General features: G+C 31.5%; 58 protein-coding genes and 1 pseudogene (1 of these 59 only partly in view). 22 read left to right on the top strand and 37 right to left on the bottom strand.

From position 1 onward, the window contains the following. Nucleotides 1–32: the beginning of a DUF5320 domain-containing protein gene (locus tag METIG_RS00835; RefSeq protein WP_013798335.1), read on the bottom strand. It extends 280 nt beyond the left edge of the window; only the first 32 of its 312 coding nucleotides appear in the window; it begins with the start codon at nucleotides 30–32; the stop codon falls past the left edge of the window. 269 nt (nucleotides 33–301) lie between these two features. Here METIG_RS00835 and amrB point away from each other — a divergent pair, with 269 nt between their 5' ends. Next, nucleotides 302–1,162 (top strand): AmmeMemoRadiSam system protein B, encoded by an 861-nt coding sequence (amrB, locus tag METIG_RS00830; RefSeq protein WP_013798334.1) that lies wholly within the window; start codon nucleotides 302–304, stop codon nucleotides 1,160–1,162. A gap of 23 nt (nucleotides 1,163–1,185) precedes the next feature. On the opposite strand, the gene METIG_RS00825 is transcribed toward amrB, so the two are convergent. Beyond that, entirely contained in the window at nucleotides 1,186–1,443 is a 258-nt protein-coding gene (locus METIG_RS00825; protein WP_245527616.1) for a V4R domain-containing protein, read from the bottom strand. 406 nt (nucleotides 1,444–1,849) lie between these two features. Between METIG_RS00825 and METIG_RS00820 the strand changes: the two genes are divergently transcribed. Further along, nucleotides 1,850–3,133, top strand: a complete 1,284-nt coding sequence (locus METIG_RS00820; protein ID WP_013798333.1) for an amidohydrolase — start codon at nucleotides 1,850–1,852, stop codon at nucleotides 3,131–3,133. On the opposite strand, the gene pstK is transcribed toward METIG_RS00820, so the two are convergent. From pstK to METIG_RS00805, 3 genes are all read right to left on the bottom strand, one after another. Further along, on the bottom strand, nucleotides 3,122–3,937 hold the full coding sequence (gene pstK, locus METIG_RS00815) for an L-seryl-tRNA(Sec) kinase (RefSeq protein ID WP_013798332.1): 816 nt from the start codon (nucleotides 3,935–3,937) through the stop codon (nucleotides 3,122–3,124). The genes METIG_RS00820 and pstK overlap by 12 nt on opposite strands. A 116-nt stretch (nucleotides 3,938–4,053) precedes the next feature. Then, nucleotides 4,054–4,932, bottom strand: coding sequence for a topoisomerase DNA-binding C4 zinc finger domain-containing protein (locus METIG_RS00810; protein WP_013798331.1), 879 nt, complete (start codon nucleotides 4,930–4,932; stop codon nucleotides 4,054–4,056). A 247-nt stretch (nucleotides 4,933–5,179) separates the two neighbouring features. After that, nucleotides 5,180–6,658 carry a thiamine pyrophosphate-binding protein gene (locus METIG_RS00805; RefSeq protein WP_048055471.1) on the bottom strand — a complete coding sequence of 493 codons (1,479 nt, stop codon included), beginning with the start codon at nucleotides 6,656–6,658 and terminating at the stop codon, nucleotides 5,180–5,182. A 542-nt stretch (nucleotides 6,659–7,200) separates the two neighbouring features. Here METIG_RS00805 and METIG_RS00800 point away from each other — a divergent pair. The 3 genes from METIG_RS00800 (at nucleotide 7,201) to METIG_RS00790 (ending at nucleotide 10,459) form a co-directional block, all read left to right on the top strand. Further along, the gene (locus METIG_RS00800; protein ID WP_013798329.1) at nucleotides 7,201–8,268 is read left to right on the top strand and encodes a hypothetical protein; all 1,068 of its coding nucleotides are present in this window, start codon (nucleotides 7,201–7,203) and stop codon (nucleotides 8,266–8,268) included. 117 nt (nucleotides 8,269–8,385) lie between these two features. Next, nucleotides 8,386–9,402 carry an ATP-binding protein gene (locus METIG_RS00795; RefSeq protein WP_048055470.1) on the top strand — a complete coding sequence of 339 codons (1,017 nt, stop codon included), beginning with the start codon at nucleotides 8,386–8,388 and terminating at the stop codon, nucleotides 9,400–9,402. Between the two features lie 34 nt (nucleotides 9,403–9,436). Continuing rightward, nucleotides 9,437–10,459, top strand: a complete 1,023-nt coding sequence (locus METIG_RS00790; RefSeq protein ID WP_013798327.1) for an ATP-binding protein — start codon at nucleotides 9,437–9,439, stop codon at nucleotides 10,457–10,459. Nucleotides 10,460–10,582: 123 nt separating this feature from the next. Here METIG_RS00790 and METIG_RS00785 read toward each other — a convergent pair whose 3' ends face one another. Beyond that, nucleotides 10,583–10,981 (bottom strand): metal-dependent transcriptional regulator, encoded by a 399-nt coding sequence (locus METIG_RS00785; protein ID WP_013798326.1) that lies wholly within the window; start codon nucleotides 10,979–10,981, stop codon nucleotides 10,583–10,585. Nucleotides 10,982–11,252: 271 nt separating this feature from the next. Here METIG_RS00785 and feoB point away from each other — a divergent pair, with 271 nt between their 5' ends. The 3 genes from feoB to METIG_RS00770 all read left to right on the top strand — a co-directional run bounded on the left by feoB (nucleotide 11,253) and on the right by METIG_RS00770 (nucleotide 14,658). After that, complete coding sequence (gene feoB / locus METIG_RS00780; RefSeq protein ID WP_013798325.1) at nucleotides 11,253–13,196, top strand: ferrous iron transport protein B; 1,944 nt, start codon at nucleotides 11,253–11,255, stop codon at nucleotides 13,194–13,196. 141 nt (nucleotides 13,197–13,337) lie between these two features. Beyond that, nucleotides 13,338–13,991, top strand: a complete 654-nt coding sequence (locus METIG_RS00775; RefSeq protein WP_048055469.1) for a selenouridine synthase SelU-like subunit — start codon at nucleotides 13,338–13,340, stop codon at nucleotides 13,989–13,991. A gap of 4 nt (nucleotides 13,992–13,995) precedes the next feature. Next, complete coding sequence (locus METIG_RS00770) at nucleotides 13,996–14,658, top strand: selenouridine synthase SelU-like subunit (RefSeq protein WP_013798323.1); 663 nt, start codon at nucleotides 13,996–13,998, stop codon at nucleotides 14,656–14,658. Between the two features lie 38 nt (nucleotides 14,659–14,696). Here the strand turns inward: METIG_RS00770 and METIG_RS09490 are convergent, their stop codons facing one another. Both METIG_RS09490 and METIG_RS00765 read right to left on the bottom strand, forming a co-directional pair. Beyond that, a complete protein-coding gene (locus METIG_RS09490; RefSeq protein ID WP_013798322.1) occupies nucleotides 14,697–14,843 on the bottom strand; it encodes a hypothetical protein in 147 nt (48 codons plus the stop codon). Further along, the gene (locus tag METIG_RS00765) at nucleotides 14,836–15,039 is read right to left on the bottom strand and encodes a hypothetical protein (RefSeq protein WP_013798321.1); all 204 of its coding nucleotides are present in this window, start codon (nucleotides 15,037–15,039) and stop codon (nucleotides 14,836–14,838) included. Before METIG_RS00765 ends, METIG_RS09490 begins: the two co-directional genes overlap by 8 nt. Before the next feature lie 97 nt (nucleotides 15,040–15,136). On the opposite strand from METIG_RS00765, the gene METIG_RS00760 reads away from it, so the two are divergent. Beyond that, complete coding sequence (locus METIG_RS00760) at nucleotides 15,137–15,952, top strand: FIST signal transduction protein (protein ID WP_322785245.1); 816 nt, start codon at nucleotides 15,137–15,139, stop codon at nucleotides 15,950–15,952. A 36-nt stretch (nucleotides 15,953–15,988) separates the two neighbouring features. On the opposite strand, the pseudogene METIG_RS09775 reads toward METIG_RS00760, so the two are convergent. After that, nucleotides 15,989–16,961: pseudogene (locus tag METIG_RS09775) on the bottom strand (DDE-type integrase/transposase/recombinase). A gap of 80 nt (nucleotides 16,962–17,041) precedes the next feature. On the opposite strand from METIG_RS09775, the gene METIG_RS00745 reads away from it, so the two are divergent. Next, nucleotides 17,042–17,656, top strand: a complete 615-nt coding sequence (locus tag METIG_RS00745) for a transglutaminase-like domain-containing protein (RefSeq protein WP_048055467.1) — start codon at nucleotides 17,042–17,044, stop codon at nucleotides 17,654–17,656. A gap of 1 nt (nucleotide 17,657) precedes the next feature. Here METIG_RS00745 and METIG_RS00740 read toward each other — a convergent pair whose 3' ends face one another. The 13 genes from METIG_RS00740 to METIG_RS00680 form a co-directional block, all read right to left on the bottom strand. Beyond that, nucleotides 17,658–18,092, bottom strand: coding sequence for an EVE domain-containing protein (locus METIG_RS00740; protein WP_013798319.1), 435 nt, complete (start codon nucleotides 18,090–18,092; stop codon nucleotides 17,658–17,660). A gap of 64 nt (nucleotides 18,093–18,156) precedes the next feature. Beyond that, on the bottom strand, nucleotides 18,157–18,606 hold the full coding sequence (locus METIG_RS00735) for a protein-tyrosine phosphatase family protein (protein ID WP_048055466.1): 450 nt from the start codon (nucleotides 18,604–18,606) through the stop codon (nucleotides 18,157–18,159). Between the two features lie 163 nt (nucleotides 18,607–18,769). Next, nucleotides 18,770–19,147, bottom strand: coding sequence for a hypothetical protein (locus METIG_RS00730; protein ID WP_013798317.1), 378 nt, complete (start codon nucleotides 19,145–19,147; stop codon nucleotides 18,770–18,772). Beyond that, nucleotides 19,144–19,392, bottom strand: a complete 249-nt coding sequence (locus METIG_RS00725; RefSeq protein WP_172632600.1) for a hypothetical protein — start codon at nucleotides 19,390–19,392, stop codon at nucleotides 19,144–19,146. The genes METIG_RS00730 and METIG_RS00725 overlap by 4 nt, the downstream gene beginning before the upstream one ends. A 278-nt stretch (nucleotides 19,393–19,670) precedes the next feature. After that, entirely contained in the window at nucleotides 19,671–20,678 is a 1,008-nt protein-coding gene (locus tag METIG_RS00720) for an ATP-binding protein (protein WP_013798315.1), read from the bottom strand. Nucleotides 20,679–20,815: 137 nt separating this feature from the next. Then, nucleotides 20,816–21,427, bottom strand: a complete 612-nt coding sequence (gene ecnA / locus METIG_RS00715) for a calcium-activated nuclease EcnA (protein ID WP_013798314.1) — start codon at nucleotides 21,425–21,427, stop codon at nucleotides 20,816–20,818. Next, nucleotides 21,417–22,259: a hypothetical protein gene (locus METIG_RS00710; protein WP_013798313.1), complete on the bottom strand. Its 843-nt coding sequence runs from the start codon at nucleotides 22,257–22,259 to the stop codon at nucleotides 21,417–21,419. Before METIG_RS00710 ends, ecnA begins: the two co-directional genes overlap by 11 nt. A gap of 74 nt (nucleotides 22,260–22,333) precedes the next feature. Continuing rightward, nucleotides 22,334–22,717, bottom strand: coding sequence for a tRNA (N6-threonylcarbamoyladenosine(37)-N6)-methyltransferase TrmO (gene tsaA / locus METIG_RS00705; RefSeq protein ID WP_013798312.1), 384 nt, complete (start codon nucleotides 22,715–22,717; stop codon nucleotides 22,334–22,336). Nucleotides 22,718–22,735: 18 nt separating this feature from the next. Continuing rightward, nucleotides 22,736–23,821: a cobalt-precorrin-5B (C(1))-methyltransferase CbiD gene (gene cbiD, locus METIG_RS00700; protein ID WP_013798311.1), complete on the bottom strand. Its 1,086-nt coding sequence runs from the start codon at nucleotides 23,819–23,821 to the stop codon at nucleotides 22,736–22,738. Between the two features lie 270 nt (nucleotides 23,822–24,091). Then, nucleotides 24,092–25,633: a serine--tRNA ligase gene (gene serS, locus METIG_RS00695; RefSeq protein ID WP_013798310.1), complete on the bottom strand. Its 1,542-nt coding sequence runs from the start codon at nucleotides 25,631–25,633 to the stop codon at nucleotides 24,092–24,094. A 78-nt stretch (nucleotides 25,634–25,711) separates the two neighbouring features. Continuing rightward, complete coding sequence (locus METIG_RS00690) at nucleotides 25,712–26,917, bottom strand: ABC transporter permease (RefSeq protein WP_013798309.1); 1,206 nt, start codon at nucleotides 26,915–26,917, stop codon at nucleotides 25,712–25,714. Nucleotides 26,918–27,044: 127 nt separating this feature from the next. Further along, nucleotides 27,045–27,869 (bottom strand): ABC transporter ATP-binding protein, encoded by an 825-nt coding sequence (locus tag METIG_RS00685; protein WP_048055464.1) that lies wholly within the window; start codon nucleotides 27,867–27,869, stop codon nucleotides 27,045–27,047. A 476-nt stretch (nucleotides 27,870–28,345) separates the two neighbouring features. After that, nucleotides 28,346–29,566: a methionine adenosyltransferase gene (locus METIG_RS00680; protein ID WP_013798307.1), complete on the bottom strand. Its 1,221-nt coding sequence runs from the start codon at nucleotides 29,564–29,566 to the stop codon at nucleotides 28,346–28,348. Between the two features lie 293 nt (nucleotides 29,567–29,859). Between METIG_RS00680 and METIG_RS00675 the strand changes: the two genes are divergently transcribed. Then, nucleotides 29,860–30,972: a pyridoxal phosphate-dependent aminotransferase gene (locus tag METIG_RS00675; RefSeq protein ID WP_013798306.1), complete on the top strand. Its 1,113-nt coding sequence runs from the start codon at nucleotides 29,860–29,862 to the stop codon at nucleotides 30,970–30,972. Nucleotides 30,973–30,982: 10 nt separating this feature from the next. On the opposite strand, the gene METIG_RS00670 is transcribed toward METIG_RS00675, so the two are convergent. Next, nucleotides 30,983–31,651 (bottom strand): TIGR00266 family protein, encoded by a 669-nt coding sequence (locus METIG_RS00670; RefSeq protein WP_013798305.1) that lies wholly within the window; start codon nucleotides 31,649–31,651, stop codon nucleotides 30,983–30,985. Nucleotides 31,652–31,746: 95 nt separating this feature from the next. Further along, complete coding sequence (locus tag METIG_RS00665) at nucleotides 31,747–32,844, bottom strand: GTPase (protein ID WP_013798304.1); 1,098 nt, start codon at nucleotides 32,842–32,844, stop codon at nucleotides 31,747–31,749. 682 nt (nucleotides 32,845–33,526) lie between these two features. Here METIG_RS00665 and ade point away from each other — a divergent pair. After that, nucleotides 33,527–35,185 (top strand): adenine deaminase, encoded by a 1,659-nt coding sequence (gene ade, locus METIG_RS00660; protein ID WP_013798303.1) that lies wholly within the window; start codon nucleotides 33,527–33,529, stop codon nucleotides 35,183–35,185. 18 nt (nucleotides 35,186–35,203) lie between these two features. Here ade and METIG_RS00655 read toward each other — a convergent pair whose 3' ends face one another. Beyond that, nucleotides 35,204–37,549, bottom strand: coding sequence for a DNA-directed DNA polymerase (locus METIG_RS00655; RefSeq protein ID WP_013798302.1), 2,346 nt, complete (start codon nucleotides 37,547–37,549; stop codon nucleotides 35,204–35,206). Nucleotides 37,550–37,761: 212 nt separating this feature from the next. On the opposite strand from METIG_RS00655, the gene METIG_RS00650 reads away from it, so the two are divergent. Continuing rightward, a complete protein-coding gene (locus METIG_RS00650; RefSeq protein ID WP_013798301.1) occupies nucleotides 37,762–38,169 on the top strand; it encodes a tetratricopeptide repeat protein in 408 nt (135 codons plus the stop codon). Nucleotides 38,170–38,230: 61 nt separating this feature from the next. Here METIG_RS00650 and METIG_RS00645 read toward each other — a convergent pair whose 3' ends face one another. The 5 genes from METIG_RS00645 to rimI all read right to left on the bottom strand — a co-directional run bounded on the left by METIG_RS00645 (nucleotide 38,231) and on the right by rimI (nucleotide 42,640). Further along, complete coding sequence (locus METIG_RS00645) at nucleotides 38,231–38,995, bottom strand: 7-cyano-7-deazaguanine synthase (protein WP_013798300.1); 765 nt, start codon at nucleotides 38,993–38,995, stop codon at nucleotides 38,231–38,233. Nucleotides 38,996–39,022: 27 nt separating this feature from the next. Then, entirely contained in the window at nucleotides 39,023–39,949 is a 927-nt protein-coding gene (gene nadA / locus METIG_RS00640; RefSeq protein ID WP_013798299.1) for a quinolinate synthase NadA, read from the bottom strand. A gap of 435 nt (nucleotides 39,950–40,384) precedes the next feature. Beyond that, nucleotides 40,385–41,320: a carbohydrate kinase family protein gene (locus METIG_RS00635; RefSeq protein WP_013798298.1), complete on the bottom strand. Its 936-nt coding sequence runs from the start codon at nucleotides 41,318–41,320 to the stop codon at nucleotides 40,385–40,387. Between the two features lie 113 nt (nucleotides 41,321–41,433). Beyond that, nucleotides 41,434–42,156: a 1-(5-phosphoribosyl)-5-[(5-phosphoribosylamino)methylideneamino]imidazole-4-carboxamide isomerase gene (gene hisA / locus METIG_RS00630; RefSeq protein ID WP_013798297.1), complete on the bottom strand. Its 723-nt coding sequence runs from the start codon at nucleotides 42,154–42,156 to the stop codon at nucleotides 41,434–41,436. 4 nt (nucleotides 42,157–42,160) lie between these two features. Then, the gene (rimI, locus tag METIG_RS00625) at nucleotides 42,161–42,640 is read right to left on the bottom strand and encodes a ribosomal protein S18-alanine N-acetyltransferase (protein ID WP_013798296.1); all 480 of its coding nucleotides are present in this window, start codon (nucleotides 42,638–42,640) and stop codon (nucleotides 42,161–42,163) included. A gap of 87 nt (nucleotides 42,641–42,727) precedes the next feature. Here rimI and METIG_RS09590 point away from each other — a divergent pair, with 87 nt between their 5' ends. The 5 genes from METIG_RS09590 to METIG_RS00605 all read left to right on the top strand — a co-directional run bounded on the left by METIG_RS09590 (nucleotide 42,728) and on the right by METIG_RS00605 (nucleotide 48,624). Further along, nucleotides 42,728–43,078, top strand: coding sequence for an ATP-binding cassette domain-containing protein (locus METIG_RS09590; protein ID WP_245527614.1), 351 nt, complete (start codon nucleotides 42,728–42,730; stop codon nucleotides 43,076–43,078). Between the two features lie 25 nt (nucleotides 43,079–43,103). Then, entirely contained in the window at nucleotides 43,104–43,487 is a 384-nt protein-coding gene (locus METIG_RS09585) for an ABC transporter ATP-binding protein C-terminal domain-containing protein (protein WP_245527613.1), read from the top strand. Nucleotides 43,488–43,573: 86 nt separating this feature from the next. Next, nucleotides 43,574–44,284, top strand: a complete 711-nt coding sequence (locus METIG_RS00615; RefSeq protein ID WP_013798295.1) for an ABC transporter ATP-binding protein — start codon at nucleotides 43,574–43,576, stop codon at nucleotides 44,282–44,284. A 331-nt stretch (nucleotides 44,285–44,615) separates the two neighbouring features. Beyond that, on the top strand, nucleotides 44,616–46,640 hold the full coding sequence (locus METIG_RS09080) for an outer membrane protein assembly factor BamB family protein (RefSeq protein WP_013798294.1): 2,025 nt from the start codon (nucleotides 44,616–44,618) through the stop codon (nucleotides 46,638–46,640). Beyond that, on the top strand, nucleotides 46,621–48,624 hold the full coding sequence (locus METIG_RS00605) for a serine/threonine-protein kinase (RefSeq protein WP_013798293.1): 2,004 nt from the start codon (nucleotides 46,621–46,623) through the stop codon (nucleotides 48,622–48,624). The genes METIG_RS09080 and METIG_RS00605 overlap by 20 nt, the downstream gene beginning before the upstream one ends. A gap of 229 nt (nucleotides 48,625–48,853) precedes the next feature. Here METIG_RS00605 and METIG_RS00600 read toward each other — a convergent pair whose 3' ends face one another. The 5 genes from METIG_RS00600 to trm14 form a co-directional block, all read right to left on the bottom strand. Continuing rightward, nucleotides 48,854–49,360, bottom strand: coding sequence for a 3-isopropylmalate dehydratase small subunit (locus tag METIG_RS00600; RefSeq protein ID WP_013798292.1), 507 nt, complete (start codon nucleotides 49,358–49,360; stop codon nucleotides 48,854–48,856). Between the two features lie 145 nt (nucleotides 49,361–49,505). Further along, the gene (gene thrC / locus METIG_RS00595; protein WP_013798291.1) at nucleotides 49,506–50,723 is read right to left on the bottom strand and encodes a threonine synthase; all 1,218 of its coding nucleotides are present in this window, start codon (nucleotides 50,721–50,723) and stop codon (nucleotides 49,506–49,508) included. 353 nt (nucleotides 50,724–51,076) lie between these two features. After that, complete coding sequence (locus METIG_RS00590) at nucleotides 51,077–51,883, bottom strand: sulfite exporter TauE/SafE family protein (protein WP_013798290.1); 807 nt, start codon at nucleotides 51,881–51,883, stop codon at nucleotides 51,077–51,079. Between the two features lie 21 nt (nucleotides 51,884–51,904). After that, entirely contained in the window at nucleotides 51,905–52,714 is an 810-nt protein-coding gene (locus tag METIG_RS00585; protein WP_013798289.1) for a DUF63 family protein, read from the bottom strand. Between the two features lie 11 nt (nucleotides 52,715–52,725). Further along, a complete protein-coding gene (gene trm14, locus METIG_RS00580; protein WP_013798288.1) occupies nucleotides 52,726–53,880 on the bottom strand; it encodes a tRNA (guanine(6)-N2)-methyltransferase in 1,155 nt (384 codons plus the stop codon). Between the two features lie 88 nt (nucleotides 53,881–53,968). Here trm14 and METIG_RS00575 point away from each other — a divergent pair, with 88 nt between their 5' ends. Together METIG_RS00575 and METIG_RS00570 are read left to right on the top strand one after the other, a co-directional pair. Next, the gene (locus tag METIG_RS00575) at nucleotides 53,969–54,211 is read left to right on the top strand and encodes a DUF4040 domain-containing protein (protein WP_013798287.1); all 243 of its coding nucleotides are present in this window, start codon (nucleotides 53,969–53,971) and stop codon (nucleotides 54,209–54,211) included. A gap of 352 nt (nucleotides 54,212–54,563) precedes the next feature. Then, nucleotides 54,564–54,935 (top strand): CBS domain-containing protein, encoded by a 372-nt coding sequence (locus tag METIG_RS00570; RefSeq protein WP_013798286.1) that lies wholly within the window; start codon nucleotides 54,564–54,566, stop codon nucleotides 54,933–54,935. Between the two features lie 119 nt (nucleotides 54,936–55,054). On the opposite strand, the gene METIG_RS09485 is transcribed toward METIG_RS00570, so the two are convergent. After that, on the bottom strand, nucleotides 55,055–55,231 hold the full coding sequence (locus tag METIG_RS09485; protein ID WP_172632598.1) for a hypothetical protein: 177 nt from the start codon (nucleotides 55,229–55,231) through the stop codon (nucleotides 55,055–55,057). A gap of 5 nt (nucleotides 55,232–55,236) precedes the next feature. Continuing rightward, nucleotides 55,237–55,362 (bottom strand): hypothetical protein, encoded by a 126-nt coding sequence (locus tag METIG_RS09670; RefSeq protein WP_281033947.1) that lies wholly within the window; start codon nucleotides 55,360–55,362, stop codon nucleotides 55,237–55,239. Nucleotides 55,363–55,502: 140 nt separating this feature from the next. On the opposite strand from METIG_RS09670, the gene METIG_RS00565 reads away from it, so the two are divergent. Together METIG_RS00565 and METIG_RS00560 are read left to right on the top strand one after the other, a co-directional pair. Beyond that, a complete protein-coding gene (locus METIG_RS00565) occupies nucleotides 55,503–56,084 on the top strand; it encodes a V4R domain-containing protein (protein WP_013798283.1) in 582 nt (193 codons plus the stop codon). Between the two features lie 157 nt (nucleotides 56,085–56,241). After that, on the top strand, nucleotides 56,242–57,465 hold the full coding sequence (locus METIG_RS00560) for an FprA family A-type flavoprotein (protein WP_013798282.1): 1,224 nt from the start codon (nucleotides 56,242–56,244) through the stop codon (nucleotides 57,463–57,465). Nucleotides 57,466–57,671 lie beyond the last annotated feature (206 nt).

Here is a 57,671-nt window from a genome sequence, read left to right as displayed (position 1 = left end):
CTACCTCTTCCAAACCATCCTCTTCCAAACATACTCTCACCTCATTTTTTTCTAATATATCACATATGTGTAATATTATATAAAACTTTCTGTTTTGTTTATATCTGTGGCAATAAACAACACAACATAATGTAACATGATAAGAATTAATTGCAAAAACATAAATTTGAGGAAAAATATATAGTTTTTTGCAAAGGTTATTAAAATCAATATGGAAAATTTGAACACCTTCCTAAAGGAAGGCGTTCATAAATGCCTTAAATTATAATTAACATCAATAAAAATCCCATGGAGGGAAACTATGATAAGACATCCTGCAGTTGCGGGGGCTTTTTACCCTGCAGATCCTAACGAATTAATAGAAACAATTGAATATTGTTATTTGCACAATTTGGGGCCTAAAGAATTGCCATCAGAAGGAGGAATTTTTGAAAAACCTATAGGTTTGGTCTGCCCACATGCGGGGTACATCTATTCTGGTCCAATAGCAGCACATTCATACAATGCGTTATCTAAGAGGGTAGATGTTGAAGAGGAGATAACCGCCATAATATTGGGTCCTAACCACACTGGATTAGGTACTGGAGTAGCAACAATGAAGGGTATTTGGAAAACACCCCTTGGGGATTTAGAGATAGATGATGAATTTGCAGATAGATTATGGAAGGAATGCGATATAATGGACTTAGATGAAACGTCCCATTTACATGAGCATTCAATAGAGGTTCAACTTCCATTTTTGCAACATTTAAGCATGCTTAATATTGCAAAGTTTAAATTCGTGCCAATATCTATGCTACTTCAAGATTATGAAACTGCTGCTGATATTGGATATTTCATAGCAAAGATTGCAAAGGAGTTGAATAGGAGAGTTGTAATAATAGCATCCACTGACTTTACACACTATGAGCCCCAAGAAGTTGCAGCAAAAAAAGATGCAATAGCAATAAAGAATATATTAAACATGGATGAAGAAGGGCTTTATAGCGACGTGGTAAATTATAATATCAGCATGTGTGGTTGCGGCCCGGTTATGGCAATGATTAAAGCAATAAAACTACTCGGAGGAAAAGAGGCAAAATTACTTGCTTATGCAACATCAGGAGACATAACAAAAGATTACTCATCTGTTGTTGGTTATGCATCCATAATAATCGAATAAAATTAAAAATAATGTTTTTTTAATTATTTATCTAAAATCCTAACTTCAAATTCACAACAATCGTCACCTGATGCGTAACATTTAACCTCTACAACACGAACATCTTTATCAAGAATATTCTTTAGAACTCCTGCAAAGAATCCTGCTTCAAAACAGCAAATCTTTTTTCCAATATTTGGTAATCCAGCACAATTTGCACATTCATAAATCCTCAACCTTAGAGGTATTCCTTCAATAATCTCCAAAATCCCAAGTTTATATACTTCAAAAAACTCTATCAATTCCTCAAATGATTCTATGCCTGAATGCTCTCCAAAATATTTTCCTGCAGAATAGAGTTTTGAATTTCCAGTGATCCGTTCTGGTTATCCGCTACTTTTGAAACATACGAAACTGTGGTAGCGGATAACCTTCCACCCTCCCATCTTCATTGAGTGGCTTTCGGGGGGAACGGAAACTCCCCACATCTTCAAGGCTCTCAACAGTCTCCATTCGGGCTTAAGACCCCACATATCGGAGACTGTACTGTCATAAATAATTAATATTTCATGATATATAAAAATTACTCTACTCGAAAATACACAAACTTTGCGCTTGTTGCTATCTATGAAACAGCCCAAAAAAATTATTATTAATGCCCCTTTTTAAATTTTTTATATAGAAAAACTAAAAAATAAAGGTGAGAATGTGGGTGACTTTACATACTGCCTAATAAAAAATGCAGTTATAAACGGTAAGAAACAGGATTTGTTAATAGAAAAGAATACCATAAAAAAAATAGGAAACATTGAAAATAACGAAATTGACAAGGAAGAAACCAAAATCATAAATGCAGAGAACAAAATAGCAATTCCTGGGTTAATTAATACCCACACCCACATACCAATGACATTGTTTAGGGGAGTTGCTGATGATTTACCTTTAATGGAGTGGTTAAACAACTATATTTGGCCAATGGAGGCAAAATTAAATAAGGATATTGTCTATGCGGGAACACTGTTGGGATGCTTAGAGATGATTAAAAGTGGAACAACAACCTTCAATGACATGTACTTCTTTTTGGATGGGATTGCTAAAGCAGTTGATGAGATAGGAATTAGGGCTGTTCTTTCTTATGGGATGATAGATTTGTTTGATGAGGAGAAAAGAGAGAAAGAATTAAAAAATGCGGAAGAAAACATAAAAATGATTAAAAAATTAGACAATAATAGAATAAAGGTTGCATTAGGTCCCCATGCTCCATACACATGCTCAAAAGAACTTTTAATGGAAGTCCATGAGATGGCAAAAAAATACAACATCCCAATACACATACACATGAACGAAACCTTAGATGAGATAAAGATGGTTAAAGAAAAAACTGGCATGAGGCCTTTTGAATACTTAAATTCATTTGGATTTTTTGATGATGTTAATGTTATTGCGGCACACTGTGTTCATCTCTCAGATGAAGAGATTAAAATAATGAAAGAAAAGAACATCAACGTTTCTCACAACCCAATAAGTAACTTAAAATTAGCCTCTGGAATTGCTCCAGTTCCAAAACTCGTTGAAAATGGCATAAATGTAACCTTAGGAACTGATGGGTGTGGAAGTAACAACAACTTAAACTTATTTGAAGAGATAAAAATATCTTCCTTACTCCACAAAGGAACAACATTAAACCCAACCATAATAAATGCAAAGCAATCATTTGAATTTGCAACAAAAAATGGGGCAAAAGCATTAGGTTTAAAGTGTGGAGAGTTGAAAGAGGGTTATTTGGCAGATATTGTTTTAATTGATTTAAATAAACCTTTCCTAATACCAAAAGAGAATATCTATTCTCACTTAGTTTATTCATTCAATGGGAATGTCGATACTGTAATTATAGATGGAAATGTTGTTATGGAAAATGGAAAAATAGTAAATGTTGATGAAGAAGAAATTTATGAAAAAGCAGAGAAAGCATATTATAAGTTAATTAATTAATTTTGAGATACATCTTCTGAACTCCTCTTTTATTTTTTCTTCGGAGAAATAATTTTCATCTATATTTTCTTCATCGAGCTTTTTGTTCATTTCTTTTAAAAATTCTTTCCTTAATTTTGTAAGTTCTTTTGAAATTTCTTTAATTTTGGAAGGTTCTTGTTTTGATATAACCTCCCCCACAACTTTTCTTGTTATTTTGTCAATTTTGTCCATGATTTTTATTTTATTATTTTTAGCATCCTCATGATTTTCTTTATGGTCTTTATTGTTATCCACAACTTTAGGATTCTTCTTATTAATCCTATCATAATCTTTCACCAACTTAGCAATTTCCTCTATATTAATTTCTTTGGTCGTATCTATAACTATATGTGGTTCATCCCATTTATACTTCTCCCCGGGCTTATCGAATTTTTCAAACATCTTAATGATTACTTCATTTGGAATCTTTTCTCCTCTTTCAACATTCCTTTTCAGTAAGATTTCGAGTGGGGCATGCAAATAAATTATCATGTAATTTTTCTTATTTTTCTTGGCTATATTTATCAAGTCCCTCCTTTTTGAATTGTAGTAGTTTGTATCATCAACAATAACAGTGTATTTTTTTAATGCTTTATCTATCAAATCGTAGGTTGCTTCTTTTATGAATTCCTCATATTTTTCATTCCAAACTGGAAAACTTTCCCTTATCAAATCACTTCCTAAAACGATATTATCTATTCCCATTTTGTGAAGTTCTTTTGAAAGCTTCTTTGAAAATGTTGTCTTCCCCACCGAAGGTAGTCCAACTAAAATTATAAGCATTTTATCCACCCAAACATAAAAACAATTAAAAGTTCAAATAAATCCAAAATTAACAAAAAATAATAATAAAACATAATAATAAAACAACATATTTGTGTGATTTCTCATTTTGCATATTATTGTGTATTTTTATTTGGGAATCTTCTATATAAGCAGTTTGGATAACTTGTGCAACCTAAGAACTCTCCTTTTTTAGTTCTAACTACTCTCAACTTGCTTCCACACCAAGGACAGACGTTTTCATTAATCATCTTTCTAACCTCATCTACGAGGAAAACTCCTCTATTACACAACCTATTTGGATTATATCTAACAACATTTTCCTTTGTATCTACATAAACCAAATAATTTTTAAACAACTCTACGTTCTCTAAATTCACTATCAACTCATTTCCTTTAATAATAAACCCTGATGTTATTTCTAACTTTGTTTTTAATGGCAATAGCCAATAACCTTGCCCAGAAAACCTTAATAATCTTGTTGCATTTTTTATTTTACCAATCAACCAGTTGTAATCCCTATTTGCAATAAATAATGCACTTTCTTCAATGGTATCAAACATATTCCTATCTCTTGTAGTTTCTAAAACCTCTATAATATGTTCATCCCCACTCTTGTAACCATCTAACAACATTCTTTTAGTGATATTGACGAATTCATCTTTATCTACTTTAATACATAAGAGTAAGCCATTAAATGCGTTGGCAGCAACGTATTTTTCCTTTTCAATGATATCATGTCTGTCAAATTTGTAATAAACCCTTGCATTTATGAATCTGCTTCCGCTTGGGGAAATCCCTTTTTTTAATTCGTATTCCTTTTTATATGCATTTGTTACTCCGTAATAAAAAACAGGTTTTTTTCCATTTTTAATACCAATGATTGATATAAGCCCTTCTGGAACTTTCCAATTTTGGTTCCATGTTTTTTCACTTAGTTGTGTTGCATTAAAATGTATGTTCTTTGTCATAATCGAAAATAGTTCATCCAGCATAGCCCTACCTCCCAAATTTGTTTTATAAAACTAATTCCTTATTTTTCCTTATCCCACATGAAACTTCAAAATTGAATTAAAAAAATTAAAAACTTTGAGTTTTTATTACTCAAACTCACTATACTTGTTAGATTTTTTTCCAAAGGATAAGATTTATTTTAGGCAATTCCTAACGAAACTTTTCATAACTTTTCTGTTTTTCCTCAAAAGTGGCATTGTCACCTAACTTGGCAATAACCTAAATTTCTTATTTAAATGGCATTGGTAAATTCTCATCCTTACATTCAACAACCATTAAGTAAGGTTTTTTGTTTTTTAGATAGGACTTTACATTTTCTTCAATTTCATCAATACTCTCAATATATACATTATCTATTCCATAGGCATCTGCTATTTTATTGAAATCTGGGTTTCTTATGTCCCCAAATACATTGAGTTTGTTATTTTTCATAACAACCATTAAGATTTTTAAGTTATTCTCTGCTACAACACCCAGCTCTTGGATATTCATCTGAAATCCGCCATCTCCACTAATTAATACAACCTCTCTATCTATACCATAATCTAAGCATCCAAATTTAACTCCAATAGATGCAGGCAACCCAAATCCCATAGTTCCCATAGAATGGGAGGAGATAATAGTTTTTGGTAGAGAACATTTTTTTAACATGCAGGTAAAGACCGTATGGTTTCCAGCATCGGTTGTTATTATAGCATCATTTGGTAAATGGTCTATTATCTCTTTAATTTTTGATGAATAATCGCCCAGTTTATCCAATAGGGATTTTTTTGTTACATTTTCAATCCAAGGTTTATCGTTTATTTCCAAATTAAGAAGAATTTCTTTTAGTTCTCCAATGTTATTTGGATTTGGATTTATAGGAATGATTTTATTTAAAACTTCTTCTCTAACACTTTCAACGATTGTGTTATAAGATAAAGAGGAGCCAATTGAAAATATCAAATCTGCATCTAATAGAGCCTTGTTTGCTATTTCACTTCCTCTTCTACCAACTAAACCTAAGCATATATCATCATTCTCATCAATAACTCCTCTTGCTGGGAAGGTTGTTACAATTGGAATGTTTAACTCCTTTAAAATTTTCCCTATCTTTATTATTTCTTTATAACCCAGCTTTCCGTATATGCCCTGTCCTATTAATAATAGTGGTTTTTCAACATTTTTTATTTTTATATTGCATTTAAAATGATTTTGGTTCTTGTTTTCTATTTTTGTATTTTTTGCTGTATCACCAAAAACATCTCTTGGAATATTTATGTGAATGGGTTTTCTACTATTTAAGGTTTCATTAAATGCCCTCTCAAAGTAACCTATGTCGGAAGTTTCAACAAAATATCCTCTAAAAAAATTCAAAAATTCCATAGGTATTTCTTGGAAGTAATTTTTTCCTATATATTTTTTTTGGCATCTCCCAGTTATACACAAAACTGAAGAACTGTCTTTATATGCTGTTGCAATACCAGTAGTTAAATTTGTCGCCCCAGGTCCAGCAGTTGCCAAGCAAACGCCAACATAATTGGTTATTCGAGCATATCCATCTGCTGCATGTGCTGCTGCCTGCTCATGCCTAACCATTACATTTTTTATATCGTCATTTTCATTTAACGCTTTGTATAATGGGTAGATTTGCTCTCCTGGATAAGAGAAGACAGTTTTTATACTCTTATCTTTAAAAAAGTCTAATATTGCATCTGTAAATTTCATAGTATCACTTAACAACATCAATATACCCGTTTTTGGAATTTTTACACTTATTTTTAACATATAGAATTTGAAAGAAGTCAAAATTTTAGTTAAAATTTTTAAATAATACCTAATTTTAGGCATTAATTTTATTGGAATACATGACTATTTATAACACACGACTATAATGTTTGCTTTATTTATATTATTATCCCATTCTAAACCTTATTTGAAAATTATTGATTATAAATGAGTTTAAAAATTAATGGCAAAACCCAAAGGGTTTTGCCGTATATATTCCGCACACGGCTGTAAATAAACTCTTAAAAAATTTAATAACTTAATATCCAAAATTTTTATGGCAAAACAAGGTTTTGCCGTATATTATGTACGCATTTCAATCAGTAAGTTGTGAGTCTGTTAGAACTTATTATCACAAGTTAAAAGACATTTATCTTGACAGCTTCCCCACCTATAATCAAAAATCTATATATAATGTGAAAAATATAAAATAAAATATAGAAAAAATTAATTAAATAATAAAATAATCGTTTGGTGATATTATGGGAAGAATTTACGGAAGGGTGGAGGGGCCAGGAGACATAAGAAGAATTAATTGCATAATTAGAGATGAAATGCTTTCTATTGAGAGTGTTGAGCAATTAACTGAATTAAAAAAGAGGAGTGATTATTTATGCACTTTAACATACTCTCCATTCTGGAAGAAGAAATTTGGATTTTTAACTGAGGATTTGAGAAAAATTGCTATGGAGGAGAATGTTGCAACAACAAGAACAGCAAATTATATAGCAAGATATTATGATTGGGATAAAATCTACAATCCATGGGGAGAGGGGGAGGAGTTAGAGAGGGAACTTAAAGGCCTTCCAGAAGAGGTTATTAAAGAGGTTAGTGAGGGAGCTAAGCTTAAACTCTCTCCAGAAATCCTTGAGCAAATTAGAAAGATGTACTGCCAAGTTAGGAAGGCGATGGTGTTTGTTAAGAGTATTGATGAACTAACAAAATTAAAAGAGGCAACAGACTTCTTTTGTACATTAGTAAGAACAGAGGACTTTAAGGAGAGATTCAAGGATTATTTGGATAAGATATATGATATGATGGAGAAAGAAAATGAAAGAACGGTAAAACTTGCAAATATTGTATCTGTTGTAAATGGTTGGGATATTGAGTATGAGGTATGGAGTGGAGAAGAGATTGCACTTGAGGAGATGGTTGAGGAGTATTTGCAGAGATTGCTTGAGGAGGAAGAGAAGGCAGACAAATACATCCCATCAGAGGCAAAATATGGTAAAGGGATTACAAAGTGGATTACCTACTATCACCCATTAAAGAAAAGAGAATATTCAAAAAGAGTCTATTTCCCAGGGGATGCATTTGATATAAAAATAGAGGGGCCAGGGGAATTTGTTAATAGATTTGGAAGAAAAGTTTGGGGGGTTAAAATTACTTACAAAACAAGAATCGGCTCAAGAACAATAGAAAGGAATGGAATATCAATAAAAATCCCAGAAACAGTAGTTACAAGAACAAAAGTAATCTCATTACCAAAAGAGGCAGAAAATGTAAGATTGGTTGATGAAAAACCAGAAAGTGCATATCCTGTTGCTTAATTAACTTTTTTATTTATGAAGTTTTCAATAAATTGTTTTAACCAAATAATCAACTTTTCTGCACTTATGATCCTATTTGGCAAAACCCAAAGGGTTTTGCCGTATAATGGTGATAAGATGAAATTTTATAATAGGGAGAGAGAACTAAATTATTTAAAAACTTACTGTCAGTTAGAGCCGAACTCTATATTGTTTGTTTATGGGCCTAAATCATCAGGGAAATCAGCAGTAATGAGGAGGGTTATTAAAGAGTTAGAGGATAGTGATTTAATATTTTTCTACTATAACCTAAGAGAACATGCCACGCCAACAAAGGATGAGTTTTTAAATATTTTCTTTGAAAAGGGGGGCAAAAAATACATTAAAAACAATCTAATCATTGACATTAAGGTATGTAAGTTTGGAGTAGAAGAGGGGTGGAATGTTGATGATATAAAATTAAATGATGTGTTTAGGAAGATTAAAGAAAATATTAATACAGTAATCAAAGAAGGAAAGAAACCAGTTTTAATAATTGACGAATTGCAGAAATTAAAAAGTATTTATTTTAATGGAAATGGGGATAAGTCCTTACTGAACGAGTTATTCAATCTCTTTGTCTCATTAACTAAAATGGAACACTTATGCCATGTTATTTGCTTAACTTCTGATACTTTGTTTATAGAAGAGATATATCGAAACTCTACTTTAGAAAATACTTCTGAATACTACTTAATAGATTGGCTAAATAAAGATTGTATTAAGAATATATTAGAGGAAGAAGGATTTAATGAAGAGGAGATAAATTATGCCATAAATTATCTTTCTTTACCTTATGAGGTTTCCCAACTAATAAACAATAAAAAATTAGGCTTATCTGTTGAAGAAAGTATAAAGCAGTGGATAAATATTGAGAAGGATAAAATAAGATACATAATAAGAGAAAACCTAAATAAAAAAGATGAAATTTTAAAAGTTTTATCCAAGTTTAGAGATAATATTAAAATAAAAAATGAGGATATTGAGGATGAGTTATTTGAAACGCTAAAAATATTAATTGAGAATGAAATATTGTTTTATGATGTGATAAATGGTGTAATAAAGCCTACATCGGTAAAGAAGTGGTATGCTATAAAGGAGGTTTTGAAACCATAGGGGGCTACGCCAATTTTATTCCATAGGTGATAAAATGAAATTCTACAATAGAGAGAAAGAGTTGCAATATCTAAAAACCTATTGCCAATTAGAACCAAACTCTATACTCTTTGTTTATGGTCCTAAATCATCAGGAAAGACTACAGTAATGCTTAGAGTTATTGAAGAATTATCTGAGAGGGGGGATTTAGTATTTTTCTATTATGATTTAAGAAAATATGCAACTCCAACAAAGGAAGAGTTCTTAGAAATATTTTTCGAAAAAGGTGATAAAAAATACTTATTAAACAAGTTAGAAATTAACCTAAAAATATTCAAGTTGGGAGTTGAAGAGAATTTTGATTTTAATAACCTATCTCTAAATGATATCTTTGCTAAGATAAACGAAAGTATAAATGCAGTTGTTAAGGATAGAAAGAAACCAGTTTTAATAATAGACGAACTACAAAAATTAAAAAATATCTATTTTAATGGAGGGAAATCATTATTAAATGAGTTGTTTAATCTTTTTGTGCATTTGACTAAGGTTAGACATTTATGTCATGTTGTATGCTTAACTTCAGATACTCTATTTATAGAGGAGATTTATCAAAATTCCACATTGGAAAACACTTCAAAATACTATTTAATTGACTGGTTAAAAAAAGAAGATATTAAAAAAATTCTAAAAGAAGAAGGATTTAATGATAAAGAGATTAATTATTGCTTAAATTATCTATCTTTACCTTATGAAATAGTTGATTTAATTGAAAATAAAAAACTTGGTTTGTCTGTTGAAGAGACAATAAGACAGTGGATAAATATTGAAAAGGATAAAATTTTATATTTAATCGCAAATATTCCGGATGAACTAAATGAAAATAAAATAAATGAAATTTTAGGTAAATTTAAAAATAATATTAAAGTTAAAAATGAAGAAATTATTAAAAAAGAGTTTATAAATGAGTTTAAATTTTTAGTTAATAATGAGATACTATTCTATGATGTAATCAACGGCATAATAAAACCAACTTCAATAAAAACATGGCACTCTATAAGAGAGCTACTAAAATCATGAGGTCACCCACGTAACGTAACATTAGAGTGATAAAAATGTTAAGTAAATTATTAAGGTTTATCTCATATTTTAAAAAGTTTTGTCATAACAAATGACAAAAATTCTGCAAACGAATATGTAAGTTTATTCAATATTCTCCCCATGCGGACAGGTTTTTGGTTTGTTCATGAACGAATAGAGCCTTTCAACAGTCTCATCTGATACGACATGTTCAATTTTGCATGCCTCTTCATAAGCTTTGTCCAAATCCATCCCCAAAAAGTTCGTTAGGAAGGTCTCTATTATTCTATGTTTTCTTAATGTTTTTTTTGCTATTTTTTCACCTTCTTCACTTAAACTAATGCCAACATATGGCTCATAAATAATATAACCCTCTTTACTCATCTTTTTTGCCATGTCCGTTATGGCTGAGGGCTTAACATTCAGCAGTTTCGCAAGTTCTGTTGTTTTTATTGGTCTATTTTTATTCTTTGTAAATAAATAAATCTTCTCCAAGTAATCTTCCATGTTTGCAGATGGCATTATATCACCAAAAATTATATATATCAAAACCCAACTTAATTTAAGTGAGCTTAAATTATTTAAGGGTTTCTAATATGTAAAAATTTAACAGTGTTATATTTTTTAAAAAATATTTAAGTTCACTTAAATTATTTAAGTAATATTAATATAGATGGATGGGACAACATGAAATTAAATTCAATCAAAATCTTCCTTATAAACTTTTTACGTAAGTTTATGTGCTTAGGTTGCTATAATAAACATAAATGCTCCATGATTAAGAGGGGAAATAATGTCAAACAATCATAAAAAAATCGTAGCGTTAGTTGGACAACCGAACGTTGGAAAAAGCACCATATTTAATGAATTAACTGGAAGCAATCAATCTATAGGAAATTGGCCAGGAGTTACTGTTGAAAAAAAGGAAGGAATTTTAAAATATAAGGATAAAGAATATGTTGTAGTTGACCTACCGGGCATTTATTCATTAATGTCGAATTCAATAGACCAAAAAATAGCAAGGGACTTTTTGATAGAGAATGAGGATGCAATTATTTTAAACATAATTGACACTCCAAACATAAATAGAAATTTATATCTAACTTTGCAGTTAATTGAGATGGGAAAAAGTCCAATTTTATGTCTAAATTTAATTGATGAGGCTGAAAGATTTGGAGTTTTTGTTGATGAGGAAAAACTAAGCAAAAAATTAAACTTGCCCGTTATAAAAACATCTGGAAGGCATAAAATAGGTATAAAGGAGTTAAAGGAGGCAATATACAACTACAAGCCAAGAAAACCAAATGTAATAAAATATTCTCCAATATTAGAAGAATGCATAGAAAAAATTATTGAAAAATTGGATAATCTTCCAGAATCAGATAAATTTGCCAAACTTCCAAAAAGATGGATAGCTATATCATTGCTCGAAGGAGACCCAGAGGTTTTAGAAGCATTTAAGGATAACGAGGAATTTATGAATTATGTGGCAAAATTAAAGGAAAAAATTGAGAGTAAAATAAAACATGATATTGAAAGTTATATTGTTGAGGAAAGATATAGGGTTTGTGATGAGTTATTGAAGGATATAATCATTTCCACTGAGATTCATGATGATATTGATGTTATTGTAGTTCATCCAATTTATGGAACAATAATATTTGCATGTATTATGTATCTAATGTATAATTTTGTTTTTAGTGTTGGAGGGGTTTTTTCTGAGATAATAGCGGAGTTTTTTGGGTTTATTGGGGGAGTTTTATCAAATATCCTACCCCCATTATATAAGGGGTTTATTGTTGATGGTTTGTTGGCGGGAGTTGGGAGTGTTTTGGAATTTTACCCTCAAATTGTCTTAATCATGTTTTCCCTATCAATTTTAGAAGATTGTGGATATTTAGCAAGAGTTGCAGCGTTGATGCATTCGATAATGTCAAAATTTGGTTTGAGTGGGAAATCGTTTATCCCAATAATTTTAAGTTTTGGATGTAATGTCCCTGGCATAATGGCAACAAGAATAATCGAGAGTCCAAGGGATAGATTATTGACTGTATTGGTGGCTCCATTGGTGCCATGTTCAGCGAGATTTGTAGTTATTGGATTCTTAGCGGGGGCATTTTTTGCGTCATACAAGGCATTATTTACTCTATTAATAATATTAACAACAATGGGCTTGATGCTTTTGGTATCTTCTTTGCTTGGAAGAATACTGTTTAAAAGAGAAACTGAGCCGTTTATATTTGAACTCCCCCCATATAGAACACCAGATTGGAGGAATGTTTTAAAAATGACATGGGAGAGGAGTAAAGAATTCTTAATAAAAGCAGGGACCATAATTGCACTTGGTTCTTTAATATTCTACTATATCTTCAACTATCCAACCATAGAAGATAGTTATGCAATGGTTGTTGGGAAAATCCTTGAGCATATAACTCTACTAATGGGATTAGACTGGAGAGGAGCAATAGCATTAGTGTTTGGAATATTTGCAAAAGAGTTGGTGGTTTCTACATTGAGCATTGTATATGGAGATGTAACAAAATATATAACTCCACTGCAGGCGTTTGTTCTATGCTTAGTTTCGGTTATCTACATCCCATGTTTGGCAACAATTGCAGCCATTTATACAGAAACTAAGAGCATAAAATGGACGCTATTTGGGACATCCTACAACTTAATCCTTGCAACAACAATAGGAATTATTGTTTACCAACTTGGAAAATTACTTGGATTTTAGTATTGAAACTACCATGAATATGATGTTAAAAACTCGTTAATATTTATCAATTAATTTGAATATTTAGAACATTATCCATTAACTTTTTTAATAACAATTAGTATTATTAAAAACTGCCTTTGTATACGCATGGTGATTTTGATGATAATTTTTGGACTATTTGGTAAAACAGGTTGTGGAAAAACTGAGATTTTAAGGGAATTAAAAAAACACCATCCTGTTGTTGACATTGAGGAGTGTGCAAACACGCGAGGAAGCATATTGGGTGATTTATACCACCTAAAGCAAAGAAGTCAGGAAGAATTTGAAAAAGAGTTGTATAAGCAAATAAAAAAAGCGGAGGAGAAAGGATACTGCGTTGTTGAATATGAAGGTAGAAAGATAGGAGGTGTAAAAAAATTAAAAATTCCAGAGTTGTTCGCCAATTTGAACAATTACACCTACAAAATATTGGTAGATTGTCCTTATGAATGTCAAATAAACAGATTATTAAACCAATATCTTCCAAAAAATGAACATGAAAAGAGAATTTTAATTTCTAAGTTTGAATTGTTGAGAAATTCATTAAAAAGGGAAGAAATTTTAAGAACTATTGATAAAATCATTGAACTAATTGAAAAGGATGAATATTACAACGCTGCCCTTTTAATAGAGGAAAAACTTTACAGAGAACACTACATGAGGGTAATAAAAAAAATACAGCCAGATTTGATTGTTTATAATGAAGATTTAGACAAATCTGTCAAAATTGTTGATGAATTTATAAAATCAAAATTAAAACACGTTGATAGGTGAGAACGTGGATGAGGAAATCTTGGCAAGGTTATTAACTTTTAAAGATGATGTTGTTCTATCTATTATTTTAAATGATGGTAGGAAGATGATAACGGATGGTAAAAAAATCCTTGCTGGGAAAGTTAGTGGGGAGTTGGCATCTTTTATTTTAAACAAATCAAAAGAAGTCCTTGAAAACAAAAAAATAGAAGTCGTTGAATTTAATAATTATAAAATTTACTTTGAGCCAATAGACATCAAAAACTATCTGAATTCAGTTGGGAAGGAATTAACTGATGATTTAATAACAGTAAGTGATTTAGAGGAATTAATGAAGAAAGATGAAGTTATTATTGTTGATGTGAGGTCTCCAAGGGAATATAAAGAAAGAACAATACCAAATGCCATAAATATTCCTCTATTCTTAGATGAGGAGCATGAACTCATTGGAAAAATTTACAAACATGAAGGAAAAGACAAAGCAATGGAGGTTGCAGCAAAGATTATTGAGGAAGGTATTAGGAGAATTATGAGAGAAGTAACCAAATTAGATAGAAATAAAACAATTGTTGTATTTTGTGCAAGGGGTGGAATGAGAAGCCAATCCATCGCCTTAATATTAAAACTTTTAGGATTTAGAGTTAAGAGATTGATTGGAGGATTTAAAGCATATAAACATATTAAATAAACATTAATTGGGGTGGTGCATAATTGATACATCTAAATTTATATTCTAACGTCTTTAATCCTTATTAGGGGATAATTTAGAGTTTTTAAGTTGTAAATTGCTAATATTTGTGCGGTTATAACCGATAACATACAGAAAACGTATTTTTTCTTAAAACCTTTTACATTTGTCCAGAATCTATTCATAATCTGGTTTTTTATAATACTTCTTTAAATATCTCACTAATTCCCTCGTATAATATAATCCTTTTAAAACCCCATAAGCTAATAATCTCAACTTCAATACTAAATCATAACCCTTAGGTCCCCTACGTTTTGGTTGTTCGATTTTATCAGTAAGATATTTATCTATCAAAGTTATAACTATCTTAACGGCGTCCATGGGTATTCACCATTCGATTTTTATCACTTTTTGTATTCTATTTTTGACTCACCATATTTAAATTTTTTAATTATGCACCACCCTCAGATCTAAAGAAATAAAAAATCTGAATATAAACCCCTTTGTTTCTATAACATTAATTGATGGATTGTCTGGATTAGAAGAACCTGCTATGAGAGGAATACTGTCTGTTTTAGGGAGAAATATTAGGATAGTTGGAGGTTCAACAGGAGATGATTTAAAATTTAATATGACATATCAATATGCTGATGGAGTTTACAATAATGCTGTCATTAACACAATAGTAGCTGGTTTAAAGATGGGCACAGGAATGGGTCATCCATATAAACCAACTGATAAAGGAGCTGTTGTTACTAAAGCAAAAGATAGAACAATTTATGAGTTAAATAATAGACCTGCTGCTGAAGTATTAAAAGAACTTTTAGATGTTGATTCACTAACCCCTGAAATTCTATCTGAAAACCCTTTTGGTTTAAGAAGTTCTGATATTTATGGGGATTATATTATAAAAAGTGCTATGCGTGAAAATCCCGATGGAAGTATTAGCTTATACTCAGAAATTTATGAAGGTAGCTATTTATCTATAATGGAAACTGATAGAGAGACAGCTATAGAAAGTTTTAAGAAAGCAATAATGATGGCTATTAATGATGCAAATATAGAAAAAGAGGATGTGGGGGCTATTGTTATATTTAACTGCATTTTAAGACACTTTTTAAAAGAAAAATTAAAAATAAATGATGTAGATATTATTAAAGAAGTTGTTGGTGATGTTCCTGTTATAGGGTTTAATACTTATGGTGAGCAAGGATCTACAAGAGGTGGGGCTATAGGGCATTATAATCAAACTTCTACTATCTTGGTTATTAGTAAAAAAGCCATTTCTCAATAACTTTGTTGTATCCTGAAATTATTTCGTTGTTCATGTTCATGTTATCACCCCTTTATTACACTTGGTATTTTCGAAGTATACTTCGTATGGGGTTTTAAAACTTAATGAGCGGTGTGGTTTTATTTGGTTGTGCCATTCAACGAATTCTTTCAGGTTGTCGCTTGCGTAGCAAGCGAGCAACGAAAACCGAAGGTTTTCGTCTAATTGAACTTGTCCAGTCGATATTCAACTTCCCTATTTATTCTTTCAACTTTTCCTATCGTTTGAGGGTGTCTGATTGAGGTTTTTATATGCAAAATTTCCCTTTCCATTAGAAACTTCTGAAATCTCGAGATTCCACCCCTTGCAGGGACGAATTGGGTTCCATTGTCAGTTAATATCTTTTTCGGCGTTCCATGCTTTTCAAAGCATTCTTCTAAAGCCGAGATAACAACGTCGGTTGTAGCTTCTTCGTAAATTCCAGCGTGTAGGATGAATCTACTGTGATCATCAATTATTAACAGGAGATTATATCTAACTCCATCCACATCTACGATTTTAGAATCCATCTGCCACATTTCGTTAGGTTTTGAAGCGCTGAATCGCTTTGGCTTTTCGCTTGCGTAGCAAGCGAGCAACGAAAACCGAAGGTTTTCGTCTAATTCTTTCTTTTCTTCTTTCCCTTCTGGATAAGGTCGAACTCCTTCAGTATAGTATATATACGATTATGAGGAATATGTATATTGTGCTTACTCTCTATGTATTTCTCTAAATGCACTGCACTGGTTCCTTTATACTCCTCAACTGCTTTAAGAACTAAATCAATCTCTTCCTTCGATATTTTCTTTGGCTTTCTACCCCTACGCTTTATCTTTGGAATTTCTCCGGTCTCTCTATATTCTTTCCATATTTGCTGAACTCTACGGGGAGTTACTCCAACTTTCTTAGCTATACGGCTGGTTTCAAAGCCCTTTTCTTTCCATCTAATGATTTTCCTAATCATTTTATCGTTAAGTTTTGCCCCCTTCATATTATTCTTATTATTAACATTCCTCTTTTTATTACCTACTGATGCGAAATAATTTTGGGATACAACAGTTAAATATAACTATGTCTGACATTTTAAATTATAGATTGTCAGTCTGTAGAGATTATGCAAAACTAACAGCAGCTCTCTTACTAAATCTTTATCCAGAAAATAAAATTTACTTTTTCGAATTTTTTGGATATCTTGGACATGTAGCAACAGGAATAGAAATAAATGGAAAAACATACATTCTTGATCAAAAACTACCTATATTGGATGAACAAGCTTGGTTAATTAAGCAGAACATAAAAGAAGCAACAAAACTAATTTTAATGGAAAGAAATGGAGAATTTTTTGTTGAGAAAGTGGGAGAAATAAAAAGAAAAAAAGATAAGAGTTCAAATATTAAATTTAAATTAAAGAATATAATACCAGAATTGGTTGAAGTAATTAGTAAAGCAATGAAAGAAAATAAAAAAACAGTTTCTTTTAAGTTAGAAAATTGGGGCAAAATATACAATATTGAAGATCAACTTATTAAAGAATCTCTTATAAGATTTTTCAAACTACATCTATCTAATGAGTTGGTTAGTAATTTTTCAAAAATAAAAGATATTAATATAATAAAGCAAGGAGACAATTTAGTTTTAAAAGTTGAGCTTAAGGGGGTTAAATATTTAGTGGGTCTTGACGGTTAATTTATATCTCAACAATTAACCTATAGTCTTCCTCTGGTATTTCTCTCATTGCCTTTCCCATTATATGACCACTCCACTTCTTTTTGTTGGTGATAAATTTAAGTTTTGGAATCAAATCTTTAAAATTAACTGGTGGTTCAAAAACTTTAACTTCTTTTAATTTAACCCTCCAAGGGAATTTTTCATTTGGATTTCTTGGAGTTGGCTTGAAAACTTTTGTAGAATCTTTATACACCTCTGAAACAACTTCATAAACTCCTCTTATATATGGCGGTTTGTAATCCTTCCCACTCCTCTGAATTTCATAAATAATTAGTTTATCTCCCACTTTAACCTTATTTATTGTGTTTTTATGCCTTTCAGCAACTCCCCAAATCTTTTTATCTTTTATAATTTTCCAGTTGTCTTCATTTGTTATGCAGAGCCAGTATGTCATTATCTCACCTAAAAATTTATTTCTATTTTCATTAGATTTTAAAAATTCTAATCTTTTTCAAAAATTAACTAATATTCCTTATACTTAAATAATACTCTACAAACTCTTCTTGTTCCTGTGTTTCAACAGCACACTCACAATAACGCTCTCTAACATACTCTATTGGATTTTCAACCCCATTTAACCCAGTCCAAACTGCTAAAACAGTTCCAGTTCTTCCATGCCCACCAATACAAGAAACAACAACTTCCCTCTCCTTAGAAACATGATATTTTATAAAATCAACAATCAAATCCATATCCTCAACAGTTGGAATGCCATAATCCTCAATTGGCACATATAAGGTTGGAATTCTCATCGGATATTCAATAATTTCACACCACCTCATCAACCATAACTCATCCAATATTACAAACCCCCCAATTTTATCTTTTAAATGAAATGGAAAATAAGGAAAACTTGCAGGTCTTACTCCAAAAATACTAACTTCCCCATTATGCCTACACTTGCCCATAATAATCACCATTTTTGTATGAGTAGTTTTCCAAAATCTCCAAAATTTACTTAATTCAAATTTGGTTTTATTTCTATCCAACCATCATTTAAAATTTTAAGTATGGCATTTTTCAAAAGTTTAATACATTTCTATGTTCTAAATAATGTGTTTTTATTTTTAATTATTTTATCAAATAATAGGGAATTTGTTTTATCTTAAATTCTGTTTTTAAAGGATACTCTTTTTTATCGGTTTTAAACCCCTTTTCTGAGATAACTAACATTGGTAATGACAACTTAAAATGTTCTCTTTTAATGAATTTTTCTAAATCTTCTAATGCAGAGTTAAGCCCAACTTTTTCTACTTCAATAGGTATTGGTATCTCAATGTCAAAATCTCTTGAGAAAATGTTTAATTTTAATTTTAAAATTAGAACAATATCAGGGGAATCTATTTGTCTGTAGTTTTGAAAAATATCAATGTCTTTGACCTCAACTTTAATTTCTTCATTCTTCTTTTTTTCCAGTAACTTTTCATAAAATTCATCTTCAGAAATCATAAATTTAAAACCTCCTTTATGAGTGGTTTCAGGTAAATAACGAAATTTTTTAATGTTTTTTCATTTACATTAAAATCATTTAATTCTCCTTTTAAAAATTTAATTATTTCCTCAAAATCAGTTCCTATTTTTTCTTGAAGTTCTTTTTTGTAAGTTTTAAGTTTTTCTTCTATTTCATAATAATTATCTGGGATACTTTCCTGTCTATCTAAGATTTTTTGGTAATGTTCAATATCTTTTTTCATTTTTTCGTATTTGGATTTTATTTGATTAAATTCATCTAAAAATCTATCAACATCTTTAAAGTGCATTTTTGAAATATTGTAATTTATACCTTCTAAATATTTGATTGCGTTATAAATATTTTCAATTCGCTCATCCTCAATTGTGATTACCTGATGTTTGGTTTTTGTTTGGAGAGGGTTTATTTATAGACCCATTTATATATCTCAACCCTGCAACTATAAATAAATATACCCCTTATACATTAGGTAATCTTGAATGAACATGAGCGTCCCCATTTTTAGATGACTTCTTTTATAGCATACCATTTTTTTATCGACGTTGGTTTTATAATACCATTAACAACATCATAAAACAAAATTTCATTTTTTATTAGGAATTTAACATCTTCAAAGATTTCATCTTCAAAATCATCAATATTTACTTTAATTTTTTCCTTAAATTTACTTAAAACTTTTAACAGATTCTCTTTTCTTTCTTTATTTGATTTTAGTAGATAAACTAACCTATCTTTCTCAATATTTATCCACTGTCTTATTGTCTCTTCAACAGACAAACCAAGTTTTTTATTTTCAATTAAATCAACTATTTCATAAGGTAAAGATAGATAATTTAAGCAATAATTAATCTCTTTATCATTAAATCCTTCTTCTTTTAGAATTTTTTTAATATCTTCTTTTTTTAACCAGTCAATTAAATAGTATTTTGAAGTGTTTTCCAATGTGGAATTTTGATAAATCTCCTCTATAAATAGAGTATCTGAAGTTAAGCATACAACATGACATAAATGTCTAACCTTAGTCAAATGCACAAAAAGATTAAACAACTCATTTAATAATGATTTCCCTCCATTAAAATAGATATTTTTTAATTTTTGTAGTTCGTCTATTATTAAAACTGGTTTCTTTCTATCCTTAACAACTGCATTTATACTTTCGTTTATCTTAGCAAAGATATCATTTAGAGATAGGTTATTAAAATCAAAATTCTCTTCAACTCCCAACTTGAATATTTTTAGGTTAATTTCTAACTTGTTTAATAAGTATTTTTTATCACCTTTTTCGAAAAATATTTCTAAGAACTCTTCCTTTGTTGGAGTTGCATATTTTCTTAAATCATAATAGAAAAATACTAAATCCCCCCTCTCAGATAATTCTTCAATAACTCTAAGCATTACTGTAGTCTTTCCTGATGATTTAGGACCATAAACAAAGAGTATAGAGTTTGGTTCTAATTGGCAATAGGTTTTTAAATAATTTAGTTCTTTTTCTCTGTTGAAGAATTTCACAATTTCACCGTTTTTTACTGTTGAGATAAAAAATTTAAATGGGATATGTGCAAAATTAATAGAAATTGATTCCCTAAAAAAATTAAAAATATCTAAAAGTACACAATCAAATTTGAATTTAAATTACATAAAAACCATTAGTTATTGCTCCAATTCCACAAACCTATCCTACGCATTTTTGCCTCTTTTTCAATTTTTATAAATTCATCTTTTAACTCAAAATTGCTGATATAAACTCTTGCATATCCATATTTAAGCAGTTCTTCATTAAAGTTTACGAAAACCTCCGGTTTTCGAATCCCGTAGGTAGTATTACTTACAAATATATAAGCTAAATACCTCCCATACTTATCTTTTTTAGGTGCTTTGTTATCAAAAACCACTATTACAGTTTTATTTTCAAGTTTATTCTTTGCAAATTCTGTTGCTTTGTACCCCCATTTTTTTAGATAATTAACATCTGTTATTGGAGTGTTTTTATCAATATAATATTCATAGGGATTGTTCTTTATGTGAGTTTCTGGAGTATCAACTCCCAACAACCTTATTTTGTATTTTGTCCCATTCTCTGCAACAACATAAACCGTATCCCCATCAACAACTTTAACAACTTTTCCATAGAAATGCTCATGGGTCTGTATAAAATCAAAGTTATCATTAAAACCATTGCTATTGTGATTATTAAACTCTATGCACCCAGATAAAAAAATAAAAAATAACAATATTGTTAGAGATATTTTACTTTCCATAATATCTCACCAATAAAAATGATATGCCAATTAAAGAAAGAGCAATAACTCCAAGTGGTATTGGTGCTTTTGCTGTTGATGTAGATGATTTTGGTGTATAATATACAGTTAAGGTAATAGAATTAACTGTAATATTATCACCTTTACTTTTATCAACCTTTATAGTAATTGAGCCATCACTCAAAATATCTTCTGCTTTGGGGTAGTTAATTGTAAATGTTGTTGTTGAAAATCCATTATTGTCTAATAGTCTTCCTAATTCTTCATTATCGGCATAAACAAGGTCTTCACCCATATTAACCCCAAACGCTTCAATTTCAATAACTATGTTGTTTATAATTATGTTGATGTCATTGTAGTATGGGAAATTAAATGTCCAAGATTTATCAGTTTTTGTTGCTTTATCCTCAATCTTAACTATTTGGCTATAAATTTCATTTTTGTCTGATGTTTTATTGTAGTAATGCACATACATTATAGATTTGTTAATTTGCATTTTGTCGTTTTTATCAACTTTCATTTTAATGTTACCATTGGAATCAATATATGAAGAATTGATGTTAAATGTAGTTATACCATCTCCATAATTCAAATACCCTATTTTCTTATTGTTGGCATAAACATAATCTTTTCCTGAGGCATCAACATCAAACGCAATAATTTTAATTTCTATTTTATCTATTTTTTCAAAATCATATGGAAAATTAAATATCTCATTAATATCATTTTCGGTGTAATTATCGTTAGGATATTTTGTATCACTCCAAATTTCCCCATAAACCACACTAAATAACAATAAAGTTCCTACCAAAAAGATTATTTTTTTAAGCATATTCCTCACCTATATATATTGCATAAAATCTACATATACAATTTTATGGTTATAACCCAATATAATTTTTATGGTTATTTTTCTGGGCAATCTAACTCCTTAGAAAAAATCTTGATATCTATTATTGGAGTTTCATCAAATGCATCAATCTTTTCTACATATAACCTATTATTTTCCATTTTTAAAATTTTAACGTTGTAAATGCCAATTGGATTTGGCCTAATTGGGGATCTTGTTGAAAAGACTCCTCTTATTGGATTGTTTATGTTACCTTTTGGGTGAACCTTTAGTATTTTCCTTTTGTTAGGAGTGTCGCTTTTATCAAACCACACAAAGACTAAAATTCTATTTCCTTCATTGAGGTCATCTAAACCATCTTTAAACTCATTAAATATTTCCAAAATTGTGTTGTTAGTTCTTTGTTTAATTTTTCCAATGGGAAATACCCTAAACTCCATAAAAAACACCAAATTACATTAAATTAAATTTTCGGGATATTTTCCAAGAATATTGCCTTTCATATCTATTATTATGCAACTAAAGTTTATTTTCCACCTATTTGACAACCTATCAACAACTCTCTTCGTTATTACATTAAAAACTCCATGTAAAACATTTTTTTCTTTTAAAATCTCCATAATTTCTTCTGTCGTATTTGCATAGAGTATCTTTTTTAAGGTATTTTTATCATCAATAAATAAAGAAGCATAGGCAGTTAAAATTTCATTCCTCGCATCTGCAACCTTTGAATGAGTATCAAAAATTCCTGCGGCAAGTTTTATTATCTTTCCGGCATGACCAAATACTAAAATGCTCTTAACGCCCTTCTCCTCTGCCTTATCAAGCATATATCCCCAAAAATTTGAGACCTCAACTATTTGGTCATCTTCTGCATTTAAAAGTTTTTTAGCGAACTTTGTCCCGATATTTCCAGGCGTGAATATTAACGTCTCATACCCATTTGCAAGCGCTACATCAATTTGAGGAACGAGAGATTCCCTATATGCCTCATTTGACATTGGTCGAACAATTCCAGTAGTTCCGAGTATTGAAATTCCTCCAACAATACCCAATTTTGGATTTAAGGTTTTTTCTGCAAGTTCTTTTCCTTTAGGGGCAGAGATTTTTACAATAACTCCTTCATCTTCATCAAGTAACTTTAATAAGTTATTTTTAATCATCTCCCTTGGCTTTGGATTTATAGCATAATCTCCCTTCTTTATTTGCAAGCCGTCTTTTGTAACAATACCAATTCCTTCCCCACCAATGATTTTAATTTCTCTTCTTTTTATCAATTCTACTTCAACAATTATCTCTATCCCATTTGTTATATCGATATCTTCCCCAGCATATTTTACTACTGTTGTTTTTGCTGTATTTTTTCTTATTCTCTCTATTTTTTCTATTGGAATAATTAATATGTCTCCGTTTGGATTCTCAATCTTAACATAGTTTAGTCTAACATTATTTTTCAAAAAATACAGCCCCGCATAAGCCCCAGCGGCTGCACACGAGCCAGTTGTATAACCTAACTTCCCCTTTTTTCTAAAATCGTAAATCATACTGCCCCTCAACTTAATATTTAAATGTTTAGTTTTATAGTTGTTTGCATTATAAATGGTTTAAAAACTTAAAACTTAATTAAATTAAATGAAGGGCTAAGTCGTTTGCAATTAAATGATCCCTACAAATTCAAATTTAAATTTATTAAACAAACTCCCAAAATTGAAATTTAAGATAATAATTTTATGACACCATTCGCAGAACGACTATATACTTTATTTTGAAAATTTAGCTCCAACTTTAGCCATTTAAAAATGTGTGTAAAAATTTTATGGCCAAGTTATTAATTTTGGAACTTCGGGTAGTTTTTTGATCTTTTTCTTTATCAACTCTGGCCAGTCATCAAATTCAAATCCATACTGGGCTAAGAACCCAACAACCCATCTTGTTATTCCATACCCAGTGCATCCTGTCCAAACTCTTCTTCCTTTATAATCCTTAATTCCAAAGCCCTCGACGAAATGTGTTCCATGCACATTTGCTGATGTTACGGCAACACCTTTTCTTTCATCTTTTATATGGGGTAAAAGTAATCTCATCTCATACTTTGGAACATCTGGGAACTCTATGCCCCTATCTTCTTTTTTCCTTCCCTCCAAGTAGAATGGATCATCCCCAACCTCAACCCAATATTCTAAGTCCAATTTCTCCGCCAATTTTTCAGCATATTTTAAGGTCTCATCTCTTGTTTTTTCAACAAATTCTGGGGAACCAATCCAAACACATTCAACCCTCAAGAATTCATTAACTCTATCCAATCCTCTTGCTCCTCCACCTTCCCATCTGTATGTCCATCCACTCCTATCAAAGAATTTTATTGGTTTATCAACATCAATCATCTCATGGTCAAAGAATTGGTAAAACGGCTCGCATTGTGCCGGAGCTAAAACATAACCTGGATCTCTCAACAAGTTCTTTAATTTTTCAATAGGAATTTCTTTTTTAATCATCATCTCGCTAACAAATTCCTCAAATAATTCTGGCTCTCTTTTTGGTGGACAAACGTAATACATTCCCTCTGGCAACCCTTCCAAATATCTCATCTTATACATAATTTCCAATGGAATTAACTTTGGAAATAAGCATTCCTCAAAGCCAAGTTTTTTAACAACCTCCTCAACAATCAACTCTTCCATAGCTCTAAACAATGCTGCCATTGGAGGAGCATAGAACCACTGCCCTCTTCCTGGGAACTTCTTAACCCATCCCAATTCCTCTGCAACATCTGTTGGGTCTTTGTCAAAGGTAATTTTTCTCTTTGCCTTGTATTCTCTAACTATTGTTCCTGGTGGGATTTTGCAGACCTCAAAGGTTAAATCCCTCTCTTCTTTTTCCAATTCATTTTTTACAAATTTTATTGCTCTATCGATAATGTTTCTTTTCAATTCACTATCTCCAACATTTTCAAATATTAATTTTATCTCATTATTGTCAATCTCTACTTCACACTCTGGAACCTTTTTGCCTTTTAACTTCTCTGCCTTTTCTGATGGAATTGTTATAACGTAGTGGTCTATGATTATATCCCTAACACCTATCCTATGCTCCCTACCAAGTTTTTGAGCAAGTGGCTTCCTCAACCTTATTAATCCTTCATGTGCTCTTGTATAGGTTCCTGAAACAATTTTTAATTTTAATTGATTTCCTTCAAATTTATAATCTATTATTTTTGAGGCCTCATCTTCCTTTCCCTTTGGTACACCTTTTAAAAATATCTCTCTGCTGTTTTTTATAACCTCTTCTGCGCTTTTTATTGCCTCCTCGGTTAGTTCTTTGCTAAACATTATCCTTCCGTCAAGTTCAAACCTCATGATTTCACCATTACAATGAAGTTTTAGTCATATTATAGTCCCATTTTATATTTAAGTTTAAGTAAGTTTAAAAGAGTATTAAGATCTGTTTCCTCTCAAAATTTTAAGAACCTTTTTTAATGACATGTTCTCCTCATAAATAAGAGTTCCTATTTTGAAGAGTTTTATTGAAATGATGAATGATGCAATTGTTGATAAAACCATAATTGCCAAAGAGAGAACTAACTCCCAAATTTCCACGTTAGTTATTGACAATCTCATCAACATTACTTGTGGTGCTGTAAATGGGAGATAGGAGAGGATTTTTACAACATAGTGGTTTGGATTCGTGAGGATGAGATTTAACATCATAAATGGGATTGTTTGAATAATTACTATTGGTGCAATTATCTGACTGGCGTCCTTTAGATTTGTGTAGAGTGAGGCTACTCCACAAAGGAGAGAAGTGTAGAACAAATAAGCCAATATAAAGAATACAACTGCCATAGCCACCAAAAATGTAGATACTTTAATGGCATATACAATAACCACTGGCAATGCAAACATAAGCCATATTGATATTTGGATTAACCCAACAACAGAAATCCCCAAAATCTTTCCAATCATAATGTTTTCTGCATTTGTAAATGAGAGGAGGACTTCCATTATACGATGTTCTTTTTCCTCAATTGTATTACCTACAATCAACCCAGAGACTGTCGTTATGGCAATGTATAAAATCATGACAAACCCTATAGGCAATATTTGGGAAAAGATGCTTTCCTTTTCTTCACCCTTTTCACTTATACTGTATATTTCAAGGTTTAATGGGGATTTTACACGGTTGTAGGTTTTATTATCCACTTTATCTTTTAAAAGTGTTTCAAGTAATAAGTCCCTAAGTGTTTCTGCTATTGTTGGATTTATAGATTTTGTTGTGGAGTATATTATAATTTTTCCAGTATCCAAATAATCCTTTGGAATTATTGCTAAGATGTCTATTGTTCCATTTAAGACGTCATTTTTTCCTTCCTCAATGTTATGATACTCAATAAAATACAGCGTTATATTTTTCTGTTGGATTGAATTGTATTTTACAATTTTGTCTGGTATATTAACTCCAAAATAATCAATATACCCAATCTTTAAATTCCCTATATCGGAAGAAAAATAGAGTCCAATAATAGCGATTATTATCATAACTAACGGAACACCAACAGTTCCAATGATAAATTGTTTCCTTTTTATTGTGGACAATATCTCATGCTTAGCAATGGTTTTTATTTTAGATGAGTTTATTTTCATTTCTTTCCTCCCCCTATGCCTCCGAACGTAGTGAGGTATAGTCGTTCTGCAATTAAATGTCAGTTGTCCTAACATAATTTTAATTAAATGTTGTTAAACTACTTCTAATTGAAATTTAAGATAATGATTACCTTTGGTTTTCGTTCAACTTTTTAAAAGTTTCTTTTAGAAATAAATCCTCTAAGGAACTCCTAACTTCAAACTTAATAAGATTTCTTAAAATTTCTTCATTTTTTATCAATAATATTGCCTCTTCATGTGGCAAATTCTGCTTTATTAATTTTCCATCTTTAATATACTCCACATATGCAACTTTTTTGTGGCATATCTCATCTATCCTTCCATAGTGAATAACTTTACCATTTTTTAATACCAAAACTCTATCACAAAACCTCTCTATCTTTTCAAGTTGGTGTGTGGATAAGATGATACTCTTCCCCATCTCTTTTAATTCAAAGAGAATTTCCTTCAAAAGGTTGAGATTAAAAATATCAAGTCCAGAAAACGGCTCATCCAATATAATTATATCGGGATTGTGCAAAACAGATATTATAAATTGAACTTTTTGTTGATTTCCCTTTGAGAGAGTTTTTACTTTTTGATTTTTGTATTTGTAGATATTCAGTTTTTTCAGCCAATAGTCAATTTGATTTTTGATTTCCTCCTTTTCCATCCCTGCCAATTCCCCAAAAAACGTTAAAACCTCCCCCACCCTCTCATCCTTATAAAGTCCCCTCTCTTCTGGAAGATAACCAATTTTCCCATTCACTTCAACTTCTCCTTCATAATCGTTAATAATGCCTGCTATAATCCTTAGTGTTGTTGTTTTCCCTGCTCCATTATGCCCCAAAAGTCCAAATATTTCCCCCTCATAAACTTCAAAAGAAATGTTGTCAATTGCTTTTTTATCCCCAAAATATTTAACTAAGTTTCTTACTTTTACCTTTTTCATTATTCTCCCCATTATAAACATTTCCAAAAAATTAAGGAAAAAAGAAAAATATAGTCGTGTGTGTTAGAATTTGGACATAACTTCAATAAAATTTGTGAAATATCAAATACTTAATTTCAAAATTCAAAGGAGGATAAGGATTTATTTAAAATTTTATTGATTATAAATTAAGTTTAAAAATCCACTGCAACTTTCGGTTGCAGGGAAGTTGAATATAGTCGTGTGCGTTAGAAATTGGAAATATACTATTGTAAATTTTTAAAGATTTATGCCTTATTTCAAATTTTAAGAGGGCTAAAGACCATTTAAAAATTCATTAATGCATAATTAATGGCAAAACCAAAGGTTTTGCCGTATGGATTAATGGCAAAACCGAAGGTTTTGCCGTATATCATTTCCGCACACGACTATAAATAAATCCTTTCATTTCACACCATAAAATAAAGAATTAATGCAAAAGAATTAATGCGATAAATTTAGAATGTAGTTACTTTTCCTTCTATAATCATTTCTGTAACTTCCATGATGTTATCAAGCCATTTATTTGCTATCTCTTTTGCCTTAGGTTCAATATCCTCTAATTTGTATCCTTCTTCAGTAATAATCTCAATGTCCAATGCCTTTGGTTGGTCAATTGGTTTACCAATTTGGCTTAATATTCTTACGTAGCATTCCTTAACTCCATCCAATTTTGCAATGTCATTTGCTATTAAGTTAGCTAATATGTTGTAAATCTTCCCTACGTGGTTTATTGGGTTTTTACCACTTGCTGCTTCCATACTCATAGGTCTGAATGGGGTTATTAAACCATTAACTCTGTTTCCTCTTCCTACTGAACCGTCATCTCCCATCTCTGCTGATGTTCCAATAACTGTTAAGAAAACACTCTCCCTCTCATAATCATCAGCGGTGTTAATACAAACCTCAACTTCATAATCTTTTGCAATTTCTTTTGCAATCTTTTCAACTCTCTTCCTAACTTCCTCAATAACTTTCTTATATTCTTCAACATTCTTCACATATTTATCCACAACTGCCATTGCAATGGTTAATGTTATTTTTTTGCCCTCTCTCAATCCCATAACCTTTATATCTTCCCCAACTGCTGGAAGCTCTTTCTTTAATTCTTCACTGTTTAAGTATTTCTCTATTTCCAAAACAAGTTTTTCTGTTGTTGACAATGGAGCGTAGCCAACCCCGAAGGATGTATCATTTGCAAGAGGCACTTCATTTTTCTGCCTTTCAAAGACATCAACTAAATCCACGGAACCTTGCCCAATTCTGCAGTCCACAATGACATCTTTGTCAATATCTGCATTTCTTAAAACCTTTTTTAAGTATTCTTTTGCTGCCTTTACAGCAACAGTGCTTACTGGAAGCTTTATAACTTCGTTTTTCTCCTTGTCATGGATTTCCATTGTAGCTCTTCCAGACAATAAGATGTATATTGGGCCTACCATTTCTCCGCCACCAAACTTAGGGTAGGCATGCCCCCCTACAAGTTCAACTTGGTCTGTGTTGTGGTGTAAAACAGTTCCAAATTTCTCTTTATACATTTTGCACAATGCTCTACTAACACTCTCTGCTATACCATCACAAATGCTGTCTGGATGTCCTAATCCTTTCCTCTCTACGATCTCTACTGGTCTTTCTTCTATTGAAGGCAAATCCAATTTTTTCACGATTATATTCCTCATTTCATCACCTTTATTAAAGTAATTTTTAATAAATTAGCATAGAGTTGGTTGTTTGCGTTAGAATATGGACAAAGACACACTTAAATTTATCTTAAATTTATTTATTATACAGTCTATTCAAAATTTAAAAGAAAAATCTTTGCCAGCTTAAAATTATTAGGACTTGATTATAAAGAATTCGCAAACAACTATAAATGGTATAAGATTATTTAAATTTAATTGTTTAAGTTTTATGTTGTAATCTATGTTAATTTCAAATTAATAAATCTAACTAAAAAACAAATAGTGAGAATATGCTTTCAGAGAGGGTTATAAACTTTGAATCTTTTGAAGTTATGGATATTTTGGCAAAATGTGAAGAGATGGAGAGAAGAGGGGAAGATGTCATTCATTTAGAGATTGGTGAGCCAGATTTTGATACACCAAAACCTATAGTTGATGCATGCCTAAATGCTTTAAAGGACGGCAAAACCCACTATACAGACAGTTTGGGGATTTATGATTTGAGGGAAAAAATTTCTGAGGAATATAAGGGGGAGTATGGTGTAGATGTTTCTCCAAATAATATAATAATAACTGGAGGTTCAAGTTTAGGTTTGTTCTTTGCAATCTCATCAATAATAGATAAGGGAGATAAGGTCTTAATACAAAATCCTTCCTACCCATGCTATAGGAACATAATCAAGTTTTGTGGAGGAGTTCCAGTTTATTGCAATTTTGAGGATATTGAAAGTTACATAAGCAAGAGAACTAAAGCAGTTATAATAAATTCCCCATCAAATCCATTGGGAGAAGTTATTTCAAGGGAGATTTTTGAGGAGATTTATGAAAACATCCCCTATGTGATATCTGATGAAATCTACTCGGGCCTTATTTATGAAGGAAAACACATATCTGCAATAGAATTTGATGAAAATTTAGAAAAAACCATAGTAGTCAATGGATTCTCAAAACTCTACGCTATGACTGGGTGGAGGATAGGTTATGTTATATCAAACAAGGAGATTATAAATGCCATTTTAAAACTACAACAGAATTTGTTCATTGCTCCAACAACATTTGTTCAATATGGGGCATTAAAGGTTTTTGATGAGGACGTTAAAAAAGCAAGAGATGAGATGATTAAAGAATTTGATAGGAGGAGAAGATTGGTTTTAAAGTATGTTAAATCCTTCGGTTGGGAAGTTAACAACCCCATCGGTGCTTATTATGTATTCCCAAATATAGGCATGGATGGGAGGGAGTTCTCAACCAAATTACTTGAGGAGAAAAAGGTCGCCACTGTTCCTGGCATAGCATTTGGAAGTGCTGGGAAAAACCATATAAGAATCTCCTACGCAAATTCCTACGAAAAAATAAAAGAAGGGATGGAGAGGATAGAAGAATTTATAGAAAACAATTTTTAAGCCATATTTCTTATTTTTTTGGTTCTATATACGGCATAATCGTTCCAACAAATGCCTCAAAACTTCTTGATTGGATATATATCTTCCCTGTTCCGCTAAACTCATAAACTTTACCTTCTCCTCCAAGTATTGCGGATTTCAAACTACCTAATTTAGTAAGTTTATAATCTAAACCTTCGGTAAATGCCACAAGATGCCCGTTATCAACAATAATACTTTCATCATTCAACTCTATCTCTTCAATAGCCCCAAAACTTGATAAAAATATATCCCCCTCTCCTTCTAATTTAATTAAAAATAATCCTTTTCCTCCAAAAAATGTCTTAGCTCCTCCAAATTTTGTGTCTATTTCTATATTTGGGGATGATGCTAAGTAAGAACCACTTTGGGCATATAAAGTCCCATCTAAAACATGATGTACTATATCTCCAGGTGCTGATGGGGCAAATCCTATTCTTCCACTTCCACTAAATGTATTTATAAAAACACTTTCTCCAACAATTGCCCTTTTTAATGCTCCAAGAAGTCCACCTTTTAGGTTTGTATTTACTTTTATTGAAGTATCCATATAGACCATTGCTCCCGTCTCAGCATTAATTTCTTGGTTGTCTAACTTAACTTCAAGCAACGAATAACTGGGAGTATATTTTATTTCAAATTCATAATCTTTTCCTCTCATGATACCACATCTTCTTGTTGTACATTATAATTCAAAATTACTTTACTATTATTTTACTCTATTATACTTTAAATAATTTTGTATCTATCTTAACTTTAAAGTTTTGTCCCAACACCAACAAACACTCTATTTCTCCCTATCTTATCACCAAATTTTGAATACAACTCTATGTTATGTTCTTTTGCATATTCCTCAACCTTTTTTCTTCCAGCATCAACAGTTTTTTCTCCAAAGGAAATAACAAGAGTAGTTCCATTAATAGTCTCTTCTCCCAAAACAGGTTTTATTTTTAATCTCTTCAAGTCATCGAAATCACTCAAATGATTAATTATCATCTTTGCATCGTCAATAAATGGAAAATCTTTTAGATATCTTGTTATAAATTCTATGTTTCTTTGCCGTTCTTGTCCATATTTTTTTATCTCTACATTGTAGTAGTTTAATTTCCCATCTTGGAAATCCTTTATTATACTCTTTGCCGTTCTATCCAAATCAACCTCATTACCCTTTTTTAAATATTTCAGTTTTTTTCCAATTTTTTTAAGGAGTTCCTCGTTTATCTCATCAACCTCAACCCCATAGTAGTTTGGGATTATTGTTTTGTCAAAATCATGCAACCTCTTCAATATCTTTAATGCTGGGGAGATTAGGTTTTCTGCCTTTTCAAGTCTCAATGCTCCAGAAATTATTAATTCATCCTCATCCTTCATCTCTAAAACTCCCGGAGTGTCTAACAACTTTATATTTTTTGTTAATCTAATCCACTGCTCTCCTTTTGTTAATCCTGCCAAAGAACCAGTTAACGCACTCCTTCTCCCAGTTAATGCATTTATTATGGAGGATTTTCCAACGTTTGGATAACCAACAACTCCAACCTTTCCTTCTTTTATGTTGTTCTTTTTTAGGTATTCTTTTATTTTATCTCTAAGTATTTTTGTTCCCATCCTATATTTTGCACTCATAAATACTGCATTGCCCAATTTTTCCTTCCACTTTTCCAAAACTTCCTTTGGGACCAAATCTGCCTTATTTAAAACATAAATCAACTCTTTATTCATTTTCTTTATTTTCTCCTCTAACTCTTTATTTCTTGTTGTCTCTGGGTCTCTGGCATCTAAAACTAACAAAATAACATCACACTCATTAATAATTTTATTGACAATCTTTTTAACTGGAACTTTTTTATATCTCATGTTCCCACCTACAAATAGCAAAGTTTTTTAAAATTTGTTGATTTTAAATTTATGTTTAAATTCGTGTTTGTTTTTAAATTCATATTTTAGGGAATAAAAAAGTTGTTTATGAATTTTCTTGCACTTATTTGTTTCAAAAGAACAATAAACTAACTGTAAAATTTCAAATAAAGTTAAATTATAGTCGTGTGCAGAAGTGATATATATTCAAAGTTAAATTTTTGTCGTGGTTGATGAATTTTTAGAAAATTTAATTAATGTTAATATTCTAAATATTTTTGTTATAAAAGCAAAGATGACTACCTCCCAATAGGAGACAGTCGTTTTTACCTTCATTAATTTTAATACTTTTTGTCACTGACTATATATAAACTTAATACTTGTCTCACTCGCCTCCCCTATCTCCGAGCGCAAGCGAGGAGAGTATAGTTGTTTGCCTTACAAATGAATAAAAACTTCATTAAATTTAAGGGATAATTAATCTTTATTTGGAATTTTATAATTGAATTGATTTATCATCCTTTTAAAAAATAATGGCAAAACAAAGTTTTGCCGTAAAATTTGGCAAACAACTATAACAAAAACCGTAGGTTTTTGTCTGAATTCATCACCGCCCTAAAGGGCGGTGCTTTCTTAGCGACAACTAATGGTAAATTTAAAGTTTTAATTTGGTAGGGATATTATGATTGTCTTTAAAAATGGGAAAATTATTGATGTCTATAGTGGGGAAATAATTAAAGGAAATGTAGGGATAGAAGGAGATAGAATAATCTTTGTGGATTTTGATGGCAATATTGAAATTCCCGACGCCAAAATAATCGATTTAAATGGGAGATACATATCCCCCACTTTTATAGATGCCCACATTCACATAGAATCTTCCCACATTATCCCCTCTGAATTTGAGAAATTTGCATTAAAGAGTGGAGTTACAAAGGTTGTTATAGATCCTCATGAGATTGCAAATGTCCTTGGCAGGGAAGGGATTTTGTTCATGATGAATGATGCGGAGATTTTGGATGTTTATGTTATGATTCCTTCATGTGTTCCAGCAACAGAATTGGAAACCAATGGGGCGGTTATTGGTGTTGAGGATATTGAAGAACTCATAACTCTACCAAATGTTTTAGGTTTAGGAGAAGTTATGAATTATGTTGGGGTTATAAATGAGGATGAGGAAGTCATAAGAAAAATAGAAGTTGTAAAAAGAGCAGGGAAATTAATAGATGGGCACTGTCCCCAACTAAAAGGATTAGATTTATGCAAATATATCTCCCATGGTATCATGTCGGATCATGAGTGCACTGAGGAAGAGGAAGCATTGGAAAAACTAAGGTTGGGCTTAAAGTTAATGGTTAGGGAAGGAACGGCATCAAAAAATATAAACCTTCTCTCTATGACCAAAAAAATTAAAGATAAAAGAAATATAATGTTGGTTAGTGATGATGTATCTATTAAAGATTTAAGCAACAAATATATGCTCAACATCCTAAGAAAAGCAACAAAATACGTTTCTCCTGTTGAGGCAATCCAAATGGTAACCATAAACCCAGCAAACTATTTTGGGTTTGATGTAGGAATAAAACCAGGAAATGAAGCAAGTTTAATTATTTTTAATGATTTGAATAATTTTGATGTGTGGGATATTGTTGTTAAGGGAAAATTTTTGGATGAGATAATAAAGGAAAAAAGCAAAAGCAAAAATAACGGCATCAAAACAGTTAAACAAAAATCCACCATAAACTACAACTATAAAAAGAAAGAAGACTTTTTAATTGAGGGGATTGACTACAATATTAAAGATAGAAGCGTTAGAGTTATTGAGCCTATTGAACACTCTCTAATAACAAATGAGATTATTATGGATGTTGAAGAGGCAATAAAATTAAAAGACAAAAACAAAATAAACAAAATATTTGTTTTGGAGAGGCATAAAAATACAAACAATATTGGGAAGGGATTAATTTTTGATTTTTTAAAAGAAGGTGTTGTGGCGTCTTCCTATGCTCATGATTCGCACAACGTTATTGTTGTTGGAAATGATGAGGAAGATATAGCATTGGCAGTTAATTTCTTAAAGGACATTGGTGGGGGTTTTGTTGCTGTTAAGGATGGAGAAGTTGTGGATTACTTAAAGTTATATATTGGGGGGATTATGGGTGATGATGGAGATTATGTTTTGGAAAAAACTCTATCTATGGAAGATAAAGTAAAAAATTGGAGTAGATTTGAAGATATATTCTTATCTATGTCCTTCCTATCTCTCCCAGTAATTCCAGAATTGAAAATAACTGACAAAGGACTCGTAAAAGATATGAAAATTGTTGATTTGTTTGTTTAACTAAAACTTTAATGATTGTTATTCTTTTTTGTTTATTTTAAAGAAATCATCTAATGTAACCTGCTTACCAAAATTTTTAAGTTCCTCCTTTGAAACTCCCAATGCCTCCATAATCCTCAAAACTGGTGGAAGGATTTGGTTCTCTATGTAATATTCGACATCATAATCCTCAGCTTCTTCTGGAAGTTTTGCCCTCTCACTTATTGATTTTTCACCACTCGTTATAATGTAGCCAATAACATCCCCTATCCTTAACCTTCCACCTTTCTTCAATATTCTCTTTGCAACTTCAACATGCGGGGCGGTTGTTTTATATTCCTTGGGGTCTTTTGTTAGTTGAGTATATATTATTAAGTCCTCCTTGTTTACTTTCCCCTTCTTTAAATCATCTACTACATCTTGAATGATTTTTGTTGCCTTTTCTACATCCCCCTCAATTAAAAGCGTCTCTAAAACTGCCTTTTGTGTTTTCTTTGCAATGTTCGCCCAGTCCCTCCTCACGAACTCCAGACCCTTAATGGTTATTTTATTGTTTTCATCTATTAGTGCATACCTTTTCTTTGTTACAAAAATTCCCCTCTTATAAAAGCCCTCAAACTCCAACTCCATGTTTCCTGGGAGTCTAGAGTTTATCATGTCTAAAAATTCATGAACTTTTTTGATTAGTTCATCTTTGCTGATTTTTTCCTTCCAAATTGCATAAAAACCGTCAGTATCGCTGTAAATAACCCTAAACCCAAATTTCTCCGCCTCTTTGATGGTTTGTTGAATATATTTTCTCCCCAAGTATGTAACAACCTCTGCACATTCTTTTGAATACCACCTTGCCCTTGGGAAAGCTAAATAACCATAGTGACTATTTGCCAAAATCTTCAATGACTTTTGTTCATAATCAAAGAGTTTATATTCTTCATCAATTTCTCCTTTTTTTGCTTTTTCTTTCATTTTTTTCTTAATCTCCATTCTCCTCTCAACCAAATTTCTCAATGTTTTTGGTATTAATCCTTCTTTCTTTTTACAGAACCAATGCTCTAAAATCTTTTCTGATTCGTCCTTACAACACTCACAATCAATGGTATCTGGGCTTATGTTGTGGCTTATTATAATTGAAGGGTAAAGAGCTTTGAAATCGAAGGAAACAATACTTTCATGCATTCCTCTTATTGGTTCTTTAACATAGCCTCCCTCATAACTCTCCTTTAACCTTCTTTGGTATTCTTCATTTGAAGGTTTATTTGGGGCAATTGTGTTGTTTTTAAATGCATTTTTTAATAAGAGATATTCTACCATCTGACTGCTACTCATCCTTGTTATCTCAAAGAGTGTCTGATTAACAATCCTTGAAAACATTACCTCCAAAGGTAAAAAATACTCACCAATCTTAAATGTGTAAAGTGCATCTTGGAAGGAATATTCAATAAGTTTTTCATCATTTTCTTCCCAAAGTTTGCCTATATTTTGATGTCCAACTTCTAATTTTTTAACTCCAAAAAGTTCCAATGCAACATCCTCTAACTTATACTTTGTTAAATGGAGCAATCTCCTCGCTATTGAGTATAAATCAATATGTACCCTCCCAGGAATGTAACTTCTTAAATGCATACCCCCTTTTGAAATTTTTATTTCTTCCCCATCCCTTCCCAAATTTAACTTTATCCCATAAACCTCTGCTCTTTTCTTTAAATAAGGAAAATCAAAATTGTCCCCGTTGTAAGTATAAATTATGTCATAATTTTTTAGAATTTCAATAATTCTCTCAATAAGTTCTTTCTCATCTTTAACAACCTCAACATACTCATGGCTAAATGGTTTGTAGGTAATTACCTTCTTAAAATCCTCTGCATAGAAACTTGCCATTAATATTGGGTCTTTTTGTGGGTCTGGCTCAGCATTTCTATTATAAACTTCCATGTCAAACGCTATCGCCTTTAATTTTGGAATATCCTTTCTTTTTATTTTATTTTTTTCAAAATCCCAATATGTCATGGGGATTAGTTCGTTATCTATCAAATATCTCTTTGCAAATGGGATATCATGCTCATAGATATCCAAAACTTCATCAAGATCCTTTAAAATCCTCAACTTAGGAACATATTTTGGATGTTTTGTAATTATCTTCAAAATTTCCTTTTCTTTGTTGTGTATTTGTTTTTTAACTACCTCTATATCTTCAACATAGTGAAAAAGTCCATTCTTCTTTAAAAACCCCTTAATTTTTTCAATGCTGTTGTTGGACATTTCCTTCAATTCAACGTAAAAATATGGTTTGAAATTTTCATCCTTCAATATTTTTTGAATTAAATACAGGTAAATAATTGCTCTATTATTTTCAGTTTTGTATGTTAAATCAACTAACGCATCCATTTTAAACACCAAAGCAATTTATTTAATAGAATCTTAGTGCAAAATCTATTATAAATTATGATGAAAATCAACTTATAAAATCTTATGTAAATATGAAAAACAATAACAAAATAACAATAGTTAATGAATAAATAATTAAATAAATCCAACGCATAAATGAAATATGTGCAAGATATCTGTAAAGTTATAAACTTTACAAAAAAGGTGGGTTCATGAGAATCACAAAAACTGCGTTGGTATTGGGGGTTATTTCAATATTTGTATCTATGAGCATGTGTTTGAATTTTGGATACGATCCTAAAGCTGTTGAATGGTATAACAAAGGTTGGGATCTTCAAGATTCTGGTAAATACTTAGAAGCAATAGAATGCTACGATAAGGCATTGGAAATAGAGCCAGATTTTGTTGAAGCATGGAACAACAAGGGATTAGCTCTTTATGAGTTAGGTAGATATTCAGAGGCTATAAAATGTTATGATAAGGCATTAGAAATAGACCCCAACTTTGCTGTTGCATGGTATAATAAAGGTTTAGCACTCAAAGCTATAGGTAAATATCAAGAAGCGAGGAAATGCTTTGAGAAAGCTTATGAATTAGATCCACGTTTAAAACACAAATAAACGATAAAATTTATACTATTACATGATAAATTAATTTTTAAATTGTAAAAAAGTCAAAAAATCATAAATTAAGCATATCCAAAATGTTTTTTAATCCTTCATCTTTGTCTACAACTTGTGCCCTAACCTCCCTTAAAATTCTTTGGATTGTAAATTTTCTCATGTGTTTATGCTCATGCGCTTTTTTTACCAATGGGCAACCATATGGAAGATTTATCTCTATATTATTTTGCCTTAAAATTTCTCTGTTTTCATTTTTTGTTAATGATAAGAAGGCAGGCATATTTATCCTTATTAATCCATCATCCATTGGAATAATTGACAAATACCCAACAGACAACAAATCCCCAAAAACCACAAATTTAATACCATTATTTTTTGCATAATTTATAACTGCCTCTTCAACTGCTTTATGGCATCTTCCACATGGATGATATTTACCTTTTTCAATATCTTTGGCAATTTTGTCCATATCAATGTCTATAAATTCATGCTTTATGCCCAATTTTTTTGAAAGATTTTTTACGTGGTTTTTAACTTCCTCATGCATAATATGGTTTGAATATACGGTAACTCCAACAACGTCAAAAATATTCTTTGAGATCAATGCTGAAGTAGAGCTATCGACTCCACCACTAAATGCCACAACGGCTGTAGGTTTGTGCTCTACATCAAATTTATAAAAGTATTTTTTACCTTTGATTCTCCTATCCAACAAATTCATCAAATTGTTATATGCATCTAAATCTATCAAATTTTCTTCTTTTAATCGTTCCAATGCTTTCATTGATGCCTTTAACCTTATTTCCTTTATAATTTCCTCCATGCTCTCACTTATTCTTATACAGTAAAGTTAAATTTTTACACTTAACATCCTCTCTATTGCAATTCTTGCTTTTTTGATTATTTCCTCATCGAGTGTTATCTCGTATTTTTCCTCTCTTAAGCATCTCTCAACTTTTTCTAACGTTATTCTCTTCATTGGATCACAAATAGCATCCTTCCTTAATGGAATTAATACCTTCTCTTCTCCAGTTTTTTCGAGTTCGAGTTTTATCCTCGTAATCAACTCACACTCAGTACCGATAATAAACTCCTTCTTATCAGAATTCAAAACATGCCTTATCATTCCACCAGTGCTAAGAACATAATCTGCCAAATCCTGAACTTCTGGATCACACTCAGGATGCACAAGAAGTTCCGCATTCGGATACTCTCTCCTAACCCTCTTAACATCCTCGACAGTGAACTTCTTATGCACATAACAATGCCCATCCTCAGGAATTGGAATAATCTCTTTGTTAGTTCTTTTTGAGACAAAGTATGCGAGATTTCTATCCGGACCGAATAAAACTTTATCACAATCGAGAGAGTTAACTACCCTATCCGCATTCGCTGAAGTACATGTTGCATCCGCAAGAGCCTTTGTCTCAGCAAGCGTATTAACATAAACAACAACCATCGCATCAGGATGCTCCTCCTTCGCCCTCCTTACAACCTCAGCCGGCAACTGATGAGCCATAGGACACTCGATATCTTTTATTTCTGGTATGAGGACTTTTTTGTCACTATTCAAAATTTTAGCAGTTTCCGCCATAAAATCTACTCCACAAAAGACAATAATATCAGCATCCGTCTCCTTCGCCTTTATACAAAGCTCCAAAGAATCCCCAACAAAATCCGCAATCCTCTGAATTTCCTCTCGTTGGTAGTTATGAGCTAAGATAACAGCATTCTTCTCTTCCTTTAACTGATTAATCCTCTGAACTATGTCACTCATAGTTACTCCTCCATATTACTGCGTTATTTAAATTATCAAAAAGTAAGTTATTAAGTTTAGATTTTAAATTATATTACTTAAAATATTTAGAGTACTTAAGATTATAGCAAAGATTATGGCAATTATAGTTGTTCGCGTTATAAAATTGATCGAAAGCGTCAATGAAATTTAAGATTAATTTAACCCCTATTTGGAATTTTGTGGTTGATTTATTGTCATTTTAAAAAATAAATGGCAAAACAAAGTTTTGCCGTATAATTTCGCGAACAACTATAGTTCCACAACAGAGAACTTTATTCATAAATTTACCAATACCCAAATTATAAATGAATAATATAAAACAATATAACAATAAAATTTTTAGAAATCACAATTTTTTAGATTGCAATAATTGGCTGATTATAACAAATAATAACAAAAAATTTATTTTTAATTCTACTCTAATACATATCCTTCTTTTTTTAATCGTTCAATGACATCATTCCATGAAGGTAAGTTCGTCTGACAACCCTTCTTCTCAATAACAAAGGATGCCACACAAGAACCAATTAATCCACACTGCTCTAAGTCATATCCTTTAACATAACCTGCTAAAAATCCTACTCTGTAACTATCTCCAGCGCCTGTTGGGTCAACAACTTTCTCTGCTTTAATACTTGGAATCTTTATCTCCTCATCTTTTGTATATATTACACTCCCATCCTTACCATAAGTTACAACCAAAACATCAACCCTATTTCTCAAACTTTCCAAATCAGTATTTAGCAACTTTAAAGTTCTCTCAAACTCATGCTTATTCATAAATAAAAAATTGGAGTTTTTGATGATCCTTTCCATAGTGTCTTTATCATATAATGGCAAATCTTGTCCAGGATCAAAAGACACCAATATATTGTTTTTCTTTGCTTTTTCAGCACATTTCGCATTAAATTCAGGATCTCCAGTGGCTAAATGGACAATTTCTGCTTCAAATAAAGGCGGATTTAGTTCTTTATAATGTTTTGCCGCTCCCCACAGGAAAAATGTTATTTGGTTGTTATCTTTGTCAGTAAATATCCATGCTTTTGGGGTTTCTTCCTCCTCTGAGTGGTAGATGTGGGATATATCAACACCAAGGTTCTTTAAGTATCTCTCATATCCAGAATTTTTGAAATCATAGCCAACACATGATACAATACCAGAAAGTAACCCAAGTTTTGCTACACCAACGGCAACGTTACACGCTGCTCCACCATAGTATTTTCTTGCAGATGGGATTTGGATGGACGTGTTTGGCTCTGGGAACTTTTCAACATTAAATATGTAATCTAATGCTATATGCCCAACGGATATTATCTTATTTTTCTTGGAGTTAAAATTATCCTCATCCATACAACCACCACAAAGATATGTTTGTTAAGTCCTATTTTTTATTGCCATATCTTATTTAGGATTTTCGAAAGGACAATAATAAAGTTAAATATTTAAAAATAAAATAAAAATGATTATCTACCCTCAACAACCTTTATAGCCTCTTTTAAATCTATCAACCCTTTATACAATGCAGAGCCAACCACTACTCCTTCAACCCCACATTCTTTCAATTTCATTAAATCATCAATAGATGAAACTCCACCAGAAGCAACAATTGGAATATCTAAGGAGTCTACCAATTCTTTTATTGGATTTACATCAATTCCCTTCAAAAGCCCCTCAACATTCACATTTGTAAATAAAATACTTCCAGCACCTTTCTCTTGCAAAATTTTTCCCATCTCTACTGGAGTGTATTTTGTTTTTTCCTTCCATCCCTTTATAACAACATATCCATCTTTAGCATCCAATGCTACCATAATCCTCTTGCTATCCACTTTTTTTGAAAGTTCCTCAACAAAGTTTGGGTTCTGAACAGCAACAGTTCCAATGATTATCCTCTCAGCACCAATATCTATCAATTCCATTGCATCCTCAATAGTTCTAATCCCTCCACCAATTTCCACTGGAATATTTACCTCATCTATAATTTTTTTTAGAATTTCTTTGTTTTTTCTTCTACCTTCAAAGGCCCCATCTAAATCTACCAAATGTAGCATCTTTGCTCCTTCTTCTTCCCATCTTTTTGCAACTTCTACAGGATTATCTAACTCAACATGTTTTTTACTTGGGTCTCCCTGTATAAGCTGGACACATTTTTGGTCTTTTATATCCACTGCTGGAATTACTATCATTTTTTCACCACATACTTACGATTATCGGGTAGTTTGTTTCCAAATTTTTTCTTTTCTTTATCATTAAAATTGCGTCTTCTCCATCATCATAGTAGTTTGGGAGAAATCTTTTATCAACATAACCTCTTTTATAATAAAACATCCTCGCTGTTTTATTGCTAACCCTAACTTCCAAAACGATGTATTTGACATTGCATCTTTCAAAAAAGTATCTTTCCAAATGTTCAATTAATGCTGTCCCTATTCCTCTGTTTCTAAATTCCCTATCTACTGCAATTGAAACAATGTGCCCATTTCCCCATTCAATTGTGCCTATGGCGTAACCAACAATTTTATTATTAATTTCAGCAATGATAAATCCATCTGGGAAGTTTGTGTATAAATGTGTTAACAAAAAACGTGGATAAGTTTTTTTAAATGATTGTTTTTCTATCTCTTCAATCCTATCTAAATCTTCCAACTTAAATTTTCTGATCCTAATCATGGTTTCCATCCTACAAAATAATTTAAATATCATTATTGCAATTATTATTTTTATATTTTGTATAATTTTAATGTTGTTGGTGGTTTTATGGCAATATTGAAGGTAGAAAATATACATAAATCTTTTGGAGGAATTCACGCTTTAAATGGCGTAAATTTGGACGTGGAAGAAAAAACAATAACTGCACTTATAGGACCAAATGGTAGTGGTAAATCCACATTATTTAATGTTATCTCTGGTTTTATAGAGCCAGATAAAGGTAAAGTTTACTTTAAAGGTGAAGATATAACAAAAAGAAAACCCCATATAATTGCTCAGAAGGGACTTATAAGGACATTCCAAACTGCAAGGATTTATAAAAAAATGACAGTATTGGAAAATATGCTTGTAGCTCCAAAGAACCAGCTTGGAGAAAAAAATAACGAATGTGTATTTTAAATCAAAAGACGTTATTAATCAAGATATGGAATACATAAAGAAAGCAAAAGAGTGGCTAGAATTTTTACACCTTTGGCATTTAAGGGATGAATGTGCTGGAAACTTATCTGGAGGACAGATGAAGTTGTTGGAACTTGGAAGGGCATTGATGGCAGAACCTCAGATACTATTGCTTGATGAACCTGTTGCAGGGGTTAATCCAACACTTGCAAGGAAGATATTTGAGGCAATTCAAAAAATAAAGGACGATAAAGGAATAACGTTTCTTATTATAGAGCACAACATGGATGTCATTATGGACTATAGTGATTATGTTTTTGTTATGCACCGTGGGGAAATAATTGCAAAAGGGAAGCCAGATGATGTTTTAAATAATCCAAAAGTTTTGGAGGCATATCTTGGAGAATAAAGCATCTTAATAAAATATCATTTTAATTTACAAGCCATTTAAGATACTTTTTTGGCAAAACTTTCTTAAAGTTTCTTGGTGATACCATGCTAAAAGTCAATAAATTACATGCAGGTTATGGGAAATTGGAGATTGTGCATGGAATTTCTTTACATGTTAATGAAGAAGAAATTGTCACTATTATAGGTCCCAACGGCTGTGGAAAATCAACATTTTTAAAGTCGATATTTGGATTAACAACTATCATGGATGGGGAGATAATATTCAACAACAAAAACATCACAAATATGAGGCCTGACTTAATAGCAAGAGAAGGCATTGGCTATGTTCCACAGTTGGACAATGTTTTTCCAAACTTAACAGTTGAGGAGAATTTGGAGATGGGTGGTTATATACTCCCAAAATCACAACTCAAAGAGCGTATGGAGGAAGTTTATGATTTCTTTGAAGTTTTGAGGGAAAAAAAGGATGTTCTTGCAGGTTCTTTGAGTGGTGGAGAGAGGCAGATGCTTGCAATGGCGAGAGCGTTAATGGCAAAACCAAAACTCCTGTTGTTGGATGAACCTACTGCTGGTTTATCTCCAAAGATGGTATCCACAGTTTTGAAAAAAATCAGGGAAATTACAGATATGGGTGTTGGAATATTGCTGGTTGAGCAAAATGCAAAAAAAGCACTCGAGATTTCAGATAGGGGATATGTTTTTGCAGGTGGTGTTGTTGTTTATGAGGGGAAAGCTTCAGATATCCTAAACCACAAAGAGATTGGAGAGTTATATCTTGGAAAAAAGGCATTGTGATGTGCATTAGATTAAACGCTCATGTTCATTTGGGATTACCCATATAAATAGTGTGCTGTTATTGTGGTTTTGCAGGCAGCATATAAAAATTATCAATGGTAAAACTTGTTTGCTATAAGTAATGATGTTTGCGGATGAGCATAACCATTATAAACCCTTAGAGTTAAAATTAAAAGAATATAATTTAATGGGTCAGGGGGTTTGACCAAACTGTTGAGGGGTTGGGTAAAAGTATAGAGGCAGGTTAGGGGGAGATGAACAATTATTTAAGAGATTAAGGGGGGAGAAAATAATTTTTTATTTTTTAAAATAAAATTTAAGGGGAGAAATGATGGTTTTCAAATTCATTAAAAAATTATCTGGAGTGGATAAAAAGTTAGTTAGTGAAGGCGATGAACTATTTAGTAAGTGCGAGTATATAAATGCTTTGGAGAAATATAAAGAAGCACTAAATATTAATCCAAATAATGTTGATGCTAAAAATGGGATTGAAAAGATTGAAAAAATTGTGTTTTTAAAAAAAGCAGGAAAAAAATTATTCAATGAATGTAAATATTCAGAAGCGTTGGATAAGTTTAATAGGATTTTAAAATTAAACCCGAATGATAAAGGAGCTAAGAAATATGTTGAGAGAATTGAGAAAATCACTTCTCTTAAAAACGAAGGTATAAAGTTATTTGGTGAATGTAAATATTCAGATGCATTAAGTAAGTTTAATGAGGTTCTAAAATTAAACCCGAATGATAAAGAAATTATGGAATATGTTGAGAGAATTAATACAATTAACTCCCTTAAAAACGAAGGTAGGGGATTATTCAATAAATGTAAATATTCAGATGCGTTAAGTAGATTTAAAGATGTTTTAAAATTAAACTTAAATGATGTAGAGGCTAAGGAATATGTTGACAGAATTAATAGGATTAATACACTTAAAAACGAAGGAAAAAGATTGTCCAATGAATGTAAATATTCAGATGCGTTAAGTAAGTTTAATGAGGTTCTAAAATTAAACCCGAATGATAAAGAAGTTAAAGAATATGTTGAGAAAATTAACAAAAAACTTATTGAAATCAAACTTATCAACAATATTGACAATATGAACATTACAACTTATAAAGATGTGTATCATAAAAACAAAGATATTTTTAACAAACGTGATGACTTGTTAGAGCATTATCTCAATAAACTAAAAGAAATGATAAAAGAGTTGAATAATAAGGGGGAATATAAATTAGCAATGGATATAATTGAATTTATAATGTCTGATATTTTTAAATCAGAGCGTTTGGGAGTGTTATGGGGGTTTAAGGCTGCCAATGATGTAGAAGAAATATTCATAAAAGACGATATTGTTGTATTGAGATGTAATTGGGGATACACCTACGCCTTGGATTTAAAAACTGGTGGGGTGATTTGGGAATTTAAGGATGTATTGGCAATATCCATAAAAGACGATATTGTTGTATTGGGATGTGGCTTTTTGGATATAAAAAATATCTGCGCCTTGGATTTAAAAACTGGTTGGGTGATTTGGGAATTTGAGGCTGCTGAGAGTGTAAAAGAAATATCTATAAAAGACGATATTGTTGTATTGGGATGTAAGTGGAGATACACCTATGCCTTGAATTTAGAAACTGGTAGAAAGATTTGGGAATTTAGAGCCGCTGATAGTGTATGGGAAATATCCATAAAAGACAATATTGTTATATTGGGATGTTATAAAGGATACACCTATGCCTTGGATTTAAAAACTGGTAAGGAGATTTGGGAATTTAAGGCTGCTGAGAGTGTAGAGGAAATATCCATAAAAGACGATATTGTTGTATTGGGATGTGGTGAGCTTTTGAAGAAGGAGATAAAAAATATCTACGCTTTGAATTTAAAAACTGGTAAGAAGATTTGGGAATTTAAGGCTGATGAGGATGTAAGGGGAATATCCATAAAAGACGATATTGTTGTATTGGGATGTTTGGGAGGATACACCTACGCCTTGGATTTAAGAACTGGTAATAAGATTTGGGAATTTAAGGCTGCTGGGAGTGTATTGGCAATATCCATAAAGGACGATATTGTTGTATTGGGATGTGGTGATGGATACACCTACGCCTTGGATTTAAAAACTGGTGGGGTGATTTGGGAATTGCTACACCTATCCAAAACAACCCTAAACAACTTAATAAACCAAGTAGAAAAACTAATAAACAAAAAACTATCATACTCAAACCCAGAAAAAGCAATGATATATGATGCAATGATATATTTGAAATTAGCAAAAGAAGAGTTAAACAAATATAACATCAAAAAAGCCTACGAATATGTAAAATTGGCAGAAGTCAATGCTTCGCCAGAACGTTGACTACCTACTAAACAACGCCAAGAAATACTCTGAAGAAGGAAAGGAAAAATACAACAAAAAGTTCTATTCAGAAGCAATTGAATTATTTAACAAATCAATAGAGGAATATGAAAAAGTAAAATCAATATCACTCAATAAAAACAATAAAGAACTATTCAATAAAGCAGTTAATAACATAACAACCTTAAAAAAACTTATTTTAAACTCAGAGTTTTACATTATCCAAAATAATATAAAAACCAACTTAAACTTAAAAAATCCCAAAGATGGCTATAAAAACTTAGAAAACAACCTTCAAGAACTAAAAGAACTGCATAAAAAAGCAGAAGAACTAAAACACTCCGAACTAATAAAACACATAAACACCCTAATAGACAAAACAGAAAGAAACACTGACTCTTTAAAAATAAAATACCTAAAAGAGGAGTATGAAAAGAACAACAATAACATAACAAGGTTAGAGAACCTACTAAACGAATCATATAAAATTGAAAAGGAAATAAAACATTATAAGGATAATCTGAGAGAGTTGCAAAGATTAATAGCAGATAGGATTATAGAACTAAAAATAAACAACTTAGAGAAAAATACAATAGCAAAGGCAAATCTACTTTATAAAAAGAAAGAATACTTTAAAAGTAGAGAGGTGTATAAAAACGCATTAAAAGAGTTAAATGACATTGAGGACTACGCTGTAAAACTAAAAATAGTTAGATTTAGAAATAAACTAAACAACCTAAAAAACCTAATCAACGAAAACATAAGGCGGTTAAATGACATACTACTATCAGAAGAAAAACCTGAAAAAACTGTTGAACTAATTGACATTGAAGAGATAAACTTAGAAAATATCCAATACACTCCAAAAACACCTGAGCAATTTACGCCTAAACCCTACCCAGCGTCTTCACTACCTTATGAACTCGCACAGAACTATAAAGATGTTGAACTTATTGGGCAGGGGGGCTTTGCGAGAGTTTTCAAAGCAGTTAGGATAAAAGACAACCTACCCGTAGCAATAAAAATACCTATATCCTTAGACCCACAGACAGGAAAATCGTTTATAAACGAACTAAAGATTTGGAGTAGTTTAGACCACCCAAATATTGTCAAGGTTTATGATTACAACGTTTTCCCAATCCCTTATATTGAAATGGAACTCTGCGATGCGGACTTAAATGAATATATGAAAACTAAAAAATTATCCCTAAGAGAAATATCTTTCCTAATATTCAACATCGCAGAGGGTTTAAAGTATGTACACTCTAAGGGCATAATTCATAGAGACCTAAAACCACACAATATCCTTCTAAAAGATGGAATACCTAAAATCTCCGATTGGGGGCTTTCAAAGGTTATATCTCAATCTACTTCAACAACAAGAGGCGGCTTTACTCCTTACTACGCAGCACCGGAGCAAATACGTAAGGAAATAGAAGACGAAAGAACGGATATTTGGCAGTTGGGAGTTATCTTTTATCAATTAACAACTAATCAACTACCGTTTAAAGGAGATAATTTAAGGGAAATTGATATGAACATTTTAACAAAGAAACCAACACCGCCAAAGGAAATAAACCCAGAGATAGATGACACACTGAATAAAATAATCCTTAAATGCCTGAATAAAAAACCAGAGGATAGATACCAATCTGTATTAGAATTACAAAAAGATTTAGCGAAATATTTACAAATCACATTTAAAGAGGAGTTGTCTAAATCCATAACTACAAAGGACTTTTCAAGAAGTGCCTATTACTGCGGGGACTTAATACTATTAAACCTAAAAATCAACAACGGAGTGGAAGCATACAAATACATTGGAGATTTAATCCACTATGCAAAAGGAGAGGTTAAAGAGGAACTACTAAAACTAAAAGAAGCGGTAAAATACAGGGTGGAAAACAACATCCCAATACCTTATGAAATAGTAAAAAAAGCAGAAGTCATAATCCATAAGATTAGATTGGGCTTTAAATCTTAACACTCATGTTCATTCAAGATTACTCATATAAATGATGTGTTGTTATTGTGGTTTTGCAGGTAGCATATAAAAATTATCAATGGTAAAACTTGTTTGCTATAAGTAATGATGTTTGCGGATGAGCATTAATCAAAAATCTAAACATTTAAATGTATAAATAAAAATCAAAAAAACTTATACTCAAAAAGATAAAAAGAATAAAAATTGATAAATCTTAAAAAATTATTATTTATGCCAATCCTAATTTTTTCTTCAAGTGTGGCATTAATCCCCCATCGTTCAAGATTTCCATCATGAATTCTGGGAGTTTTTGTGCTTTTAACTCCTCTCCAGTAGTTAAGTTCTTTATTATACCTTTGTCTAAATCCACCTCTAATATATCTCCTTCTTTAACGTGTTTTGTTATGTCTTTACATTCTAATAAAGGTAATCCAATGTTTATTGCATTTCTATAGAAAATCCTTGCAAAACTCTCAGCAATAACTAATGATATTCCAGCTCCTTTTAATCCAATTGGAGCGTGTTCTCTACTTGAACCACAACCGAAGTTTTTACCTCCAACAATGATGTCTCCTTTTTTAACTTTTTTTGGAAAATCAGGATCTGCCCCAGTCATAGCGAATTTTGCAAGTTCTTCTTCTGTTGTATATACTAAATATCTTGCTGGCAATATTGCATCTGTATCAATGTTATCTCCAAACACCCATGCCCTACCTTTTATAACTTTCTCTACCATCTATCTCACCTCTTTTTTTATTTTTAATATTGGATGCGTTAGAAATTGACAAACTCCTAATTTAAGTTTATTAAGTTATTGTTAATTAACCCATTTTGAATTTTAAGGATGTCTATCTTCTTTTAACTTTTACAAAGGAAATCTATTACAATTCCATCAACAATTTTTCTAAAACTTTTATGTCACATTCAATTTCAATTGGTTTTTCACTTGCCCTTATTGCCGCATCTGGGTCTTTTAATCCATGTCCTGTTGTTATACAGACAATTCTCTCATCCCTATCAATAACACCCATGTCTAACAATTTTATCAAACCAGCGATTGATGAGGCAGACGCTGGCTCAACAAAAATCCCCTCTGTTCTTGCTAATAATTTTTGAGCGTGTATTATTTCCTCATCTGTGACAGATTCTGCTGTTCCTCCTGATGAGTATATTGCATCCAATGCCTTTGGTGCATTTACTGGATTTCCAATCCTTATTGCTGTTGCTATTGTCTCTGGATGTTCCTCTGGAATAATTTCTTTTGCTCCCTTTTTAACTGCGTCAACTATTGGCTTTGCACCCTCTGCCTGAATTCCAGTCATTTTTGGGAGTTCATCAATAATTCCTGTTTCTCTAAACTCCTTAAATCCTTTCCATATAGCGGAGATATTTCCTGCATTCCCTACTGGTAAAATTACCCTATCTGGAACCTCCCAGTTTAACTGGTCGCAAATCTCAAATCCAATAGTTTTTTGCCCTTCTAATCTAAATGGGTTAACTGAATTGAGCAAATATAGAAGTTTCTTCTCTGCAAGTTCTCTGACCATCTCCAAAGCATCATCAAAGTTCCCTTTAATTTGAATAACCTTTGCTCCATAGAACATTGCTTGAGCAAGTTTTCCCAATGCTACTTTCCCTTCTGGCAATAGAACAATACATTTTTTACCACTTCTTGCTGAATATGCTGCCAATGAAGCAGATGTGTTTCCAGTTGATGCACATCCTACAACTTTAACTCCAAGTTCATTAGCCCTTGTTACACCAACAGTCATTCCTCTATCCTTAAAACTTCCAGTTGGATTTGCTCCTTCATTTTTTACATATAATTCTTTCAATCCCAACTCTTTTGCAAGGTTGTCACATTTGTATAAAGGAGTCCCTCCTTCATGAAGGGTGACGATCTTTTTTGGGTCTTTTACAGGCATATATTCCAAGTATCTCCAAACTCCAATTTCTCTCTTTCTTAATGTTTCTTTTGATACCTTTTCCTTTATTGCCTCATAATCATAAACAATCTCTAACAAACCACCACATTCGCAGGTGTAAATTATCTCATCGAAATCGTACTCTTTTCCACATCTAATACATTTTTGAATCATATTATCACCAAAATTAAATTAAAGTTATCCAATAATCTTAATAATTTTTTATAGACGTGAATTATAGTTGTTTACGTTAGATGTAGGACATAATTCCAATAAATTTATGGAAGATATTTGACTTATTTTAAAATTTTAAGAATTATAACAATCATTTAAAAATTTAAGGTATATAAATAAATTCCAATAAATTTCGCAAACAACTATATAATCATCTGCTTAGAACGTATAAAATCCCAATTTTATCATTAAGTTTATTTTTTATTCAGAATTTAGTAAAATTTTGCACAATTATAATAATTCTTAAGCAATTTCGCAGACGACTATATACAAAGTGGTATAAATTTTTATCGTTAGTTAATGTTAAGAATCAAATCAAGCCCTACCAAAAATAAAATAACCCCAAATATTCTCCTCAATACTCTTACATCTAACTTCGTTGATAGTTTAACACCATAAGAAGAAAATGTTGCACTTGGTATCGCAATACACAACCCAACAAGAAGAGATACATAACCCACACAATATAAACTTTGGGAAAGATTAATGTTAGGATCTGCACTTAAATAGGGTATTAGCCCCCCAAATGATGTCAAGATTATCATTCCAAGGGATGTTCCAATGGCTTTTTTTATTGGAAACTTTAAAAACAAAACCATAACTGGAATTGCCATAACTCCTCCCCCTAAACCAACCATTCCTGTAAAAATTCCAATTAAAAATCCGCTGATAAGGAGATAAATTAAATTGGGCCTTACAAAATCCCCAACCTCTTTAATTTTTGGATAGTTTATCATATTTATTGAGATTGCAATTAGGACGATTCCAAATATAGTTCTCAATAATTCCCCACTCAAATAGTTAACAACAATAGTTCCGCTAATGTAGGAACCAATCATCCCCATTATGCCCATTATTACTGCTGATTTCCAATCGACATTTTTGAGTTTGCTGTGCTTATATGCTCCAACAAGGGAAGTGATGAATACAACAAACAAACTCGTGCCAAACGCCATCTTCACAGCAAATTCCTCTGAAATATTTAGATAATCAAATGCATAAATTAAGGCAGGAACTACTATAAATCCCCCACCAACTCCAAGTAATCCAGATAATATTCCGACAACAACACCAAGCAAAATAAAAATTAAAAATAACATAATTTCCCGACTTCAAATTTTTTACACGCCCATTATAGTTCTTAGCAGATTCCTTAATCCAGGGGCTAATCCTAAGCACATTATGGTTATTTTTAGGATATTTTTCAGGTCTTTGTTATCCACTTCTTCATTTATTAAATATAAAGCAATTAACACAACAGCCAATTTTAAAGGTATCATCACATATGCCCCAAACATATCCATGAAAAACCTTGGGATGGGGTGCTGTTCCCAATATCCATAAATTCCTATCCCTACTGCCGTTGCTGAAGCATCCACTAATTGAGAAAATATAGCATATTTATCTATTTTTGAGGAGATAATCTTATTTTCAATTTTTGTTTTTTTGATTATAAATACTGTAAGGATATATGTTGGGAATAATATCAAAGAAACATACAATAATGCTTCCCAATGCACAATTCTATTTAAAAAATCTGGCAAAAAGTAAATTATAGGCAACAAAGCAAAAGGAATTGCCAACTTATAATACCTCTCCCTCAACAAGACTCCTGATATCAAAATTGAAGCCATATAATAACTTCCAATTAAAATGACAATTCCCGGAGTTATTGTAAAAAAACTTCTCTCTATAACTCCTGCATCCACCAATGCCCTCATTAGGGAAATTAGAACAACATAAAAAACAGTAGTTTGGGCAAATTTTTCATCAATTGCAACTCTTAATTTCACACATGCTTTATAGAAAATGTAAACCATAAATGTGAGAAAAATACCATAGGTAATTTCCTGAACGAGGTTGTATCCACTTCCTTCTATCATTGGTTTGATGTAGTATTCGTAGATAAATTCTTTTATAGCAGATAGCATATTATCCTCCATTATTCATTCTTAAGGACAAATACAACCGTATCTAACCCTCCATACATAACTCTAAATTCCTCTTTTATTTTGTAGTTGTTGTTTATCGCTGCATTTCTTAAAATTTTGTCCTCTGCAGTAATGATTATTATTCTTGAATCATCATGAGTTATCTTTTTCAATGAATTTAAGAAGTTGTTGTATAAATTTCTAACCATCTTTTTACCACCAATTCTTATACCATAAGGGGGATTTGTGATAACAACATCTACTCCATCCTTCAAATAATCAATTTTTTCCAGTTCTGTTGCATCTCCTTCGATAAATTTTATTGTATCTACAACGCCAACATTCTCTGCATTTTTTACAGCCCCACTTATGTGCTTTTTAAATTTCTCAACACCATAAAGTTTTAGCATTTTTTTATTTTCAACAATTTGACTTTTTATCTCATCTAACGCTTCCCTACCAAATATTTTTATAAATGCAAAATCGTCCCTAAATTTCCCTGGGGGGATGTTCCTTTTGATCATTGCCGCCTCTACCAAAATTGTTCCACTCCCACACATAGGGTCTAATAAAATCTCATCATCTTTCCAATTGGAGAGTTTTACCAATGCAGATGCAATCGATGCATTTAAATGTGCTGGGTGGTTATATGCTCTATATCCTCTCCTATGTAACCCTTCATCTCCAGTAGTGTCAATCCCAATAATTAGCTCATTAAAAATTACATCAACCCTAATAATGACGTCTGGATTGTCTAAATTCACCTTAAGCCTAACACCTTTTGCATTCTTGTATGCATCTATAACCGCCTGTCCTGCAACCCTACCAACATCTATGGATGTAAAATCATGCTCTCCCGCCCTTAATGGTCTTATTGCAAATGCCTGCTCTTCCCTTATCCATTCAGTCCAATCAATCTCATAGACACTTTTATATATATCGTCAAGAGTTATATTCTCAAACTCTTCAAGTTTTAATAAAATTATAGTCCTTTCTATTGTTCTTGATAGATAATTAACTTTAGGAATTAATTCAAAATCCCCTTCAAAAAATATTCTTCCCTTACCCTCTTTTATCCTGAAAATTCTTCCACCAAGCTCCTCGATTTCATCTGATGAGATTTTTTCAAGCCCTGGTGGAAGTGTTGCGTAATATTTGAACTTAATACTAACACCTCCTTAAACAACATAAAAAATTTATAAATCTGATGACACATTAAATTAAATTCAAAGATTATTTAAAAATGGTGAAAAAATGGAGGACTTTGTTGCTTATGTTATTATGGCCATAATAGTTCTCTCCTATATTTCAGCGTTATTGCAGAAAGATTTGATTAAGTGTGTGGTTTTCACTGGATTAGGTGGATTGGGTCTTGCTTATTTGTATTATGTTCTTCTTGCTCCAGATGTTGCTTTAACAGAGGCAATCCTTGGAGGGGCTGTCTTGCCCGCATTTTTCGCCTTTACCGTTAGAAGAACTCAAAGAATTGACGAATAAATTGAATAAATTAATTGATAATTATAAGGGTAGTGCATAGTTTATATAATCACTTTTTGTATCTTATTTTTATCCCATTATATTTAAATTTTTTAATTATGTACCACCCTCGTCTTATATCAATTTAAAGGAAGAATTGTTGCTATTCAAAATTCGTTAATGTATAAATAAGTTTAAAAATTAATAGCAAAACCTGGGTTTTGTCGTATGGATTAATGGCAAAATCCAAGGGATTTTGCCGTATCAATTTCGCACACGACTATAGTAACCCAGGATCCTTACTTTTTAGCAGCGTTGTTTGTGCCTTTTGCAATAATAATGGGTATATTGATAAGCAGGAGGTTAAAAGGGGATGATAATAATGAAAATTAAAGAAGTTATGAATAAGGAATTTATAGAACTCTCTCCAAATGATATTGGAGGAGAGGTTGTGCAGATGCTCTACAAAAAAAGAAAAAACTATGCTCCAGTTGTGGAGGATGGAAAACTTGTGGGGTGGATAACGACTCTTGATTTACTTGCAGGATGTAAACATTCAAAAATTGAGGATTTAATGCTGTTTATTGATGAAATAAAAGTTTTAAAAGAAGAAGATGAATTAACAGAAGAGATTATAGAAGAGATGATTAAAAATGAAGACATTGCATATCCTGTTGTTAATAATAATGATGAAGTTGTTGGAACGCTGAGTGTTTTTGATTTGTTAAAATTTTATAAAAAGTAATTAATCTTCTTTAAATTTTCTTTTAATTTTTTCGAAATTCGTCTATTTTTTTAGAATTTATGCGAAAAAAGTATAGATAAGTTATTATTTATTTAAGTTTAATTTATTTAAGTTTATATTTAAGTTATTTTTATTGATGAAAGTATTAGATTTGTAGTTGTGAATTGATGTTTGGAATGACATTTTACAGGGGTCTGTCCAACGTGAACAATCATAGACAAATGTCCACGTTGGACTTGGATGTCATCAGCCTCAGTTCCCTCTGGGTTCATCGGGAACATATCATCGGTCTCCATCCCTGTCACGGACATAAAAACCTAACGGTTTTTAAGTTCCCGTCGCTTCGCTCCGGGAGAACTCCAGCTCCGCCCATAGATTTAACACTCAGTAAAGTCCGCCTCCTTAGGTCTCCAGTATCCACCTTCATCAGAGGCATCATCCTTATAGTTACATGTATATAAACTCATTATATAAAAATTTCGAAAACGAAAATACATTAATGTCCACATTCGTCAATGAAAAATTAAACAGTTTCAAACGGCTTAACATAATTTAAAAGGTGGGAGATTGCATATCCAACTGAAATTAAATAGGGAGATGAGTGAGATTTTTAGAGAGATTCTGGTAGATAAAGAGACAGATGATTTACCAGATGATGATGAATTGATCAATGAAGTAGTTGAGCATTTAAAAAAGGGATTTGATAAAGAAAAAATGACTTTTGACGAAAGAAAATATACAGACAGAAAAATTAAAGAATATATTCCATTAGAGCTTTTTAGGGTTATGGCATATATAGTAATAAAAAAAATTAAAGAAAGAGGTTCAGAAATAACACTATATGAGATAGGATACGAATTTGGAAAATTTTTAAAACCAAAAAACATTAGAGAGTTAAAAACATTTTTTAGAAAAAACAATTTGGGAATTTTGGAGATTGAAAGTAGGAAACCATTTATTTTAAAAGTAAGGGAATGTGCAATGTGTGATAGTTTGGAAGTTAATGAACCAATTTGTTATTTTGACGCTGGATTACTTGCGGGAGCGTTGGAATGCATACTAAATAAAACTGTGGTAGTTGATGAAATAAAATGTATGGGCCAAGGGTACGATGCCTGTTACTTCAAAATAGAAATTGTAAAAGATTAACACTACATCACCGAATACTTGAACTAATATTACATAATAAAAACGAATTTCGTACCACAAGTATAATATAGTTATAAAAAATAACAATACTAATGTACAAAATATTAAACAATAAAATATTGAAAAAATGAATAATTAGACATGGTTGGTGAAATTAATGAAAGCAGATGCTGTAAAAATTGCAGATGGAGTATATTGGGTAGGGGTCTTAGATTGGGACATTAGAAAATACCACGGCTATACCTTAAAAGGAACAACCTACAATGCATACCTTGTGTTCGGAGAAGAGAAAGTTGCTTTAATAGATAACACATACCCTGGAACTTCCGCTCAAATGTGGGGGAGGATAAAAGACGCATTTGAAAAAGAGGGGAGGGAATTTAAGATTGATGTAATTATTCAAAACCACGTAGAAAAAGATCACAGTGGAGCTTTACCAGAAATCCACAAAAAATTCCCAGAAGCACCAATATACTGTACTGAGGTTGCAGTTGAGGGACTTAAAAAACACTACCCATCATTAAAAGATGCACCATTTAAAGTTGTTAAATCATTAGACAAGGTAGATTTAGGTGGAAAAACATTAGTATTCTTAGAAGCTCCGTTATTACACTGGCCAGATAGTATGTTTACATTCTACGCAGAAGAAGGAATTTTATTCTCAAACGATGCATTTGGGCAACACCTTTGCTTCACAAAGAGATTTGACCATGAAATTCCGGAGTATGTTTTAATGGATGCTACTAAAAAGTTCTATGCAAACCTAATAACACCATTATCAAAATTGGTCTTGAAAAAGTTTGAAGAAGTAAAAGAACTTGGATTGCTTGAGAAGATAAAAATGATTGCTCCTTCACATGGACAAATCTGGACAGATCCAATGAAAGTTATAAATGCCTATGCAGACTGGGCTACAGGAAAATGTAAAGACAAAGTTACAATTGTCTATGACACAATGCACTACTCAACCCAAAAAATGGCACACGCATTTGCAGAAGGTTTAATTAGTGGGGGAGTAGATGTTGTTATGTACTACTTGCATGAAGATGAAAGAAGTGAAATTGTTAAGGATATCTTAGATAGTAAGGCAGTTCTCTTTGGAATTCCAACAATATACGATGAGCCATACCCAAGTATGGGGGACTTAATATACTACCTTAGAGGGTTGAGATTCAACAGAACAGGTAGAAAGAGATTGGCTCTTGTATTTGGTTCAATGGGGGGCGAAGGTGGAGCAGTTAAAAAACTTGCAGAAGAACTTAAAGAATGTGGATTTGAGGTTTTGGATGAATATGAACTCTACTATGTCCCAACAGAGGATGAATTAGAGAAATGCTACAACATGGGTAAAAGATTGGCTGCAAAAATAAAAGAACAATAATTATTTTTTCTCATTTTTTATCTCTATTTCATTTTTATTATTATTTTATGGTAATAATTTATTTTATTTTTATTTTTAGAATATTTTAATTCCATAATATTTATATATTTAAATTTATTTTTACGCTACTTTTACCATCATTTATATTTTAAGGTTTCAAAATCGCACCGTTAAGTACATATTTGAGTTAATAATAAATTAAATTT

The sequence above is a fragment of the Methanotorris igneus Kol 5 genome, from assembly GCF_000214415.1.
In the GTDB taxonomy this organism is placed as follows: domain Archaea; phylum AGJL01; class Methanococci; order Methanococcales; family Methanococcaceae; genus Methanotorris; species Methanotorris igneus.
The sequence above is the reverse complement of the archived record's forward strand: the minus strand, read 5'-3'. Positions and strand labels throughout refer to the sequence as shown.

Coding starts and splice junctions, on each gene's coding strand:
- tsaA (WP_013798312.1), bottom strand. CDS start 22,717: ATGGAGTTTAGGGTATTTCCCATTGGAAAAATTAAACAAAGAACTAAC.
- METIG_RS09080 (WP_013798294.1), top strand. CDS start 44,616: ATGGTTTTCAAATTCATTAAAAAATTATCTGGAGTGGATAAAAAGTTA.
- METIG_RS00585 (WP_013798289.1), bottom strand. CDS start 52,714: ATGCTATCTGCTATAAAAGAATTTATCTACGAATACTACATCAAACCA.
- METIG_RS00680 (WP_013798307.1), bottom strand. CDS start 29,566: ATGAGGAATATAATCGTGAAAAAATTGGATTTGCCTTCAATAGAAGAA.
- METIG_RS09490 (WP_013798322.1), bottom strand. CDS start 14,843: ATGAATAGATTCTGGACAAATGTAAAAGGTTTTAAGAAAAAATACGTT.
- METIG_RS00560 (WP_013798282.1), top strand. CDS start 56,242: ATGAAAGCAGATGCTGTAAAAATTGCAGATGGAGTATATTGGGTAGGG.
- METIG_RS00665 (WP_013798304.1), bottom strand. CDS start 32,844: ATGAGATATAAAAAAGTTCCAGTTAAAAAGATTGTCAATAAAATTATT.
- METIG_RS00785 (WP_013798326.1), bottom strand. CDS start 10,981: ATGCCATCTGCAAACATGGAAGATTACTTGGAGAAGATTTATTTATTT.
- METIG_RS00735 (WP_048055466.1), bottom strand. CDS start 18,606: ATGGGCAAGTGTAGGCATAATGGGGAAGTTAGTATTTTTGGAGTAAGA.
- rimI (WP_013798296.1), bottom strand. CDS start 42,640: ATGATTAGGATCAGAAAATTTAAGTTGGAAGATTTAGATAGGATTGAA.
- METIG_RS00810 (WP_013798331.1), bottom strand. CDS start 4,932: ATGCTGGATGAACTATTTTCGATTATGACAAAGAACATACATTTTAAT.
- METIG_RS00790 (WP_013798327.1), top strand. CDS start 9,437: ATGAAATTCTACAATAGAGAGAAAGAGTTGCAATATCTAAAAACCTAT.
- METIG_RS00570 (WP_013798286.1), top strand. CDS start 54,564: ATGATAATAATGAAAATTAAAGAAGTTATGAATAAGGAATTTATAGAA.
- METIG_RS00805 (WP_048055471.1), bottom strand. CDS start 6,658: ATGAAATTTACAGATGCAATATTAGACTTTTTTAAAGATAAGAGTATA.
- METIG_RS00590 (WP_013798290.1), bottom strand. CDS start 51,883: ATGTTATTTTTAATTTTTATTTTGCTTGGTGTTGTTGTCGGAATATTA.
- METIG_RS00615 (WP_013798295.1), top strand. CDS start 43,574: ATGCTAAAAGTCAATAAATTACATGCAGGTTATGGGAAATTGGAGATT.
- METIG_RS09670 (WP_281033947.1), bottom strand. CDS start 55,362: ATGAAGGTGGATACTGGAGACCTAAGGAGGCGGACTTTACTGAGTGTT.
- METIG_RS09585 (WP_245527613.1), top strand. CDS start 43,104: ATGGAATACATAAAGAAAGCAAAAGAGTGGCTAGAATTTTTACACCTT.
- METIG_RS00605 (WP_013798293.1), top strand. CDS start 46,621: ATGCTTCGCCAGAACGTTGACTACCTACTAAACAACGCCAAGAAATAC.
- METIG_RS00655 (WP_013798302.1), bottom strand. CDS start 37,549: ATGGATGCGTTAGTTGATTTAACATACAAAACTGAAAATAATAGAGCA.
- cbiD (WP_013798311.1), bottom strand. CDS start 23,821: ATGATTTACGATTTTAGAAAAAAGGGGAAGTTAGGTTATACAACTGGC.
- METIG_RS00730 (WP_013798317.1), bottom strand. CDS start 19,147: ATGATTTCTGAAGATGAATTTTATGAAAAGTTACTGGAAAAAAAGAAG.
- hisA (WP_013798297.1), bottom strand. CDS start 42,156: ATGATAGTAATTCCAGCAGTGGATATAAAAGACCAAAAATGTGTCCAG.
- METIG_RS00745 (WP_048055467.1), top strand. CDS start 17,042: ATGTCTGACATTTTAAATTATAGATTGTCAGTCTGTAGAGATTATGCA.
- nadA (WP_013798299.1), bottom strand. CDS start 39,949: ATGAGTGACATAGTTCAGAGGATTAATCAGTTAAAGGAAGAGAAGAAT.
- feoB (WP_013798325.1), top strand. CDS start 11,253: ATGTCAAACAATCATAAAAAAATCGTAGCGTTAGTTGGACAACCGAAC.
- ecnA (WP_013798314.1), bottom strand. CDS start 21,427: ATGGAAAGTAAAATATCTCTAACAATATTGTTATTTTTTATTTTTTTA.
- METIG_RS00740 (WP_013798319.1), bottom strand. CDS start 18,092: ATGACATACTGGCTCTGCATAACAAATGAAGACAACTGGAAAATTATA.
- METIG_RS00710 (WP_013798313.1), bottom strand. CDS start 22,259: ATGCTTAAAAAAATAATCTTTTTGGTAGGAACTTTATTGTTATTTAGT.
- METIG_RS00635 (WP_013798298.1), bottom strand. CDS start 41,320: ATGGATGAGGATAATTTTAACTCCAAGAAAAATAAGATAATATCCGTT.
- METIG_RS00685 (WP_048055464.1), bottom strand. CDS start 27,869: ATGAAAAAGGTAAAAGTAAGAAACTTAGTTAAATATTTTGGGGATAAA.
- METIG_RS00670 (WP_013798305.1), bottom strand. CDS start 31,651: ATGAGAGGAAAAGATTATGAATTTGAAATAAAATATACTCCCAGTTAT.
- pstK (WP_013798332.1), bottom strand. CDS start 3,937: ATGCTTATAATTTTAGTTGGACTACCTTCGGTGGGGAAGACAACATTT.
- METIG_RS09485 (WP_172632598.1), bottom strand. CDS start 55,231: ATGGAGACCGATGATATGTTCCCGATGAACCCAGAGGGAACTGAGGCT.
- METIG_RS00775 (WP_048055469.1), top strand. CDS start 13,338: ATGATAATTTTTGGACTATTTGGTAAAACAGGTTGTGGAAAAACTGAG.
- ade (WP_013798303.1), top strand. CDS start 33,527: ATGATTGTCTTTAAAAATGGGAAAATTATTGATGTCTATAGTGGGGAA.
- METIG_RS00690 (WP_013798309.1), bottom strand. CDS start 26,917: ATGAAAATAAACTCATCTAAAATAAAAACCATTGCTAAGCATGAGATA.
- METIG_RS00765 (WP_013798321.1), bottom strand. CDS start 15,039: ATGGACGCCGTTAAGATAGTTATAACTTTGATAGATAAATATCTTACT.
- METIG_RS00575 (WP_013798287.1), top strand. CDS start 53,969: ATGGAGGACTTTGTTGCTTATGTTATTATGGCCATAATAGTTCTCTCC.
- METIG_RS00645 (WP_013798300.1), bottom strand. CDS start 38,995: ATGGAGGAAATTATAAAGGAAATAAGGTTAAAGGCATCAATGAAAGCA.
- METIG_RS00650 (WP_013798301.1), top strand. CDS start 37,762: ATGAGAATCACAAAAACTGCGTTGGTATTGGGGGTTATTTCAATATTT.
- METIG_RS00600 (WP_013798292.1), bottom strand. CDS start 49,360: ATGGTAGAGAAAGTTATAAAAGGTAGGGCATGGGTGTTTGGAGATAAC.
- METIG_RS00800 (WP_013798329.1), top strand. CDS start 7,201: ATGGGAAGAATTTACGGAAGGGTGGAGGGGCCAGGAGACATAAGAAGA.
- METIG_RS00675 (WP_013798306.1), top strand. CDS start 29,860: ATGCTTTCAGAGAGGGTTATAAACTTTGAATCTTTTGAAGTTATGGAT.
- thrC (WP_013798291.1), bottom strand. CDS start 50,723: ATGATTCAAAAATGTATTAGATGTGGAAAAGAGTACGATTTCGATGAG.
- METIG_RS09590 (WP_245527614.1), top strand. CDS start 42,728: ATGGCAATATTGAAGGTAGAAAATATACATAAATCTTTTGGAGGAATT.
- serS (WP_013798310.1), bottom strand. CDS start 25,633: ATGAGGTTTGAACTTGACGGAAGGATAATGTTTAGCAAAGAACTAACC.
- METIG_RS00725 (WP_172632600.1), bottom strand. CDS start 19,392: ATGAAAAAAGATATTGAACATTACCAAAAAATCTTAGATAGACAGGAA.
- METIG_RS00795 (WP_048055470.1), top strand. CDS start 8,386: ATGAAATTTTATAATAGGGAGAGAGAACTAAATTATTTAAAAACTTAC.
- amrB (WP_013798334.1), top strand. CDS start 302: ATGATAAGACATCCTGCAGTTGCGGGGGCTTTTTACCCTGCAGATCCT.